The following is a 57209-nucleotide window of genomic DNA, read 5'->3' as shown; positions in this document are numbered from 1 at the left end:
TTTTCATGTCAGCTCCAGTGTTGAAAAAGAACAACTCCCGCAAAGGTGCGGGAGTTGTTTTTACTATGCATAGTATATGGGGATGGAAATCACACTTTCAAGTGGGTGATTTTTAACCAAACCAGTGGTGGAACATTAATTTAATGTAATCAATGATCTTACCGAAGAAGTTGCCTTCAGGAATTTCCTGCAGCACCACCAGAGGACGCTGATCGATGGTTTTGCCATCCAACTGGAAGTTGATGGTACCGACAACCTGGTTTTTCTGCAGCGGCGCGTGCAGTTCACTGGTGGTCAGCACGTAGCTCGCCTTCAGATCTTTCATACGACCACGTGGAATGGTCAGGTATACGTCTTTGTCCACGCCCAGGGAGGCACGGTCGGTATCACCAAACCAGGCTGGCTCAGAGGCGAACTCTTTACCGGCTTTAATTGGGTTCACGGTTTCGAAGAAACGGAAGCCCCAGGTCAGCAGCTTTTTACTTTCGGTTTCACGACCTTTATAGGTACGACCGCCCATGACGGCAGAAACCAGGCGCATCTGACCTTCGGTGGCGGAAGCGACCAGGTTGTAGCCTGCTTTATCGGTGTGACCGGTTTTGATGCCGTCGACGTTCAGGCTGTTGTCCCACAGCAGACCGTTACGGTTCAACTGACGGATGCCGTTAAAGGTGAACTCTTTTTCTTTGTAGATGGTGTATTCGTTCGGCACGTCGCGGATCAGCGCCTGGCCAATCATCGCCATATCACGCGCGGAGCTGTACTGACCATCTGCATCCAGGCCGTGAACGGTCTGGAAGTGAGTGTTCTGCAGACCCAGCGCCGTAACATAGCTGTTCATCAGCCCAACAAAAGCGTCCTGGCTACCAGCGACGTAGTCGGCCATCGCAACACAGGCATCGTTACCGGACTGCAGGTTAATCCCGCGGATAAGCTGGGATACTGGAACCTGCATGCCAGGTTTCAGGAACATCAGGGAAGAGCCTTTGAATACCGGGTTGCCGGTGGCCCAGGCATCGTTGCCGATGGTGACCAGATCGGACTCTTTAAATTTACCCGCTTTCATCGCCTGGCCGATGACGTAGCTGGTCATCATTTTAGTCAGACTCGCCGGGTCGCGACGGCTGTCAGCATTCTGCTCAGCCAGAACTTTACCGGAGTTGTAATCAATAAGAATGTAGGACTCCGCGTCAATCTGCGGAACGCCTGGAATCATGGTTTTGATGTTCAGGTCATCGGCGTGGGCAGCGGAAGAGAGTGCTGCGACGGAGAGCGCCGGAATGAGTAAGCGAGCGAAAAAAGAGGTCTTCATGGTCAAAACAACGACATCCGTGATGGAGTTAAAAAAGTGCCTTACTATAGCAAATGCCCTGCAGACAGGCATCCGACATCGCATATGACTTTGTTAATGACTTTTACATATACGAAGAATCGGATACCTCTGAGCGTTCTAGTTGGCGCGAGTAATAAACGATTGCAGCTGTGCTTCGCTCTGCAAACGTTGCTGTATGGTGCTGGCTTCGCCTTTGCTGCTGAACGGGCCTAGCTGAATACGCCAGACCGCACCGTTTTGTGTGACACGGCCCGGTACGGAAAACTGCTGGCTTAAGCGCTGTTGATACTGCTGCGCGCGCGCCTGATCGCTTACGGCGCCAACCTGCACGACGAAATCTCCGGTGGCGGCAGGGGCGGCGGCGGCGGCCGGTGCTGCTACCGCAGCTGCAGGCGCCGTCACTGGCGCGGCTGCCGATGGTGTTGCCGCTGGGGCTGGCGTCGGTGCTGGCTCTTCGAGAACGCCGCTGTTTAACGGCGTAGGGGCGCCAAGGAAGCCGCCGCTTTTCACCGGGGCACCATCACCGTTGTTTGCTGGGGTCAGCGTATCGTTGCTGATAGGGCGGATATCACCCTGCGGTGCTGCTGCCTGCGGGGCGGAAGAGGCGCTGCCCATACCGCCGCTCAGGTCTGGACGACTTGGCAACGCATAGGTCTGTTTGGCAACGGTGGTACAGGCCATGCCTGGACCGGAAAGTGAACCATCCTGCGCCACAATAATCGGGTCGATACGGACCTTAGTGTTATTGGAGGTGTTCAGGCGATCTGCTGCCGCACGGGAGAGCGAAATCACACGATCGTTGCCATAAGGGCCGCGATCGTTAATGCGTACGACGATCATCCGGCCATTGGCCAGGTTGGTGATACGCGCGTAGCTTGGAATCGGTAATGTCGGGTGCGCCGCCGTCAGCTGCGTCGGGTCAAACGCTTCGCCGCTGGCGGTCAGATTGCTGCCCGGCTCAGCGTCGTAAATGGCAGCGAGGCCCGCCTGACTGAAGTTTGACGGATCCTGAACGACTTTGTATTTCTTGCCGTCACGTTCGTAGTCCTGATTCGCGGTCGCATTCAGGGGTTCAAAGTGCGGATCGGCCCCGCTGATTTCGACCGACGGGCCGTTACATACCGCAGGTTGTGGTGCAGATACGGTTTGTTGTTGACCATCATCGCTCGAACAAGCCGCCAGCAGCCCTGCTGCTATGCAGATCCCAAGCCATTGCTTACGCATTGAGCACCCCTTAGACGCTTTTTGACAACATTTTTCTGTGTGTATGTATCGACATCACGATACCGAACCCGGCCATCAGTACGATCAGGGCGGAGCCCCCGTAGCTGACCAGCGGTAGCGGCACGCCAACTACCGGCAAGATGCCACTTACCATACCAATATTTACGAAGACATAAACGAATAAAATCAGCATTAAACCACCGGCCATGACGCGGCCGAAGGACGTCTGCGCCTGGGCGGCAATCCACAGCCCGCGCATAATCAGCAGGACGTAGAGCGCCAGCAGGATAAGGATGCCAATAAGCCCCAGTTCTTCGGAGAGAACCGCGAAGATAAAGTCGGTGTGGCGCTCCGGCAGGAATTCGAGCTGCGATTGTGTACCGTGCAGCCAGCCTTTGCCGCGCAGGCCACCGGAACCAATGGCGATTTTAGACTGAATAATGTGATAACCCGCACCGAGTGGGTCTGATTCCGGATCCATCAGCATCATGACGCGCTGGCGCTGGTAGTCGTGCATCAGGAAGAACCACAGAATCGGGATAAAGGCGGCGACCAGCAGGACGGCGACCAGAATCAGGCGCCAGCTTAAACCCGCGAGGAACAGCACGAACAGGCCGGACAGGGCGATCAGGATTGAGGTACCGAGGTCAGGCTGAGCGGCAACCAGCAGGGTCGGCAGGAAGATCAGCACCAGCGCAATGCCGGTGTTTTTCAGCGTCGGCGGACAAACATCGCGGTTGATAAAGCGCGCGACCATCAGCGGCACCGCAATTTTGGCAATCTCCGACGGCTGGAAGCGGACGATACCGAGATCCAGCCAGCGCTGCGCCCCTTTGGATATCGCCCCGAAGGCATCTACCGCGACCAGCAGTATAATGCAGAAGATATAGAGCCACGGCGCCCAGCCTTCGTACACGCGCGGTGGGATCTGCGCCATCACAATCATGATGACGAGGCCCATTGCAATCTGGCCGATTTTACGTTCCATCATGCCCATGTCCTGGCCGCTGGCGCTCCAGATAACCAATGCACTGTAGGTCAGCAGCGCCAGCAGGATGAGCAGCATAGCTGGGTCGAGGTGGATCTTATCCCAGAACGATTTTTTGTTCGGATTATCCGTCATGTTTATTGGTCCTCCGCCGCGGCGGCCGCTGGGTTTTCAGCCGGTAAATCGGTGTTGTTATCGCCCAGCATGATGTGATCAAGAATTTGACGCATGATGGTACCGACCGCCGGGCCTGCACCACCGTTTTCTAAAATAATAGCGACCGCCACCTGTGGGTCGTTATACGGCGCAAACGCGGTCATTAATTTGTGGTCACGCAGACGCTCCGCAATACGGTGGGCGTTATACGTTTCGTTGGCCTTCAGGCCAAAGACCTGCGCGGTACCTGATTTAGCCGCAATCTTATACGGTGCGCTGGCAAAATATTTGTGCGCGGTACCATTGCCACGGTTGGCAACGCCGAACATCCCGTCTTTGGCAATTTCCCAATAGCCGGAATGGATGTCGCCTATCGGCGGCTCCTGCGGCTGTATCCACGGCACTTTCTTGCCTTCTTCGACGGTGCTAGCCAGCAGGTGAGGCGTTTTGATGATGCCATCGTTAATCAGGATCATCAGCGCTTTGCTCATCTGGATAGGGGTTGCCGTCCAGTAACCCTGGCCGATCCCCACCGGAATGGTATCGCCCTGATACCATGGCTTTTTAAAGCGTTTAAGTTTCCATTCGCGGGTTGGCATATTACCGGAGCGCTCTTCCGCAAGGTCGATGCCGGTATAGTCGCCGTAGCCGAACTTGCTCATCCACTCTGACAAACGGTCAATACCCATATCATAGGCGACCTGGTAGAAGAAGGTATCCGCAGACTCTTCCAGCGCTTTGGTAACGTTCAGGTGGCCGTGGCCCCATTTTTTCCAGTCACGATAGCGTTTTTCTGAGCCTGGAAGCTGCCACCACCCTGGGTCAAACAGGCTGGTGTTGCGGTTAATTACGCCAGCGCTCATGGCGGAGACCGCCACATACGGTTTCACCGTGGAGGCCGGAGGGTAAACCCCCTGGGTAGCGCGGTTGACCAGCGGCGTATTCGGATCGTTTAACAGGCCGCTGTAGTCTTTACTGGAGATGCCATCAACGAACAGGTTAGGGTCGTAGCTTGGCATTGAGACCAGCGCCAGAATGCTGCCGTTGCGCGGGTCAGTGACCACCACGGCGGCACGGCTGCCAGCCAGCAGCGTCTCGATATACTGCTGCAGCTTGAGGTCGAGCGTCAGGTAGATATCGTGACCGGCCTGCGGCGGCACCTCTTTCAACTGACGGATAACGCGGCCACGGTTGTTGACTTCAACCTCTTCGTAGCCGGTCTGCCCATGCAGCATATCTTCGTAATAGCGCTCAATGCCCAGCTTGCCGATATCATGGGTTGCCGCATAGTTGGCGAGCTTGCCATCTTTATCGAGGCGGTCGACGTCTTTATCGTTAATTTTAGAGACGTAGCCGATAACGTGAGTTAAGGCAGAACCATACGGATAGAAGCGTCGCTTGTAACCTTTAACCTCAACGCCCGGGAAGCGGTACTGGTTGACGGCAAAGCGCGCCACCTGCACTTCGGTGAGGTTGGTTTTCAGCGGAATAGAGGTAAAGCGGTGCGAACGTGCGCGCTCTTTTTTAAAGGCGGCAATATCGTCATCGGAGAGATCGACAACGCTGCGCAGGCCATCAATGGTCTCCTGCACGCTGTCGACTTTTTCCGGCATGATTTCCAATTGGTAGATGGTGCGGTTAAGCGCCAGCGGCGTACCGTTACGATCGTAAATAATGCCGCGGCTTGGCGCGATAGGCACCAGCTTGATACGGTTTTCGTTAGAACGCGTTTGGTAGTCGGTAAAACGAACGATCTGCAAATTGTAGAGGTTGGCAATCAGCACGCCGGTAAGCAGCAAAATTCCCAAAAAAGCGACCACCGCCCGGCGCACAAATAGCGCGGACTCTGCCGTATAGTCGCGAAAAGAATTCTGTAGTTTCATTCGCTGCTTAATCTACCTAGGTCTCATTACTCGCGGTGGTAAGGGTGGTTGGTGGTGATGCTCCACGCCCGATAAAGGCTTTCGGCTACCAGCACGCGCACAAGCGGGTGCGGGAGCGTCAGCGTGGAGAGCGACCAACTTTGTTCTGCTGCGGCTTTGCATGCCGGGGAAAGCCCTTCTGGTCCGCCGATAAGCAGGCTAACGTCACGCCCGTCACCTTTCCAGCGTTCCAGTTCACGTGCAAGCTGCGGCGTATCCCAGGGTTTGCCTGGAATATCCAGCGTGACGATACGGTTTTTTCCTGCGGCGGCGAGCATTAACTCGCCCTCTTTATCCAGAATACGTTTGATGTCGGCGTTTTTACCGCGCTTGCCGGCAGGAATTTCCACCAGTTCGAACGGCATATCTTTCGGAAAACGACGAAGGTATTCGGTAAATCCGGTTTGTACCCAGTCAGGCATTTTGGTGCCGACGGCGACCAACTGCAGCTTCACAACTTAACCCCAGAGCTTTTCCAGTTCATACAGGCGACGGCTGTCTTCCTGCATGACATGGACAATGACATCGCCTAAATCAACAACAATCCAGTCGCCGGCATTTTCGCCTTCAACGCCCAGCGGCAGCAGGCCAGCAGCGCGGGATTCCTGGACCACATGATCGGCAATGGACATAACGTGGCGGCTAGAGGTGCCAGTACAGATAACCATGCAATCAGTGATGCTGGATTTACCCTGAACATCAATGGTGATGATGTCCTGACCTTTCAAATCATCAATTTTGTCGACAACAAAATCCTGGAGTGCTTTACCCTGCAAGTGTTCCCCCTGGGGTGTGAAGATAAACGGTATTAAACAGCCAGACAGTATACCCGAATTGAAAATATTATCGGGACAAAAAATCACCGAACGGGCGTTCTGGCGGGCTATCATCCCATCCCTTAGCGCTGATTGCATCGCCATTTTTGTAAAACAATTTCTGTCCACAAGTGTTGGAGGGGGATGATTCTGGCTGCGGAGGATAACAGCCTTGCAACGTGTGTCAATGGGTGGACGGAGGTCTGGTGCAGAAATCCGTTTTATTCCGCTTCCGGCAGCCAGATTGCGCGACTATTGAGCACCCGCAGGGTGACAAATTCCGCTGAATAATCAATGACGCTCCACGCGCCGTGGTCGATGCGGAAATGCCACATTCCGGCCATCGGCATGCCGAGCAGCAGCGCGGTCAGCAGGCTAAGCACGCCTTGATGGCTGACGATCAGCAGGTTGTGGTCATCATAGTGGGCAAGCTCGGCGGCAAACGCTGAAACGCGGCGGGAGAAATCGGGGAAACCTTCGCCGTTGGTCGGGGCGGCGTGTTGCCAGTCGGCGCACCAGGCGGCGTAGTTCTCTTTATCTTCAATTTGAAGATCGCGGTGATGGCGCATCTCCCAGTCGCCGAAAAACATCTCGTTCAGCAGCGGGTGAGGGGTGATAGGGATTTGTCGCTCGCCCAGCAGCAGGCGCGCCGTGTGCTGGGTGCGCTCCAGCTCGCTGCACAGTACGCGGTCGAAGGAAACCTGATGCAGCATTTCGCCAAGGCGTTCAGCCTGTCTTTGGCCTTTAACGGTCAGCGGGGTCGGCGCGTGGCCGCTGTACAGTCCTGCCACGTTGGCTTCGGTTTCACCGTGACGTACCAGCCAGATTTTCATCGCGTCTCCCCTGGTGTATGACGCTAAGCGCCGTGGTGATACAGCCCCTGGTTGATGATGTAAGAGAGTACGGCCTCCGGCATCATCTTTTCACAGGACTCACCGCGCTCTAAGCGTTCGCGAATCAGCGTGGCGGAAACATCAAACCACGGCGTTTCTGCCAGGTATATTTTCCCTGCCGGCTGATGATGCAGATCTTCGATGTTGCTGGTGAGATGGCGATCCAGCCACTGCTGGTGCTCCTCATGCTTCATGGTTAGAGGATAGCCCGGCCGACGCGTGACCAGCAGGTGAGCGTTGTCGAGAATCGTCTCGTAGCGCTCCCAGCTTGGGAAGGTAAGCAGCGAATCCTGGCCGATGATAAAGGCGAGCGGTTGCTCTGGCCCCTGTTCCTGTCGCCACTCCTGCAGCGTATCTGCCGTCCAGGACGGCGTGTCACGGCGCAGTTCGCGTTCGTCGAGCACAAACAGCGGCTTATCGGCAATGGCCAGTTCGACCATAAACTTACGCTGTTCGCTAGTGGCTTCCGGCTGCGGACGGTGCGGCGGCACGTTATTGGGCATAATGATGACCCGAGACAGCCCTATCTGGTTAGCCAGAATCTCTACTGGTTTGAGGTGGCCATAGTGAATGGGATCGAAGGTCCCGCCGAAAAGCGCCTGTAGTTTTGCCATATCATCCATCGATAAAAACGTCGGCCAGTGCTTTATGACAAAGCAGCAGCGACAAACTTTCCAGTTCAGCCCAGACCGACTGACCGTAATCCTGTTTCAGCGTCAGCTCTGCGTGACTTAACAGCGTCACGGCCTGACGAAGCTGTGCGGCGCTTAGGCGGTTGAGCGCATCGCCCACCATGCCGCGACGGTTTTGCCAGACCCGATGCTTATCAAACAATGCGCGCAGCGGAGTGTGCGCGCTTTGACGCTTTAAGGTCACCAGCATGAGCAGTTCACGCTGTATGGTGCGCAGCAGGATAACCGGCTCGCTGCCTTCCAGACGTAGCTGCTGCAGGATATGCAGCGCGCGTTTGCTCTTGCCAGCTAACAGGGCATCGACCCAGTGGAAAGGGGTAAAGTGCGCGGCATCGTTGACGGCTTGTTCAACGCGAGGCAGCGTCAGCTTGCCGTCCGGCCACAGCAGCGACAGTCGCTCCAGCGCCTGTGACAGCGCCAGCAGGTTGCCTTCATAGCAGTAGCAGAGCAGTTGGCTCGCAGGTTCATCAAGCTGCAGGTTGTTCTGCTTCGCGCGGTTAGCCAGCCAGCGCGGTAAATTTGCGGGTTCCGGCGTCTGACAGCTAATCTGCACGGCGCGGGTCGCCAGAGCGGTCAGCCAGGCGGCGTTTTCCTGCGCTTTGGTCAGCTTGTTGCCGCGAATAATCAGCAGGAGATCGTCATGCAGCAGGCTCACCAGCGTGGCGAGCTGTTCGTTGATCGCGGCGTTAGGGCCGTTTTCAGGCAGCAGCAACAGCAGCGTCTGGCGGCTGGCGAACAGGCTCATCGCCTGGCAGAGGGAAAAAAGCTCGTTCCAGTCGGTGCTGGCGTCAAGCGTGAAGGTATGGTGCTCGATAAAGCCTTTGCTGACGGCGGCATGCCGGATGGCGTCCTGGCTTTCCTGGAGGAAAAGGGGGTCATTACCGAGCAGGAGATACGCCGCGCGCAGCCCTTCAGAGAGCTGCGCGCGGAGTTGTTCTGGGTACAACCGAATCATCAGTTACCCAGAGTGGTTGATACACGAGAGCTGGCGGCAGGCGGGGTCGCCTGATTTTCCGCACTCTCTTTGGCATCGGCAATGTGTACGCTTGGCAGCTTACGAATCAACTGTTCAGCCGCTTTCTGGTACATCTCTTGTACGATCATGCCCTGTTCGCTGTCTTTCGCCAGCGCTTTCTGCGGGTTGTCGAAGAACGAACGGTACACTTTGGTCGAGATAGGGAAAATATCCTGACCTGGGATAAGTACCGTGGCGTTAACCGTCATCACCATCTGATATTCAGCTGTTTGACCATTCTGGAACACGGAAGCCGTGTCCTGCTGGAGGCTATATGAACCCAGACGCAGGGACGGGACGTCCTGGCGCGTCGTGCTTTGATCAAGCACGGTAATGCCACTCGTTCTCAGCTGTTCGCGAACTGCGCGGCTCAGAGGGCCGTTTGGATCGCTAGACTGGAAAATCAGTGTTTTCATTTCGTCCGGCACCAGCGTGGTACTACGCAGATGCCAGCCGCATCCGGCGGTGACCAGCACCGCCAAAGATAACAACAATGTTGTCAGGTATCGCACGCTTCCTCCCGCGCTTAGCCAACGACCAGGTTAAGCAGCTTGCCCGGTACGTAAATCACTTTACGCACGGTTACGCCCTCAAGGTATTTCGCAACCAGGTGTTCCTGGCCTGCACGCTCACGAACTTGCTCTTCAGTCGCATCAACCGCAACGGTGATTTTACCGCGAACTTTACCGTTGACCTGAACCACGACCAGCGTGGTGTTTTCCACCATCGCTTTCTCGTCAGCCACCGGCCACGGCGCGTTGTCGATATCGCCTTCGCCGCCCAGCTCCTGCCACAGCGTGAAGCTAACGTGTGGGGTGAACGGGTTGAGCATACGCACGACGGCCAACAGCGCTTCCTGGATCAGCGCTCTGTCCTGCTCGCCTTCCTGCGGTGCTTTCGCCAGTTTGTTCATCAGCTCCATGATCGCCGCGATGGCGGTGTTGAAGGTCTGACGACGACCGATATCATCGGTAACTTTAGCAATAGTTTTATGAACGTCACGGCGCAGCGCCTGCTGATCTTCCGTCAATGCATCTACGTTCAGCGCCGCAACCGGGCCCTGAGCGGTGTGTTCATAGACCAGTTTCCAGACACGTTTCAGGAAGCGGTTCGCCCCTTCAACGCCGGATTCCTGCCATTCCAGAGTCATATCCGCTGGAGAAGCAAACATCATGAACAGACGCACGGTATCCGCACCATAGCGTTCAACCATCACCTGCGGGTCGATGCCGTTGTTTTTGGACTTGGACATTTTGCTCATGCCGGTATACACCAGCTCATGGCCCGCCGCGTCCTTCGCTTTCACGATACGGCCTTTCTCGTCGCGCTCAACGATAGCGTCAACCGGGGAAACCCAGTTACGTTCGCCGTTTGCGCCCACGTAGTAGAAGGCATCTGCCAGCACCATGCCCTGACACAGCAGCTGTTTAGCCGGTTCGTCAGAGTTGACCATGCCCGCATCACGCATCAGTTTGTGGAAGAAGCGGAAGTAGAGCAGGTGCATGATAGCGTGTTCGATACCGCCAATGTAGATATCAACCGGCAGCCAGTAGTTCGCCGCTTTAGAGTCAAGCATGCCTTCCTGATACTGCGGGCAGGTGTAACGCGCGTAGTACCATGAAGATTCCATGAAGGTGTCGAAGGTGTCGGTTTCACGCAGCGCAGGCATACCGTTAACGGTGGTTTTTGCCCACTCTGGGTCGGCTTTGATCGGGCTGGTGATGCCGTCCATGACCACATCTTCCGGCAGGATAACCGGCAGCTGATCTTCTGGGGTTGGCAGCACGGTGCCATCTTCCAGCGTCACCATTGGGATTGGTGCACCCCAGTAGCGCTGGCGGGATACGCCCCAGTCACGCAGACGGTAGTTCACTTTACGCTCGCCCACGCCCATCGCCGTCAGTTTGTCAGCGATAGCGTTGAAGCCGTCTTCAAAGCTCAGGCCGTCGAACTCGCCGGAGTTAAACAGGGTGCCTTTTTCGGTCAGCGCCTGCTCGGAGAGATCCGGCTTGCTGCCGTCTGCGGCAAGGATAACCGGCTTGATGTTCAGGCCGTATTTAGTCGCAAATTCATAGTCGCGCTGATCGTGGCCCGGAACGGCCATTACTGCGCCAGTACCGTACTCCATCAGGACGAAGTTTGCCGCCCATACCGGGATCGCTTCGCCGGTCAGCGGATGAATAGCTTTAAAGCCGGTGTCGACGCCTTTTTTCTCCATGGTCGCCATATCGGCTTCAGCCACTTTGGTGTTACGGCATTCGTCGACGAAAGCTGCCAGGGCCGGGTTGTTCGCCGCAGCCTGCTGCGCCAGCGGGTGACCCGCAGCAACGGCCAGGTAGGTGCAGCCCATAAAGGTATCTGGACGGGTGGTGTAAACGGTCAGCTTGTTGGCGTAGTCGTTAACGTCAAAGGAGATTTCAACCCCTTCGGAACGGCCGATCCAGTTGCGCTGCATCGTTTTCACGGTGTCAGGCCAGTGATCCAGGTTATCCAGATCGCGCAGCAGTTCGTCAGCGTAAGCGGTGATTTTGATAAACCACTGTGGGATCTCTTTACGCTCAACTTTGGTATCGCAGCGCCAGCAGCAGCCGTCGATAACCTGTTCGTTCGCCAGTACGGTCTGGTCATTCGGGCACCAGTTCACCGCAGAGGTCTTTTTGTACACCAGGCCTTTTTTATACAGCTCGGTGAAGAACTTCTGCTCCCAGCGATAGTATTCTGGGGTGCAGGTGGCCAGCTCGCGGCTCCAGTCATAACCAAAGCCCAGCATTTTGAGCTGGTTTTTCATGTACGCGATGTTGTCGTAGGTCCATGGCGCAGGCGCAGTGTTATTTTTTACCGCAGCACCTTCAGCCGGCAGGCCGAACGCATCCCAGCCGATTGGCTGCAGAACGTTTTTGCCCAGCATGCGCTGATAGCGAGCAATAACATCGCCGATGGTGTAGTTACGGACGTGGCCCATGTGTAGTCGACCAGAAGGATAGGGAAGCATCGACAGGCAGTAATACTTCTCTTTGCTCTCGTCTTCAGTAACTTCAAATGTGCGCTTCTCATCCCAGTGAAGCTGGACTTTCGATTCTATCTCTTCCGGGCGGTATTGCTCTTGCATGGCAGCCAGTGATCCTGTTTTCAATACAGCTACAAATGTAGCCTATAGATGTGGTATTTCAGATCCGCATAGCATAGCCCAAACGTTCACGTCAAAACAGCCTTTCGCACGTTAAGGCGGCGAAAAGCTCCGAGCGTCATTTATCAACTCTGTGGTGAAGCTGGCAAAGCAGAAATCAAATAACGGCTATTATTAGAAGAGGTTAACTGGCTGGGAGAGGAAACAATGAACAAGGTTGCTCAAATTTACCGTGAATTGGTGGGCTCGCTAACTGAACGTCTGCGCAATGGTGAACGCGATATCGATGCCCTGGTCGCGCAGGCGCGGGCGAAGGTCGCACAAACCAGCGAGTTAACGCGTAGTGAAATTGATGAACTGTTGCGCGCCGTTCGTCGTGACCTCGAAGAGTTCGCGATGAGCTACAGCGAAAGTCAGGAAGATGATTCCGACAGCGTGTTTTTGCGGGTGATTAAGGAAAGTCTCTGGCAGGAGCTGGTGGATATTACCGACAAAACGCAGCTGGAATGGCGCGAAGTGTTCCAGGATCTGAACCATCACGGGGTGTATCACAGTGGGGAAGTGGTGGGGTTGGGTAACCTGGTGTGTGAGAAGTGTCACTACCATCTGGCGGTGTATACGCCGGACGTGCTGCCGCGCTGCCCGAAGTGCGGGCATGACCAGTTCCAGCGTCGGCCGTTCGAGCCGTAATGGGCATTCCCGGGGGCACTCCGTTCGCCCGGGCTACATGAGGGTTGTAGCCCGGCCAAGCGCAGCGCCGCCGGGGCAGGCTCAATGGTAAAACGCTAACCGTTCAGCCAACAGATCAACAAACGCCTCTCGGTCTACGTCCACCATGACCGTCGCGTTCGGTTTATTCCCCGTCAGGAAGTAGTAATCCACCACCGTCATCCCCTGCGTGTATTTCCCCTGCGTCTCCACGCCAACCCAGCGCTCAACGGTAGTGAAGATCTCCGGCTTCAGCAGCCAGGCGATGGTACACGGGTCGTGCAGCGGCGCGCCAACAAAGCCCCACTTTTCATCCTTGTGGTATTCCATAAAGAAGTCGAGTAGCTCGGCAACAATGGTTGAAATCGGGTTGCCAATCGCGCGAAAACGTTCGGTATCGGCAGCGTGGATTTGCGCTTTATGCGTCACATCAAGTCCAGCCATGACGACCGGAATTCCCGACTGGAAGACGATTTCCGCGGCTTCCGGATCAACAAAGATGTTGAACTCGGCGGCAGGCGTCCAGTTGCCGAGCGTCATCGCACCGCCCATGATAACGATGCGGGCGATTTTTGCGTGCAGCTCCGGGTGGCCGTTGAGCAGCAGCGCGACGTTGGTTTGCGGGCCTGTAGAGACAATCGTGACCGGCTGCGGGCTTTCACGTAGGGTTTTGGCCGTCAGCTCAACGGCGGTGCAAGGCTGCGGTGCAAAGGACGGCTCCGGCAACGCCGGGCCATCAAGCCCGCTCTCGCCGTGAACGTTGTCGGCAATAATCAGCTCACGCATCAACGGCTTTATCGCGCCGCGAGCGACTGGAATATCCGGACGCTGGAGCAGCGTCAACATGCGCAGGACGTTACGCAGGGTTTTGTCCGGCGTCTGGTTACCGGCGGAAGAGGTGATAGCTTTCACCTCCAGCTCAGGTGAGGCGAGGGCGAGAACAATAGCGATCGCGTCATCATGACCCGGGTCGCAATCAAGAATAATTGGCAGTGCCATAGCGGTTCCTTGTCAGCATTATTTTGTGACAAGGGTAAATCCTGCATGTGGAATGAACGAGAGCAGAAACGCGAAAGCGTGATGAGACGCGCAAAAGGGTAGCCCGGCCGAGCGAAGCGACGCCGGGATAGCTCAGTGCCCGACCCGGCGTCGCTTCGCTCGGCCGGGCAACATGAGGTTGGGATTAGTGCAGGATTTTGGCGAGGAAATCTTTCGCGCGGTCAGATTTCGGGTTAGCGAAGAAGGCCTCTTTGTCGGCATCTTCAACGATCTTGCCCTCGTCCATAAAGATAACTCTGTTGGCCACCTTGCGCGCAAAGCCCATTTCGTGAGTCACCACCATCATGGTCATCCCTTCATGGGCCAGCTCGACCATCACGTCCAGCACTTCGTTGATCATCTCAGGATCGAGCGCCGATGTTGGTTCATCAAACAGCATTGCGACCGGATCCATACAGAGCGCACGGGCGATTGCCACACGCTGCTGCTGGCCGCCGGAGAGCTGCGCCGGGAACTTGTTGGCGTGCGCGGAAAGCCCTACTCGCTCGAGCAGCTTTAAGCCTTTTTCGCGGGCCGCGGCTTTATCGCGTTTCAGAACCTTAACCTGCGCCAGCGTCAAGTTCTCGATGATCGACAGGTGCGGGAACAGCTCGAAGTGCTGGAACACCATGCCGACGTGAGAACGCAGCTTCGCGAGGTCGGTTTTTTTGTCGTTGACCTTAGTGCCGTTGACCAGGATTTCTCCCTGCTGTACTGGCTCAAGACCGTTAACGGTTTTAATCAGCGTGGATTTGCCGGAGCCGGACGGCCCGCACACCACCACCACTTCGCCTTTTTTCACTTCCGTGGAGCAATCGGTCAGCACCTGAAAGTGACCATACCATTTAGAGACGTTTTTCAGGGTAATCATTATACGGTCCTTTTCTTCAAGTAGCTGACCAGCAGCGAGGCGCTAAGGCTAATCACAAAATAGACAAAACCAGCAAACAGAATCATTTCCACCTGAGTCCCGTCACGCTCACCAATCGTGGAAGCGGTACGGAAGAAGTCCGCGAGGCTCAGGACGTACACCAGTGAGGTATCCTGGAACAGGACAATCCCCTGGGTCAGCAGCAGCGGCACCATGGCGCGGAAAGCCTGCGGCAGAATGATGAGCTTCATTGATTGCCAGTGGGTCATCCCCAGCGCCAGTGCGGCGCTGGACTGCGCGCGCGAGATGCTCTGAATACCTGCACGGATAATCTCGGAGTAGTAGGCGGCTTCAAACATCGAGAACGCCACCATCGCCGAGATCAGGCGGATATCGCTTTTTGGCGACAGCCCAAGCACGTTTTGCAGGAAGCCCGGCACAATCAGGTAGAACCACAGCAGCACCATCACCAGCGGCACGGAGCGGAAGATATTGACGTAGGCTTTAGCAAACCAGGCAACAGGTTTAAACGCCGACAGGCGCATCACCGCCAGCAGCGTACCCCAGACGATACCGATAATAATCGCCGTGACGGTAATTTTGAGGGTGATAACCAGACCTGCCAGCAGGTAAGGCATCGACGGAACTATCGAACTCCAGTCAAAATCGTACATTATTTACCTCCCAGATTGCCTGGCAGGCGGATTTTGCGTTCCACCAGCGCCATTACCAGCATAATCACGGCGTTAATGAAGACGTAGGCGAGGGTGATCGCCGTAAAGGATTCCCAGGCGTGCGCGGAGTAGTCCAGCAGCTTGCCTGCCTGCGCGGCCATATCGACCAGACCAATCGTGGAGGCGATGGCCGAGTTCTTCACCAGGTTCATCATCTCGGAGGTCATTGGCGGCACAATTACGCGATAGGCGTTCGGCAGCAGCACGTAGCGGTAGGTTTGCGGTAGCGTCAGGCCCATCGCCAGACCGGCGTTCTTCTGCCCGCGCGGCAGCGACTGAATGGCGGCGCGCACCTGCTCGCAGACGCGGGCGGCGGTGAACAGACCCAGACAGATCATCGAAGAGAGGAAGAACTGGATGTTCGGATCCAACTCCGACTTAAACCACATGCCGAGATTTTCCGGCAGTAATTCCGGCACCACGAGGTACCAGGTAAAGAACTGCACAATCAGCGGGACGTTACGGAACAGCTCGACGTAGCAGGTGCCGAGTGAGGATAAAAAGCGGTTAGGAACGGTACGCAGGATGCCGAACAGCGAGCCGACGAGGAAAGCGATAATCCAGGCGGTAATCGAGAGTGCGACGGTGACCTGAAAGCCGCTCCACAGCCAGCCGAGATAGGTGGTGTTGCCGAATGGGGCCTGTTGTAAAAAGATACCCCAGTTCCAGTCTATTGACATAATGAACTCCAGAAAAAAAGGGTAGCAGTACGACCTGCTACCCTCGAAGATTGTGGAACAGCGTTTTGCGGTATTCAGGCCAGGTGGGGAACGACCACCTGACGTATAGTCTGTCCGTGCTGAACTACAATCGAGAGGGCAGATTTATCCGCCCCATTTTTTTAATTAGTTAAGTGCTTTGTCGTTTGGCGTTTTGAACAGCGTTTTCATCTCTTCTGACAGCTCAAAGTTCATGTTCAGGTTTTTCGGTGGAATTGGGTTTTTGAACCACTTATCAAACCATTTCGCCGCTTCGCCTGAAGTCTGTGCCTGAGCGATGGTGTCATCCATCAGCTTTTTGAAGTCCGGGTCGTTTTTACGCAGCATACAGCCGTAAGCTTCCTGAGACTGCGGCTTGCCGACGATCTCCCAATTGTCTGGTTTCTTGGCTTTCGCACGTTCACCAGCCAGCAGGGCGTCATCCATCATAAACGCCACCGCACGACCGCTTTCCAGGGTACGGAAGGAGTCACCGTGGTCTTTGGCGCTGATGATGCGCATATTCATTTTTTGCTCGTCGTTCAGCTTGTGCAGCAGAATTTCAGAGGTAGTACCGGAGGTCACAACCACCGCTTTGTCTTTCAGATCCGGGAAGTCTTTAATCGGGCCGCCTTTTTTCACCAGCAGACGCGTACCGACCACGAAGATGGTGTCGGAGAATGCAGCCTGTTTCTGGCGTTCGACGTTGTTGGTGGTAGAGCCACACTCAAAGTCGAAGGTGCCGTTTTGCAGCAGTGGAATACGGTTCTGGGAAGTGATTGGAATCAGCTTCACATCCAGTTTCGGGTTGTTGAGCTTTTTCTTGATAGCGTCAACGATGGCGTTGGAGTAGTCCTGAGAGTAACCGACCACTTTCTGCTGGTTGTCGTAGTAGGAGAACGGCACAGATGATTCGCGGTGGCCAACGACGATAACGCCGTTTTTAGCAATTTTATCCAGCGTCGATTGCTGCGCGGCATCGGCGGCAGGCTGTGCGTCTTCTGCATGCGCCAGGCCAGCGGTCACACCCATGACCAGCATGGCGGCGGCCAGTTTACGTAATTGCATATCCAACTCCTTTATCCTCTGCATCGGCAAAGATGCATTGATACCCATTGTGATTGTTGTGTTGTTCTCGCTGCGTCTTTAGCGTGCAGCGTTATGTGTGTTTGTTAGCATTTAGTTTGGCTTAATGTAAAGATTTTGCTGCTTTATTGTTTATTTTTGCGAAGCGCGCCGCACCGATTTGAGGCAAAAATCGCAGTTTGCACGATTTTGGTGCTACCGATGTGTTGTTGTGGTGCAACTTAGTTGCGCCAGTCGGTGGTGTGCAGCCTCTTGATTATATTAAGCAATTGGCGTGCCAGAATGGGCTTTGTGAGGGAGGTTTACGAGTGGAAAAGGACCTGTAGGCCTGATAAGCGCAGCGCCATCAGGCGCCATACGGCACGGTTGCCGGATGGCGGCGTACCGCCTTATCCGGCCTACATTCGGTAGTGCAGAGTTTTACTTGCGACGCTGACGCAGGCTCATCACCAGCGCACCAAAACCAAACAGTGCGGTAATCAGCCACACGGTCCAGTCGCCGGTACGTGCATAAGGCGTTAACCCAGTGGTTGGCGTCACTTTGGTGGTCAGTACCTGACGCGTGAACTGCGGGATCATCGCCTGAATTTCACCGCGTGGGCCAATCACGGCGGTAATGCCGTTGTTGGTGCTACGCAGCAGCGGACGCGCCAGCTCCAGCGCTCGCATGCGTGCCATCTGGAAGTGCTGCCACGGGCCGATAGACTTACCAAACCACGCATCGTTAGAGATAGTCAGCAGGAAGTTGGTGTCCGGGCGGAAGTTGTCGCGCACCTGCTGGCCGAGAATAATCTCGTAGCAGATAGCGGCAGTTAGCTTCAGGTTATGCGCCTGCAGCTGCGGCTGGACGTACGGCCCACGGCTGAATGACGACATCGGCAGGTCAAAGAACGGCGCGAGCGGGCGCAGAATCGACTCCAGCGGGACAAACTCACCAAATGGCACCAGGTGATTTTTGTTGTAACGGTTGGTCGACTCGTAGCTGTACGGGCTGTCTTTACCCAGGGTGATGATGGTGTTGTAAGTGTCGTAGCGGTTCTGCTTATTGAGACGCTGGTCGACAATACCGGTGATAAGCGTGCTGTCTTTGGCGCGCAGTAAGTCATCCATCATGCTCAGGAAGCGCTGCTGGTTGATTTCCAGATCCGGAATCGCCGACTCCGGCCAGATAATCAGCTGCGATTTGCCCATCACCTGTTCGGTGGCATCAAGGTAGATTTTCAGCGTATTAATCAACTGGCCTTCATCCCACTTCATGGCCTGTGGAATATTGCCCTGCACCAGTGAAACCTGAGTGGTTTTGTCGGTTTGCAGGGTATACCACTGGATGTAACGCAGTGGGAACGGCAGGGCGAAGAGAATGACGCCCACCACCAGCGGACGCCAGTTGCGGGTCACCAATGCCAGCACTAACAGCCCGCTTACCACCATCAGCAGGAAGTTGATGGCCTCAACGCCCATCAGCGGCGCCAGCCCTTTCAGCGGGCCGTCAATCTGGCTGTAGCCAAACTGCAGCCACGGGAAGCCGGTCAGCACCCAGCCGCGCAGGAACTCGGTGATTTGCCAGACAACCGGCGCGGCAATGGCGACGCGAACCCAGTTGGTTTTCGGCCACAAGCGCGACAGAATGCCGGCAAACAGGCCGGTATAGAGCGAGAGATAGGCGGCCAGCAGCACGACGAGGAAGACGTTGACCGGGCCCGGCATACCGCCAAACTGCGCGATGCTGACGTAGACCCAATTAATGCCGGTACCAAACAGGCCAAAGCCCCAGAAATAACCAATGGCGGCGGCCTGCACGGGGCGACGGTTAAGCGTCAGCGCCTGTAGCCCTATCAGCGAAACAATCGCCGCTGGCCAGAAGTCATAGGGAGAAAAAGCCAGCGTACCGCTGGCTCCGAAAAGTAGCGCCAGCAGCAGACGAATGCGCTGGCGTTCAAGCAGTGAGGCAAATGCCATGAAGGTTATTCATCCAGTTTCGGTTGTGGGGAATCGTCCGGGATTTTAACGTGAACCTGAATAATACGACGGCTGTCCGCCATAGCGACCTTAAACTGGTAACCATCGATGTCGATGGTTTCCCCACGGGCAGGCAGGTGGCCAAAGGCCTGCATTACCAGACCGCCAATGGTGTCCACTTCGTCATCGCTGAAGTGGGTGCCGAACGCGTCGTTGAAGTCCTCAATAGAGGCCAGCGCGCGTACCGTCCAGGTGTGGCGGCTGAGCTGACGGAAGTCGATATCGTCCTCTTCGTCATACTCATCTTCAATTTCGCCGACAATCAGTTCGAGAATGTCTTCAATCGTCACCAGACCCGATACGCCGCCAAACTCATCGATAACGATGGCCATATGGTAGCGCTGGGAGCGGAACTCCTTCAGCATACGGTCAACCCGTTTGCTTTCCGGCACGACAACCGCGGTGCGTAACACTTTATCCATGCTGAAGGCTTCGGAGTCGCTGCGCATAAACGGCAGCAGATCTTTCGCCATCAGGATCCCTTCGATGTGATCTTTATCCTCACTGATCACCGGGAAGCGCGAGTGGGCGGACTCGATGATCACATCAAGACATTCGTCCAGGGTCTGGTTGCGTTTCAGGGTAATCATTTGGGAGCGCGGGATCATGATGTCGCGGACGCGTTGGTCTGCGATATCCATTACCCCTTCAAGCATATCGCGCGTATCTTCATCGATAAGCTCGTTCTGCCCGGAATCACGGATCAGCGCCAGGAGATCGTCACGGTTTTTTGGTTCACCGTGGAAAAGCTGGCTGAGTAAGAGGGAGAAGAATCCCTTTTTGCTGTTTACTGTGTCACTACTGTGTGAATTGTCGTCGCTCATGGCGTCGTTTGGGTTCTCATGTTGATTTAACTGTCGCTCGTCACGCGTAAACTCAGCGCCGGACGGCATGTGTACTCGTCTTACTTCAAGTATAAAAAGGCAGGGCCGAAGCCCTACCGTTTATTCTTTCTCGGAAATGTACGGATCCTCATAGCCCAGAGCAAGCATTATCTCTGTCTCGAGGCTTTCCATCTCTTCCGCTTCCTCATCTTCGATATGGTCATAGCCCAGCAGATGCAGGCTACCGTGCACCACCATATGCGCCCAGTGGGCTTCCAGCGGCTTGCCTTGCTCAACGGCTTCCTGCTCAACGACCTGGCGGCAGATGATCAAATCGCCCAGCAGCGGCATTTCCATTCCCGGCGGTGCTTCAAACGGGAATGACAGCACGTTGGTTGGCTTATCCTTGCCGCGGTAGGTGAGGTTCAGTTCGTGGCTTTCAGCCTCATCCACCAGGCGAATCGTAACTTCTGATTCTTCCTGAAACTGTGGGATGACGGCATCCAGCCATGCCTGAAACTGACTTTCTTCTGGCAGACCGGTGTTGTTTTCACAGGCCAACTGGAGATCGAGGATCACCTGACTCATTTCTGCTCCTGCGCCTGAGCTTCGCGTTTACGTTCCGCGGCCTGCTCGGCTTTACGTTTTTGATCGGCTTCTTCCCACGCCTCGTAAGCGTTAACGATGCGGGCAACCACCGGGTGGCGCACCACGTCTTCGCTGTGGAAGAAGTTAAAGCTAATTTCATCGACTTCAGCCAGCACTTCAATAGCGTGGCGCAGGCCAGATTTGGTGCTGCGCGGCAGGTCAATCTGGGTGACGTCGCCGGTAATCACCGCCTTGGAGTTGAAGCCGATACGGGTCAGGAACATCTTCATCTGTTCGATGGTGGTGTTCTGGCTCTCATCAAGGATGATAAAGGCATCGTTCAGCGTACGGCCGCGCATGTAGGCCAGCGGCGCAACTTCGATGACGTTACGCTCCATCAGCTTTTCGACTTTCTCGAAGCCCAGCATCTCGAACAGCGCGTCGTACAGCGGGCGCAGATACGGGTCAACCTTCTGGCTTAAATCGCCCGGCAGGAAGCCGAGTTTTTCGCCCGCTTCGACCGCAGGGCGGGTCAGCAGAATACGGCGAATCTCCTGGCGCTCCAGCGCATCAACGGCGGCGGCGACGGCAAGGTAGGTTTTACCGGTACCGGCAGGGCCTACGCCGAAGGTGATGTCGTGGTCGAGAATATGGGCGATATACTGCGCCTGGTTCGGCGTACGCGGTTTAATCACCCCGCGTTTGGTTTTGATATTGATGGCTTTGCCGTAATCCGGCACGCTCTCCGCGCTCTGTTCCAGCACGCGCGCTTCTTTAATCGCCAGGTGAATCTGTTCCGGCTCAATATCCTGAAGCTGGCCGCGCATTGGCGCGGTATCAACGTACAGGCTGCGCAGAATGTCGGCAGCGGCGGTCACGCAGATAGCGCGTCCCGTCAGTTTGAAATGGTTATCGCGGCGGTTGATCTCAATGCCCAGTCGTCGCTCCAGCTGTTTGATATTGTCATCAAACGGGCCACACAGGCTCAGCAGACGGGCATTGTCGGCTGGCTCCAGGGTAATTTCGCGAGTGTCTATGTTCAAACTGTTCCTCTTATGCATGAGTTGCCGGTAGTAAGACGTGACCGGCTGATAAAGGAATTATTCACGCCGCAGTAAAAAGGCGCAAGCATTGCAGTAAATATGGGGATGACGGCAGGAAATACAAGGCCCGTCAGGGGAGACGGGCCAGGGAGATTATGGCTGATAAATCCCAACGCCAGCGTCGCTCTCTTTGCGAGTACGCGCAATCACCGACTCCGGTGATTCAACGATACGCAGGCCCATTTCGTCCTCGGTGCGCACCAGCTTGCCGCGCAGTGAGTTAGTGTAGACATCAACGATCTCCACATCGACGAATTTACCGACCATATCCGGCGTACCTTCAAAGTTGACCACGCGGTTGTTCTCGGTGCGTCCGGTCAGCTCCATAATGCTCTTACGGGAAGTGCCTTCTACCAGAATGCGCTGCACGGTGCCGAGCATACGACGGCTCCAGGCCATTGCCTGTTGGTTGATGCGTTCCTGCAGAATGTAGAGGCGCTGTTTTTTCACCTCTTCCGGCACGTCGTCGACCATATCGGCCGCTGGCGTTCCCGGACGCGCGGAGAAGATAAAGCTAAAGCTGACGTCAAAGTTCACGTCGCCAATCAGCTTCATGGTCTGCTCAAAGTCCTGGTCGGTTTCGCCCGGGAAGCCGACGATAAAGTCGGAGCTAATCTGAATATCCGGTCGCGCTTCACGCAGCTTACGGATGGTGGATTTGTACTCCAGCGCGGTATGGGTACGCCCCATCATGTTCAGCACACGGTCAGCGCCGCTCTGAATCGGCAGATGCAGGAAGCTCACCAGCTCCGGGGTATCGCGGTAGACATCGATAATATCGTCGGTAAATTCGATCGGATGGCTGGTGGTGAAACGGATACGGTCGATGCCGTCAATTGCCGCCACCAGACGCAGCAGCTCGGCAAAGCTGCCGGTAGTACCGTCGAAGTTCTCACCGCGCCAGGCGTTGACGTTCTGCCCCAGCAGGTTGACTTCGCGCACGCCCTGAGCGGCCAATTGGGCAATCTCAAACAGAATATCGTCGCACGGACGGCTGACCTCTTCACCACGGGTGTACGGCACCACGCAGTAGGTGCAGTATTTATTGCAGCCTTCCATGATCGAGACAAACGCGGTCGGGCCGTCGGCGCGCGGCTCCGGCAGGCGGTCAAACTTCTCGATTTCCGGGAAGCTGACGTCAACCACCGGGCGGCGGTTATTACGCACGGCATCGATCATTTCTGGCAGGCGGTGCAGGGTCTGCGGGCCAAAAACGATATCCACGTAGTGTGCACGTTGGCGGATAAGTTTGCCTTCCTGTGAGGCGACGCAGCCGCCAACACCAATAATCAGCTTAGGATTTTTTGCTTTAAGTAATTTCCAGCGGCCTAAAAGGTGGAAGACTTTCTCCTGGGCTTTCTCACGGATTGAGCAGGTATTCAGCAGCAGGACGTCGGCTTCTGCTGCGTTTTCAGTCAGTTGATACCCATGAGTGGCATCCAGCAGATCGGCCATCTTTGATGAATCGTATTCGTTCATCTGACAGCCCCAGGTTTTAATATGGAGTTTTTTTGTCATCGACTTGCTCTTGCTCAATTATGAATAGCCCACATTGCAGGGCGCGTATTGTAATGCTTTGGTGCGGTTGTGACCAGCTTGACGGTTATTGGCCTCAGAGGGCGAAAGTCCGGTAAACTGAAGGTATTCGGCTTTAAGGATAATAAATGATGACAATTCTACATAAAGACGTTGCGGTGGTTGGCGGCGGGATGGTCGGTGGTGCGCTGGCATTAGGGTTGGCGCAACAAGGGTTTTCCGTGGCGGTGCTGGAAAAGAGTCCGCCGCCGGATTTTGACCCGAACTCACAGCCTGATGTCCGGATTTCAGCCATCAGCGCCGCGTCGGTGCAGCTGTTACGTGGCCTCGGCGTCTGGGACGCTGTGCTGGCAATGCGGGCACATCCCTGGCGTCGACTGGAGACCTGGGAGTGGCAAACCGCACACGTTGTTTTTGATGCCAGCGAGCTGAAGCTGCCTAACCTTGGCTATATGGTCGAGAACAACGTTCTGCAGTTGGCGCTTTGGCAGGCGCTGGAAGCGCATCCGCAGGTGACGTTGCTGCACGGTACGTCGCTCAATGCGATGCGGACCGAAGGCGATAGCCACGTTTTACAGCTTGATGATGACCGTCAGGTTACGGCTCGCCTGGTGGTGGGCGCTGATGGCGCGCTTTCGCAGGTGCGTCAGCAGGCGGGAATTGGCACCAACGGCTGGCAGTACCCGCAGTCCTGCATGCTGATTACCGTACAGTGTGACAATGAACCGGGTGACAGCACCTGGCAGCAGTTTACGCCAACCGGGCCACGCGCTTTCTTACCGCTGTTCGATAACTGGGCTTCGCTGGTGTGGTACGACACCCCGGCACGGATCCGTCAGCTACAGTCGCTGCCGATGCCGCAACTACAGCGGGAAATCACGCGCCATTTTCCGGAACGTTTAGGAACTATCACGCCGGTTGCCGCCGGGGCATTTCCGCTGACTCGCCGTCATGCGCAGCAGTATGTGCAGCCGGGGTTGGTGCTGATAGGCGATGCCGCACACACCATTCATCCGCTGGCGGGGCAGGGGGTAAACCTTGGCTATCGCGACGTCGATGCGCTGCTGGATGTGTTGGCAAACGCGCGCAGCATCGGCGAAGACTGGTCTAGCCTACCGGTGCTGGAGCGCTACCAGGCGCGCCGTCGAGTGGATAACTTGCTGATGCAAAGTGGGATGGATCTGTTCTACGCCGGTTTTAGCAACGATCTCGGCCCGCTGCGGATTTTACGCAACCTGGGGCTGATGGCGGCGCAGCGCGCGGGCGTGTTGAAGCGTCAGGCGTTGAAGTACGCGCTGGGATTATAGTTTGCTCGCTCGGGCGACATTGAAGTAGTAGCCCGGGCGAACGCAGTGACCCCGGGGATATAAAGGGACAAAAACAAAAAAAGCTCGCCGAAGCGAGCTTTTTGAAAATGGCTGGGGTACGAGGATTCGAACCTCGGAATGCTGGTATCAGAAACCAGAGCCTTACCGCTTGGCGATACCCCAACAATTTTTTTTCGAATGTATCGATAACTCGATAAATTCTGAATTTGGTGGCTACGACGGGATTCGAACCTGTGACCCCATCATTATGAGTGATGTGCTCTAACCAACTGAGCTACGTAGCCGATACTAACATATTCTTCGATGGCTGGGGTACCTGGATTCGAACCAGGGAATGCCGGTATCAAAAACCGGTGCCTTACCGCTTGGCGATACCCCAATACCGTCGCGGCTATCCGCAAATATCGAAGAAAATATGGCTGGGGTACCTGGATTCGAACCAGGGAATGCCGGTATCAAAAACCGGTGCCTTACCGCTTGGCGATACCCCATCCGTGCAACGCTTACTGGTGAATGGTGCGGGAGGCGAGACTTGAACTCGCACACCTTGCGGCGCCAGAACCTAAATCTGGTGCGTCTACCAATTTCGCCACTCCCGCAAAAAAAAGATGGTGGCTACGACGGGATTCGAACCTGTGACCCCATCATTATGAGTGATGTGCTCTAACCAACTGAGCTACGTAGCCATCTTTTTTTTCGCGTTACCTTATCGGCGTTGCGGGGCGCATTATGCGTATTGAGCCCAATACCGTCAACACCTTTTTCAATGAAATTCACCGGAATGTGACTGTTTGGTTGGGTTGTGAACAGCCTGGCGCATTATTCGGCAATTATTGGTTATTTCGCGTTAAATCATGCCATCAATACATCCGGATTCACTGCAAGGTTATCGCGTTAATACGCTAACAAGTGAAACCACCGGGCCACCGACTGTACGCTTAAGTGCACCGAAAGCCAGCGTTTTTAATAAATGACTGGCGCCCACGCGCAGGGTGTTCTCGATATAGCTTTTATCTTTCTGGCTGCTAAGCCATTGCGCCTGTTCCAGCTCATTGAGCAGGGTTGAGGCAGAAATACGCGCGGGATCGAAGCTCACCGCCACGGAACCAGCATATAAGCGGTGAATCACCTCTTTAATACCGTCGCGGGCGCGGAGTTGTTCAATCAGCTTCTCGACTTCATGCGGATGGCGTTGGATCCAGCTGGAGCGGATACGGATGCGATTGGGGGTCTGGTGCAGGTAAGGAGTCATAGCCGCCTCATTTTTACTTATATAGTGGTAATGAGAGTAATTTATATTTGCATTCCACCCATGTCCAGCCTTCACCGCACGCAGCGCAAAAAAGAATCGGACGTTCCCTTTTGACACATCGCAAGAGAAGGGCGATTAGCGCTATCTGACGTTTTCTATCTGTGATTTCATTAATGTCACCTATAAATATCAGGGTATTAAATGATATGCCTGTCGAATCCTTGGGCGACTTACTGACTTTGCGCCGCTTTGTCGAAGTGGCGCACCATATCCCCGGGCGTCTGCGCCTGCGGTTTTCCAACAAGCTTGTAGCCAGCCTTAGCCAGGGGAAGCTCAAGCAGCTTGATGCTTATTGCTCCCCTGAGGGGTACCTCCGGCGTTATCAGATCAACAGCGAAACCGGTTCTATCGTCCTTGAGTACGATGCGGCCGCGATTCGCCCGCAAATCCTCAACCAGCTGTTTGGTCAGGATGGTGAGCAGGCCCAGCACGCGCTGGAGCAGCTAGCCGCCATTCTTAGCCCTTCTCACTAAATGAAAAAGGACAGTCATCATGAGCACCAATGACAACAACGCACAGCAAGTTCCACCGGCCGGTTACTATCCGCCATACGGCTACCCGTGGTATCCGTACCCGCCAATGCCGCAGGGAATGGCATGGCCGCAGAACGGGCAGATGCCTCCTCAGCCACAGATGCCACCACAGCCGCAAATGCAGATGCCACCGCAAATGGCGATGGGGTTCCCGCCTATGGGCTTCCCACCGGCACCTCAGGGCGCGGTACCGCCGCAGTTTGCTCACCCGCATCACCATCATCACCACCACGCTGCCGCGCAGCAGGGCGTGGACTGGAGCCAGTATGCTCAACACGTGGTTGATGGCGCGATGGGCGACCAGGCTGGCCTGCTGAAAAATATCATCAGCACCGTCGGGATGGACGACAAAGAGTTCTGGAAAGGCGCGATGGTTGGCGCGGCGGTAACGCTGCTGCTGACCAACGATTCCGTGCGCGGCATGCTGATGCAAACGCTGGCGGGGGCGGGCGACATGCTTAAAGCCGGTTCCAGCAAAGTCAAAGACGGCGTGAAGAATAGCTCTGAAGCCATCAAAGATACGGCAACCTCCAGCGCGGCTATTTTTCGCGACACCATGAAAGCAGGTAAAGAGGGCTTTCAGGAGTCCGTAGAGCGTCATCGCCAGCCGGGTGCCGTGTCGTTTGATGATGAGGGCGTAGCGGATGAACAACAGCCGTGACCGACAAAACCGCGTAGGCCGCGCCGCCATTGCTGGCGCGCTGGTCGGGGGAAGCGCTGCCTGTGCGCGTGAATGGCAGCGCTACCAGCAAAATGAACAAACGCTGAATGAAGCGGCCTGTACGGTAATGAAGGCGACGGCGAAGGCCAGCCTTATTAGCGGAACGGTGATGGCGATAGCGGATGCCAATAAGACTCGTCCGCTGCAGTCCGTGCTGACCCTTATCGGGGTGGGCGCTGCTTCTCTTTATCTTATGGATGCGATAGCTAAGCGAGGAAATGATGAATCAGCCTGAATACCTGTACAACCCGTGGACCGGTGCGTGGGAACGTAATCCCGCAGCAATGCCGGTACAGGCGCCTGCGGCAACCAATAGCCGTACCCACCTGCTAACCGGGCTGGTGGCTGGTGCCGCAATCACCTACCTTCTGACCAACCGTAACGTCCAGCAGGGGATCACCAATACGGCGAGTAAAGCCTGGGGTACCGTGCGCGGCGAAATGGAAGAGATGAAAGAGCGCATTGCCGACCTGCAGGCAGAACTGGACTACTACCGTAGCCAGAATAAGGATGAGATCGAGTGAGTGCGGTAGGCGAACGGGTTACCGTCGTTCACCAGATCCCCGGACGCGTGCGCCTGCGTATTGCGGCGCTCGGTGACTACCCTGATGCCGCCGGGTGGCTGAAACAGCAGATCCTGACGTTGCCCGGCGTAAGCGGTGTGCGTATTCGCCCTTCGGCGCGTAGCGCGGTGATCCAGTGGGATCGCGCCCGGACTTCACTTGCTGCGATTATGGCTGCGGTGGAAGCGCTGGACTGGCAAACGGCGGAAGACGGCGAATTCGAAACCGAATACTGCGGTGGCGATAACCTCCTTAACCTCGCAGGGTTGGCGCTAACGCAGGTGCTGCCGCCTCGCTGGGCGCGTCTGCCGGCGGCGCTGCTGACTGCACCGACTATCCTGGAAGGGGCGCATACCCTCAGCCAGGGGCAGTTGAAGGTAGAAGTGCTGGATGCGCTGGCGCTGAGCCTGTCGATGCTGCGCGGCGATAACCGTACCGCTATGCTGACGCAGTCGCTGCTGACGCTCGGCGAGTATATGGAGCAGGAGACCAGCCGTCACTCCGACGCGCTGCTGGCCGATCTGATGCAGCCTCGTGAGCACCCGGTCTGGGTTGAGCGCGATGGTGAAAGCGTGGAGATCAACAGCAGCGAGCTGGTGGCGGGTGACGTAATGCTGCTCGGCCCGGGGGATAATATCCCTGCCGACGGTACGGTGCTGCGCGGCGTTGCTCAGGTCAACCAGGCGTCAATGACCGGAGAAAGCGTGCCGGTGCGTCGTGAGCCGGGTTCCTGGGTTTATGCGGGAACGCAAATCCAGGACGGTAACGTGGCGATTACCGCCGAGCAGGTAGGCGAGTCCTCCTCGACGGCGCATATTCGCCGCTTTATCCGCGACTCGCTGACTCAGCGTAGTGAAACCCAGCAGGTCACCCAGGCCATGGCTGACCGTCGCGTTGGTATCACGCTTGGGGTGGGTGCGGCGGTGTTTGCCATGACCCGCAGCTGGGAGCGTCTGGCTTCGGTATTCCTCGTTGACTACTCCTGCGCGCTGAAGCTTAGTACGCCAATCGCCTTTAAATCGATTATGTATCGGGCCGCGCAGAACGGTCTGCTGCTGAAAGGCGGACGAGCGATTGAGAAGCTGGCTGAGGTCGATACGGTGGTGTTCGATAAAACCGGCACCCTGACCCACGACGAGATGCAGGTGACGGACGTCATCAGCTTCAACGACCAACTGGTACAGGCTAAACGCTTGCTGGCGATTGCCGCTTCGGTGGAAGAGCACAGCAATCACCCGCTGGCGCATGCGGTCGTGGCGGCGGCAGAGCACCACGAACTGCCGCATATTGCGCACGGCGAAGTGGAGTATGTCATTGCTCACGGTCTGCTTTGCGCGCTGGAAGATCATCAACTGGTGATCGGCAGTCGTCACTTCCTGGATTGTCACTACGACATCGATTTCACGCCGTATGAAGCGGAAATTAATGAACTGGCGGCGCAGGGGCGGCATCTGCTGTTTATCGGCTTTGATAATCAGCTGGTGGGGATGATCGGTCTGCAGGATCATCTGCGCGATGAAGCCTCTGAGGTGATCGAACAGCTTAAAGCGTCCGGCATTCGTCAGGTGGTCCTGTTGACCGGCGATCGCGCCGAGAAAGCGTGCCAGTTGGCAGAACGTGTAGGCATCGATCGCTACGTTGCCGAAGCCACGCCTGAGAGTAAGGTCGAAGTCGTGAAAGCGCTGCAGGAAGCGGGGCACAAGGTGATGTTCGTGGGTGATGGTATCAACGATGCGCCGGTGCTGACGCAGGCAGACGTGGGCCTCGCCATGAACCAGAGCACTGAGCTGGCGCAGCAGGCGGCGGATGCCGTGCTGTTGCAGGACAGTTTGTATGGCGTTATCACCGCGCGTCAACTCTCGCTGGAGGCGATGAAGCTGGTAAACAGCAACATCAAGCTGACCGAGTGGGTGAACAGCGCCATTATGCTGGCAGCGGCGCTAGGCTGGCTGTCGCCGGGTGCTAGCGCGATGCTGCATAATGGGACGACGCTTGGCGTGTTGCTGCGATCGCTGGCGGCGAAGAAGGGGCGCGGGGAGTAGGTTTTCCCCTCACCCTAACCCTCTCCCCAAAGGGAGAGGGAACCGCTGGTTTTCTCCCTCGCCCCTTTGGGGAGAGGGCCGGGGTGAGGGGAATCACCCGCACCAAGCCAAAATAAAAAGCCCCCGATGTCACCATCAGGGGCTTTTTTCTATCTCACCGCCACGCTTACTTGTAAGCAGACTGGTGCACGCCTACCGCGCGACCAGACGGATCGTCCATGGTTTTGAACGCTTCATCCCACTCAATCGCTTTCGCAGAAGAGCACGCAACGGACGGGCCGCCCGGGACACATTCCGCAGCGCTTGGTACCGGGAACAGCTCTTCAAAGATTTCACGGTACAGATAGCCTTCTTTAGACGTTGGCGTGTTGTACGGGAAGCGGAAGTGCGCGGTTTCCAACTGCTGATCGGTCACCTGTTTTGCCGCGACTTCTTTCAGCGTATCAATCCAGCTATAGCCTACACCGTCAGAGAACTGCTCTTTCTGGCGCCATGCAACGCTTGCTGGCAGGTAAGATTCGAAGCATTCACGCAGCACGTGTTTTTCCATCTTGCCGTTGCCGCACATTTTGTCCTGTGGGTTGATGCGCATCGCCACGTCGAGGAATTTTTTATCCAGGAACGGTACGCGTGCTTCCACGCCCCAGGCGGACATCGCTTTGTTAGCGCGGGCGCAGTCGTACATATGCAGAGCCTGCAGCTTACGTACGGTCTCTTCGTGCAGCTCTTTGGCGTTTGGCGCTTTATGGAAGTACAGGTAGCCGCCAAACACTTCATCAGAACCTTCACCGGATAGCACCATTTTGATGCCCATCGCTTTGATTTTACGCGACATCAGGTACATCGGCGTAGAGGCGCGAATCGTGGTTACATCGTAGGTTTCGATGTGGTAAATCACGTCGCGAATCGCATCCAGACCTTCCTGCACGGTGAAGTGAATTTCATGGTGCACGGTACCCAGGTGGTTTGCTACTTCCTGCGCGGCTTTCAGGTCAGGGGACCCTTCCAGACCAACGGCGAAGGAGTGAAGCTGCGGCCACCAGGCTTCTGAACGTTCCTGATCTTCAACGCGGCGAGCGGCAAATTTCTTGGTGATAGCCGAGATAACCGAAGAATCCAGACCGCCGGAGAGCAGCACGCCGTAAGGCACGTCTGACATCAGGTGGCTTTTCACCGACTCTTCCAACGCCTGACGCAGTTCGTTTTTGTCGGTCACGTTGTCTTTAACCGCATCGTAGTCGAACCAGTCACGCTGGTAGTACTGACGAATTTCGCCATCTTTGCTCCACAGATAGCTCCCTGCTGGGAACTCCTGGATGGTGCGGCAAACCGGGGTCAGCGCTTTCATTTCAGAAGCAACGTAGAAGTTGCCGAATTCGTCGTGGCCCATATACAGCGGGATAATACCGATATGGTCGCGGCCAATCAGGTACGCGTCTTTTTCGCTGTCGTACAGCGCAAAAGCGAACATCCCCTGCAGGTCGTCGAGGAATTCAGGCCCTTTTTCCTGATACAGCGCGAGGATCACTTCGCAGTCAGAACCGGTCTGGAACTGGTAGCGGTCGCCGTATTCAGCGCGCAGCGCCTGATGGTTATAGATTTCACCGTTGACGGCCAGAGCGTGCGTTTTCTTTTCGTTATACAGTGGCTGAGCACCGGCGTTGACGTCAACAATCGACAAGCGTTCATGTGCGAGAATCGCTTTATCACTGGCGTAGATCCCAGACCAGTCTGGGCCACGGTGGCGCATCAGGCGGGAGAGCTCAAGCGCCTTTTTACGCAGCTCAACCGCATCAGTTTTAATATCCAGTACACCGAAAATAGAACACATAGACTTCTCCGTTAACCCTGTGGCGTTGTGCTGTTTAATTGTGTGGCGCCGTACTGTCGCAGCGCCTTTGCATGAGTAAAAAAATGCCGCAAAGGGCGAGCGGGCGCAAGGGTTTTTCGGCCTATGAAAGAAAAAATGCAATGAGGGTTATGGAATACTAAAAAATACGTATGTCTATTCTTCTATTATTGATGAATCATCATTTTTTAAGCGTTATTTTTAAATAATCTACTTTTTTTCAGTTGGTAGGTAACGAGAATAGATTTCTCGCCCCGTGCAGAGGCAAAATCTGCACGGGATGAGCTTAGGCAATGCCGAAAGGCCAGATCTGCTGGACCGTTTTGTAGAGAATTTGCTCGCGGTCTTTGGGGGTTAACCACGCCAGGTGATCGCGGTAGAGTGCGACCGCTTGCGCATAGCTCAGTTTATTCAAACAGATTGGCCAGTCGGTGCCCCACATCAGTCGCTGTGGCCCAAAGCCATCAAACACCTGTTTAACCTGCTGTGCGGCATCCGGGTAGGGGTAAGGCTGCTGCGAGAGCGACCACATATGCGAAATTTTGACGTAGACCTGCGGATAGCGCGCCAGCGCCAGCAGTTTGTTCAGCTCGTCAGGATGATTCAGCGGCGAATCGGCCATGTGGTCAATGACCACCGTCAGCTCCGGGTTTTGTTCTATCCAGGGAATAAGGTCGGGCATCCGGCTGGGGGAAGCCAGAATGGTCATCGGTACTTTCAGGTCGGCGGCCTGTCGCCAGAGGGGTTTCATTAACGGCCCACGAATCCAGTCACCGTCAGCTTTATCAGAAGGGCTCAACCTGACGCCGCGAAAACCTTCGTCAATGGTCAGGCGGGCCAGATGTTCCGGCGCAGCTGGGTCTTCCGGGTTTACGCGGCAGATACCCTGAAATTTATCCGGATACTGTCGCAGAACGTCAGCCAGATAGCGATTATCCCAACGGTAGTGAATAACCTGCACGATCACCGTGCGCGCAACGCCGTTGGCGGCCATCAGCGATAGCAGCATTTCGGCGGTGAAATCCTGCGGCGGCGCTTTGCGGTCCTTAGCGTAAGGATAGCGCGGGTCGGTTTTCCAGACGTGCACGTGGGAATCAATCATGAGCGGTGAGGGCAGGGCGGCAAACGCCGGGCGTAGCGCGCAGGCGAGCGGTAGGGCGGCGCTGGCGGCAAGGAATTGACGACGGCTAAGCATGTTTTTCTCCATTGCATCGGCCGTCTGAATCCCGGAGGCGTCAGAGTTGAGTTATTTGAGATTGGATGTGGGCTCAGTGGGCAGATGCGCTAGCTGACGAGCCACTATAAAACGCGAATGAGCGGGATGATTCAGACCGATGCCCAGGAAGGCATCGGTTTCACTGTTAGAGTTAACAATGGGTTGTGAACAGCGTCACGGCGTGAACCGCTAGATAATGTCGATTTCCGCAACGGACGGATAAATCCATGACGGACGGAACGGCATATTGTCGATGTCATCAACGGTCGAGACGCCAGAGAGCACCAGAATCGTCTCCAGCCCCGCCTGGAAGCCGGCCAGAATATCGGTGCGAAGATTATCGCCGACGATAACCGTCTGCTCTGAGTGCGCCTGCATTTTGTTCAGCGCGGCGCGGATGATCCACGGGCTTGGCTTGCCCACGACAAACGGCTTACGGCCTGAGATTTTTTCGATGCCGGCGCACAGTGCGCCACAGGCTGGGTAATAGCCGCGGCCATGCGTGTCCGGGTTGGTCGCGATGAAACGAGCGCCATTGGCGACGAAGAATGCCGCCTTGTGCATCATTTCCCAGTTAAAGGAGCGCGTTTCACCCACGATAACGAAGTCAGGGTTGACGTCGGTGATGGTGAACCCGGCTTTATAGAGCTCGTGGATCAATGCCCCTTCGCCGACAACGTACGCTTTTTTCCCTTCCTGGCGACGCAGGAAGTCGGCGGTTGCCATGGCGGAGGTATAAAACACGCTATCAGGCACGTCGATGCCTGCGGTGGCGAAGCGGTTCGCCAAATCCTGACCCGTCTGTGAAGGGTAGTTGGTCAGACAGAGGAACGGCATACCTTTATCCAGTACGCGTGCGACGAATTCTGCCGCGCCCGGCACGGCAACGTTGTCGTGCATCAGCACGCCGTCAATATCACAGATTACATTCTGAATGGTCATGGACTACCTGGCGTTTGTTTTTAAAGAGGCGTAATTATACACGTTATCCCCGGCATTGCCTCTTAGGACTAACCTTCCAACAAATGTTGCAGCAGGATACCGTTGAGCATTGCACGCTTAACCAGTGCAAAAGCGCCGATCGCGGAGCGGTGGTCGAGGGTTGAGCGCACCACCGGCAGGTTTTTGCGAAAAGCCTTTAAAACCTGAGTGTTGATGCAGCCTTCGATGGCGGGTAGCAGTACACGGTCGGCCTCGATGATTTCACCGGCAATCACCACTTTCTGCGGGTTAAACAGGTTAATGGCAATGGCGATGGTTTTACCAAGATGACGGCCCACGTGTTCAATCACCTCGGTGGCCAGCGCGTCGCCTTTATTGGCGGCTTTGCAGATGGTTTTGATGTGGCAGTCATCGAGCGTGACGCGGCTCTGGTATCCCTGTTCCAGCAGGTGGCGCACGCGCTGCTCGATGGCGGCGTTGGCGGCGACGGTTTCCAGGCAGCCAAAGTTACCGCAGTGGCAGCGTTCGCCGAGCGGGTCGACCTGTATATGACCAATTTCCCCGACGTTGCCGTTACGGCCGATAAAAATACGCCCGTTGGAGATGATTCCCGCACCGGTACCACGGTGTACGCGCACCAGAATGGAGTCTTCACAATCCTGACTTGCACCAAAGTAGTGCTCTGCCAGCGCCAGGCTGCGGATGTCGTGGCCGACGAAGCAGGTGACTTTAAAGCGTTTTTCCAGCGCTTCGACCAAACGCCAGTTTTCCACTGGGATGTGCGGCATGTAGCGGATGACGCCACTCTCCGGGTCAACCAGACCAGGCAGAATCACTGAAATGGCGATCAGTTCACGGATTTTACGCTGGCACGATTCAATAAAGGTGCCGATAGTATTCAGCAGAGCGTGTTCCAGCGTCTCCTGCGTGCGTTCCGGCAGCGGATAGTGCTCTTCAGCAACCGCTTTACTGCTCAGATCGTACAGCGTGAGGGTGGTGTCGTGACGGCCCAGACGAACACCAATGGCGTGGAAGTGGCGGGTTTCGGTGACTATCGAGATAGCGCGGCGGCCCCCGGTGGAGGCCTGCTGATCGACTTCTTTGATCAATCCGCGCTCAATGAGCTGACGCGTGATTTTAGTCACGCTGGCGGGAGCAAGCTGGCTCTGCTCGGCAATCTGAATACGCGAGATTGGCCCATGCTGGTCAATCAGGCGGTATACGGCCGCGCTGTTAAGCTGTTTTACGAGGTCAACATTACCAATTTGAGCTTGTCCGCCTGGTGTCATACTTTCTCTTACTCAGTAACGACCTCGTTGCCATTAACGATGGTCTTGATGATTTTATAATCGTGCGTGAATGCGGTCAGGTTGGCGACCTTGCCAGGCGCGATGCTACCAAAATGTTTCTCAACGCCAATCGCGCGGGCAGGGTAGAGCGTTGCCATGCGCAGCACTTCGTCCAGCGCAATATTGGCATGCTCAACCAGGTTGCGAACGCCTTCGATCATCGTCAGCGATGATCCACTCAGTGTGCCGTTTTCATCAACACAGAGTCCATTGCGGTAGTATATTGTTTTACCAGCAAAAATGAACTGATCAATATTGGCACCTGCCGGAGCGGTGGCGTCGGTCACCAGACACAGCTTATCGCCTTTCAGACGTTTGGCGTTACGGATATTGATGTAATCCACGTGCAGGCCATCAGCAATGATGCCGCAGTAAATTTCGTTTGCATCCAGGATAGCGCCGGTCAGACCAGGTTCGCGGCCTGACATATAAGGCATGGCGTTAAACAGGTGCGTCGCGAAGGTGATACCCGCACGGAAACCTACGCGTGCTTCTTGCGCCGTGGCGTTGGAGTGGCCTGCTGAAACCACGATGCCGGCATTTGCCAACGCGGTGATGACTTCCGGTGCGACCATTTCTGGTGCCAGGGTCACTTTGGTAATTACGTCGGCGTTATCGCAGAGGAACTTCACCAGTTCAGCGTCGGGTTTACGCACGAAGCTTGGGTTGTGAGTGCCTTTTTTCACCAGATTCAGCCATGGGCCTTCAAGGTGCAGCCCCAGCGCCTGGTTAGGGTGCTTCGCCAGATATTCGCGCATCACGCGTACGCCCTGTTTCATCAGGTCGTCGCTGGTGGTGATAAGCGTTGGCAGATAGTTGGTGCAGCCCGATTTCTCGTTGGCTTTCTGCATGATTTCCAGCGTTTCAACGGAGACTGCTTCAGCGGTGTCGTTAAACTGCACGCCGCCGCAGCCGTTGAGCTGAACGTCGATAAAACCAGGGGCGAGAATGGCGCCATTAACGGAACGCTGTTCGACGTTCGCTGGTACATCGGCCAGTGGGCAAATACGTTCAATAAGGCCATTGGCGACGATAATCGCATGGTCATCCAGAATTTCGTGGCCGGTATAAATTCGGCCATGGGTTAATGCATACATTACGACCCCCGGTGTTCTAAAATTTTGTCCCGCAGCAGGCTACGGGACGGTAAGACATTACAGACCTTTAATATTTTCAGCTTCTAATTCATTGAAATATTTCAGGGTCTTGACCTTCAACTCCATGGTGGAAGGTTCATCGCAGACGATCAGTGATTTCGGATGCAGTTGCAGACAGGTGATGGTCCACATGTGGTTGACGTTACCTTCAACCGCTTGCTGCAGCGCCAGCGCTTTCGTCGCGCCCTGCACCAGAATCATCACTTCTTCCGCATCCAGCAGCGTACCAACGCCAACGGTCAGCGCGTATTTTGGTACCAGCGCAACGTCGCCGTCAAAGAAACGGGAGTTAGCGACGCGGGTTTCATGCGTCAACGTTTTGATACGGGTACGGGAAGACAGTGAAGACGCCGGTTCGTTGAACGCGATGTGACCATCGTTGCCCACGCCACCCATAAACAGGTGAATTTTGCCGTAAGAGCGAATTTTTTCTTCATAACGGCGGCATTCTGCGTCAACATCCGGCGCGTTGCCGTTCAGCAGGTTGATGTTTTCTTCTGGGATATCAATGTGGTCGAAGAAATTGCGGTGCATGAAGCTGTAGTAGCTTTCCGGATGCTCTTTTGGCAGACCAACGTATTCGTCCATGTTGAAGGTGACGACGTGCTTAAAGCTCACCTGGCCCGCTTTATGCATTTCAACTAAAACTTTATAGGTCGCCAGCGGGGTGCCGCCGGTTGGCAGGCCGAGGACAAACGGACGGTCTGCGGTAGGTTTAAAAGCATTGATGCGGTTAACGATGTGGCGGGCAGCCCATTTGCCGACTTGTTCAGCGTTAACGAGAGGAATCAGTCTCATTCTTCACCTCAAAATGTAAAATATAAGAAGTTGGCGGATGGCATCTCCGTGCACTGTTTAAGCGTAACCTGTTTGCATCGTCAGGGAGCAATCCGTTTTGATTTTTTGAATGATAAAATAAGTTTTCATGGTTAGCCAGTAAAAGGGAGTGGTGAGAACAATATTTGGTGACTATAGTCACAAAAAACACGTGTTTAATTTGCGATACGAATTAAACTTCCACACACTCATAAGCCTTAGAGTTGTGATTGCAGTTTACAAGACATCGCAGTGTCATGCTTTTTTGCACAATAAAAAAATGGCTTAAATGAGCCGTATCGGGGTCTCGTAGGGGGAATAAGATGAATATTTTAGGTTTTTTCCAGCGGTTAGGTAGGGCGTTACAGCTCCCTATCGCCGTGTTGCCAGTAGCGGCGCTGTTGCTGCGATTTGGTCAGCCAGATTTACTGAACGTGCCTTTCATCGCGCAAGCGGGTGGGTCCATTTTTGATAACCTGGCGCTGATTTTCGCCATCGGTGTGGCATCCAGCTGGTCTAAAGACAGCGCGGGTGCGGCAGCACTGGCGGGCGCAGTCGGTTATTTCGTTCTCACTAAAGCAATGGTCACCATCAACCCAGCCATTAACATGGGTGTCCTGGCGGGTATCATTACCGGTCTGGTCGGCGGTGCCGTTTATAACCGTTGGGCGGGTATCAAATTGCCTGACTTCCTGAGCTTCTTCGGCGGCAAACGCTTTGTGCCAATCGCCACTGGCTTCTTCTGTCTGGTGCTGGCAGCCATCTTTGGCTACGTCTGGCCACCGGTGCAGAACGCCATCCACGCAGGTGGTGAGTGGATCGTAGGCGCTGGCGCGCTGGGCTCCGGTATCTTTGGTTTCATCAACCGTCTGCTGATCCCAACCGGTCTGCATCAGGTGCTGAATACCATCGCCTGGTTCCAGATTGGTGAGTTCACCAACGCGGCCGGTGCGGTCTTCCACGGTGACATTAACCGCTTCTACGCGGGTGACGGCACTGCGGGTATGTTCATGTCCGGCTTCTTCCCAATCATGATGTTTGGTCTGCCGGGTGCGGCGCTGGCGATGTACTTCGCAGCACCGAAAGCGCGTCGTCCAATGGTTGGCGGTATGCTGCTGTCCGTTGCGATCACCGCGTTCCTGACCGGTGTTACCGAGCCGCTGGAATTCCTGTTCATGTTCCTGGCGCCGTTACTGTACCTCCTGCACGCGATTCTGACCGGCGTGAGCCTGTTTATCGCGACGCTGCTGGGTATCCACGCTGGCTTCTCCTTCTCCGCAGGTGCTATCGACTACGTGTTGATGTACAGCCTGCCGGCAGCAAGTAAGAACGTCTGGATGCTGGTGGTAATGGGTCTGGTGTTCTTCGTTATCTACTTCGTCCTGTTCAGCGTAGTTATCCGCATGTTCAACCTGAAAACGCCGGGTCGTGAAGATAAAGACGACAGCGTGGTGACGGAAGAAGCGAACAGCAACACCGAAGAAGGTCTGAATCAGCTGGCAACTAACTACATTGCAGCGGTTGGCGGTACTGACAACCTGAAAGCGATTGATGCCTGTATTACCCGTCTGCGTCTGACCGTAGGCGACTCCGCGAAGGTGAGCGATGCGATGTGTAAACGTCTGGGCGCTTCCGGTGTGGTGAAACTGAACAAACAAACCATCCAGGTTATCGTGGGTGCGAAAGCCGAATCTATCGGTGACGCGATGAAGAAAGTGGTTGCTCGTGGCCCGGTTGCCGCAGCAGCAGCGGAAAGTGCAGCACCAGCAGCGCCAGCGGCGGCAAAACCGCAGGCGGTGGCTAACGCCGCGACCGTAGAAACCCTGGTTTCTCCGATTACCGGTGATGTGGTTGCGCTGGAGCAGGTTCCTGATGAAGCCTTTGCCAGCAAAGCGGTCGGTGACGGCGTGGCGGTAAAACCAACGGATAAAACCGTGGTTTCCCCAGCAGCGGGCACCATCGTGAAAATCTTCAACACCAACCACGCGTTCTGCCTGGAAACTGACAAAGGCGCGGAAATCGTTGTCCATATGGGTATCGATACCGTTGCGCTGGAAGGTAAAGGCTTCAAACGTCTGGTTGAAGAGGGTGCAGAAGTGAAAGCGGGTGAGCCAATCCTGGAAATGGATCTGGACTTCCTGAACGCCAATGCGCGCTCCATGATTAGCCCGGTTGTTTGCAGCAACAGCGATGATTTCGGTGGTCTGGTGATTAAAGCCGAAGGTCATGTCGTTGCTGGTCAAACACCACTGTATGAGATTAAAGGTAAGTAACTGCTCCTGAGTAAAGTGAGTTAAGTGCCTTAAGCGGCGGGGGCGTTCCTCCGCCGCTTTTTTTTTGCCGCAAATTCCCCCACATTCGTTATTCCATCGCTTTTTTTGTGCAACTAATAGTTGTCTAGAAGCGCGGCTTATAAGATCATGTGCCGTTATACGTTGTTTACGCTTTGAGGAATCTACGATGAGTGAGGCTGAAGCCCGCCCGACTAACTTTATTCGTCAGATCATTGATGAAGATCTGGCTACCGGTAAGCACAACACGGTGCATACCCGTTTTCCGCCGGAGCCGAATGGCTATCTGCACATTGGCCACGCGAAATCTATCTGCCTGAACTTCGGCATTGCGCAAGATTATCAGGGCCAGTGCAACCTGCGTTTCGATGACACCAACCCAGTCAAAGAAGACATCGAATACGTTGAGTCCATCAAAAACGACGTCGAATGGTTAGGTTTTCACTGGTCTGGCAACGTTCGCTACTCCTCTGATTACTTCGATCAGCTGCATGCCTATGCGGTAGAACTGATCAACAAAGGTCTGGCGTACGTCGATGAACTGACGCCTGAGCAGATCCGCGAATACCGCGGCTCGCTGACCGCGCCGGGCAAAAACAGCCCATACCGCGATCGCAGCGTAGAAGAGAACCTCGCGCTGTTCGAAAAAATGCGTACCGGCGGTTTTGCCGAAGGCACTGCCTGCCTGCGCGCGAAAATCGACATGGCGTCACCGTTTATCGTGATGCGCGATCCGGTGCTGTATCGCATCAAATTTGCCGATCACCACCAGACCGGCACCAAGTGGTGCATCTACCCGATGTACGACTTCACCCACTGCATCAGCGATGCGCTGGAAGGCATTACGCACTCCCTGTGTACGCTGGAGTTCCAGGACAACCGTCGTCTGTACGACTGGGTGCTGGATAACATCACGATTCCGGTTCACCCGCGCCAGTATGAATTCTCGCGCCTGAATCTGGAATACACCGTGATGTCCAAGCGTAAGCTGAATCAGCTGGTGATGGAAAAGCACGTAGAAGGCTGGGATGACCCGCGTATGCCGACCATCTCCGGTCTGCGTCGTCGTGGTTACACCGCCGCGTCTATCCGTGAGTTCTGTAAGCGCATCGGCGTGACCAAGCAGGACAACACCATTGAGATGGCTTCCCTGGAGTCCTGCATTCGTGAAGATCTCAACGAAAATGCTCCGCGTGCGATGGCGGTTATCGACCCGGTTAAACTGGTTATCGAAAACTACCCGCAGGGCGAAAGCGAGCTGGTGACTATGCCTAACCATCCGAGCAAACCGGAAATGGGCAGCCGTGAAGTGCCGTTTAGTGCAGAGATCTGGATCGACCGCGCAGACTTCCGTGAAGAAGCCAACAAGCAGTACAAGCGTCTGGTGATGGGTAAAGAAGTCCGTCTGCGTAACGCCTACGTGGTGAAAGCAGAGCGCGTGGAGAAAGATGCGGAAGGCAATATCACCACCATCTTCTGTACCTACGATGCGGATACTCTGAGCAAAGATCCGGCCGATGGTCGTAAAGTGAAGGGCGTGATTCACTGGGTGAGCGCGGCACATGCGCTGCCGGTTGAAATTCGTCTGTATGACCGTCTCTTCAGCGTGCCGAATCCAGGCGCCGCAGAAGACTTCCTGTCGGTGATGAACCCAGAGTCACTGGTTATCAAGCAGGGCTACGCTGAGCCGTCTCTGCAGGCTGCTGAGGCCGGTAAAGCATTCCAGTTCGAGCGTGAGGGTTACTTCTGCCTCGACAGTCGTTATACCACCGCTGAGAAGCTGGTCTTTAACCGCACCGTCGGTCTGCGCGATACCTGGGTAGGTTGATTCCTTTCCCTGATAAAAACGCCGCGCTTGCGGCGTTTTTTTTCGCCTGCCGCGAGAGGTTCTCTTTCACTGGATGATAATGTTACTTTCGGATGAAAAAATACGACCTCTTATAGTTTCGCGAAGCGAATTAATGCAATTATTCTACCTCTAAGTATCCCCACACTTTTAATCCCGCCTGTTACAAAAATCTAATGTAAACGGTCTCATTCGTACTTTTCTCAGGCCTGGCAAGGCTTGGCGTGGAGATGTTGCAGTAACGCACACTGTTACAAACGGAAACCAAATATGTGCGCTTTGTCATAATCCTGCACTCTCGTTGCGGAAAAGGATTGATAATTCGCGTCGCGAAAAATAGTCTGTAGGTGTAGTGAAACACAATTTTTTAGCAGTACCTTTTTATCAGTTTTATTTTTTTGCCTTCTGCTTTGCAGTGGCATTTTTAAAAGTCAAAGAGGATATAACTATGCGTACGTTTAGTGGCAAACGTAGTACGCTGGCGCTGGCTATCGCCGGTGTGACAGCAATGTCAGGCTTTATGATGACTCCGGAAGCAAAGGCAGAAGGCTTCATCGACGATTCTACAATGACCGGCGGCATCTATTACTGGCAGCGTGAGCGTGACCGTAAAGATGTAGATGACCACGGTAAATATAAAACCAACCTTTCCCACTCCACCTGGAACGCCAACCTCGACTTCCAGTCTGGCTACGCGGCTGACATGTTCGGTATTGATATTGCGGCGTTTACCGCGATTGAAATGGCAGAGAATAACGGTAGTGCTCACCCGAACGAAATTGCCTTCTCCGCGAGCAATAAAGCATACGATGAAGATTGGTCTGGTGATAAAAGCGGTATCAGCCTTTATAAAGCGGCAGCTAAATTTAAATATGGTCCTACCTGGGCACGTGCTGGTTATATCCAGCCAACCGGCCAAACGCTGCTGGCTCCGCACTGGAGCTTTATGCCAGGCACCTATCAGGGGGCTGAAGCCGGCGCTAGCTTCGACTACGGTGATGCTGGCGCGCTGAGCTTCTCGTACATGTGGACCGATCAGTACAAGGCTCCGTGGCACCTGGAAATGGATAATTTTTACCAGGGCGACCGTAAAAAGAAAGTGGATTATTTACACTCTCTGGGCCTGAAGTATGACTTTAAAAACGATCTGGTGCTTGAAGCTGCCTTTGGCCAAGCTCAGGGATATATGGACCAGTATTTCGCTAAGGCATCCTATAAATTTGATGTCGCGGGTAATCCATTAACCACCAGCTATCAGTTCTATGGCGCGCATGACAAAGTCAGCGACCAAAAAAATCTGACAACGAAAGATGATGTTTTGCTGGCCAACGACCTTTACGATGGAATGGCGTGGTTACAGGCATTAACCTTTGGCTACAAAGTCGGTCAGGTTGATTTACGCCTTGAAGGCACCTGGGTGCGTGCAGAAGGTAACCAGGGTTATTTCCTGCAGCGTATGACTCCTACCTATGCATCGTCTAACGGCCGTCTGGATATCTGGTGGGATAACCGTTCTGACTTCAACGCCAACGGCGAAAAAGCGGTATTCTTCGGCGCCATGTACGACTTGAGTAATTGGGACCTGCCGGGTTGGTCCGTCGGGGCATCATATGTCTACGGCTGGGATGCTAAACCAAGCTCCGCTGAAATCTTCGATCAAAGCCAGCGTCTGAAAGAATCCTCGTACAGCCTTGATGCTGCCTATGTTGTACAGGATGGCCGTGCGAAAGGAACGATGTTCAAACTGCACTTCACCCAGTATGACAATCACTCCAATCTTAATATGGGCGATGCAGGTTACAACAACATGTTCCAGGATGAGCGTGACGTGAAATTCATGGTTATCGCACCGTTCACTATTTTCTGATGCTAACGCGGCAGGGGGAGACCTCTGCCGCTGTTAAGAGGCTCATCGTATGAAAAAATTGATTATTGTTGCGCTGATGGCTGCTGGGTTAACCGCCTGTGCCCAATCTCCTGCACCGAAGGAAGATAGCAAGCTTAAGGATGCTTACAGCGCCTGTATTAACACCGCAGAAGGCAATCCGGATAAAATTCAGGCCTGCCAGAGCGTGCTGAACGTGCTGAAGCAAGAGAAAGCGCACGAGCAGTTTGCGAATCAGGAAAGCGTGCGCGTCATTGATTACCAGAAATGCATTAACGCCAGAAAAATGGGCAATGACGAAGCGGTAGCGAAGAACTGCGATAAGATTTGGCAGGAAATTCGCAGTAACAACGCGCCACAGAAATAAGCTTATGCTGACAACGAAAAACCGCTGCTTGCAGCGGTTTTTTTATGGCTATCGTAAAAGCAGGGCATAAAAAAACCAGCGCTTAGGCTGGTTTTCGAGAAGCGCGGTACGCTTATTTTGCTACCGCGTCATGTGCGTGTTCATCTTCACGGCAGTCGCCTTCAGCGCAGTGACCATAAAGATAAAGACTGTGGTTCGTTAAGCGGATACCGTGCTTCGACGCGATTTCACGCTGCCGAGCTTCAATGGAATCATCGCTGAACTCGATCACTTTGCCGCAGTCGAGGCAGATCAGGTGATCGTGGTGATGCTGCTGGGTCAGTTCAAAAACGGATTTACCGCCTTCAAAATTGTGACGGGTCACGATACCGGCGTCATCAAACTGGTTCAGTACGCGGTAAACCGTGGCTAAACCAATCTCTTCACCCATGTCGATCAGGCGTTTGTATAAGTCTTCCGCGCTGACATGGTGGTTATCCGGTTCCTGAAGGACTTCCAGAATCTTTAACCGTGGAAGTGTGACTTTCAGGCCAGCCTTCTTTAATGCGGTGTTATTGTCAGTCATGCGGAATCTGTCCTGTTGCTAAACGATTAACTTCCATCAGCGAAAGTATCACAGAGAATGCACCCGAATTAATGCGTCTCATTATAGAATGACCCTATTGAAATGAAAACAGCAAGAGCCGGGTAAACTAAGCTTTCAAAAACGAGGCTTCACCGACAAACTGGCGATGAGACCGCGCTAAATCAGAAGATATTGTACAGGTATGCGCTCAAAAGTTAAAAAATTGTAGCTATTATTTTAATTGCTTTTACCTATTAATGCGGCACGATTCATCATCGTGCCGCAGGATAATCAGGCGTTTTTGATCTCATCCAGGTGCAGCTCTTCTGCAACCTGCTTAACCCATTTCTCAACGCGCTCGGCGGTCAGTTCTGGCTGGCGGTCTTCGTCGATAGCCAGACCCACAAAGTGGTCGTCATCCGCCAGACCTTTGGATGCTTCGAAATGGTAACCTGCGGTCGGCCAGTGGCCGACGATGGTTGCGCCACGCGGCTCAATGATGTCGCGGATGGTGCCCAGTGCGTCACAGAAGTATTCCGCGTAGTCTTCCTGGTCGCCGCAGCCAAACAGCGCAACCAGTTTACCGTTGAAGTCCACTTCTTCCAGCGTAGGGAAGAAATCATCCCAGTCGCACTGTGCTTCACCGTAGTACCAGGTTGGGATACCCAGCAGCAGAATATCGAATGCTTCCAGATCTTCCTTGCTGCTCTTGGCAATGTCGTGAACGTCAGCGACATCTTTACCAAGCTGTTTTTGAATCATTTTTGCGATATTTTCGGTGTTTCCGGTATCGCTACCGAAAAAGATGCCAACGATTGCCATGAGTAAAATAACCTCTTGAAACTTAATGATATGGTGGTGGCTTATTGCCCACAGATAAGGGCAATCATAGCAGAACAGAGAGGTGCGCGGAAACCGCTATCGTGCCGGACTGCACACTCTGCTACATGAAAGCGTATTTTGGGGGATTTTTCAGACTTTCCCCTGTCCGTGCAGTTGGGCCAGTTGGCTCATCAGAATCTCTTCAATGAGTTCACTCCGGCTCATATCACGGGCAGTAGCCAGCTCGTTGAGCGCATCAACGGCTTCGTTATTCAGCTTCAGCTCCACGCGCTTCAGGCCGCGCACTTTGTCGCGTTTTAACTGATTACGCTTATTAATGCGCAGCTGTTCGTCACGCGAAAGCGGATTGGTTTTTGGTCTTCCCGGCCGACGCTCATTTGCGAACAAATCTAAGGTCGTACGGTCCGTTTGTTCTTTTGCCATGGTTCTGAGTGACTTCGGGGAAACAAGCTACCGGGCGGTGCCCGGTGCAGACAGCGCGCAATCATACATCAGTGGGGCCCACACGCCAACGACCACGGCCATTCTGGCGCGCGGTCGATGCATTTTTAATCACTCGGCGAGATAACGGCGAATGGCTCGCAGCACCGCTTCCGGTTTTTCGGCATGAACCCAGTGACCCGCGCCAGCGATAACGTGCGCTTTTGCCTGTGGGAACTGAGCCAGCAGCGCGTCACGATAGGCTTCGGTCACGTACGGCGAATTACCGCCAGGAATGAACAGGGCAGGGTGGTCCCAGGCCGGAATGGTCTCCCAACCAACGATATGCGGGTATTGCTCCCACAGCACCGGTACGTTAAAACGCCAGGCACCATCGACAAAGGATTTCAGCAGGAACTGAATCACGCCTTCTTCTTTAAGGTACTCGCGCATCACCGTCGCGGCCTGCTGACGGGTGGCGACGCCAGCGTTGGTGACCGCATTAATAGCGGCAAAAATCTCATCGTGACGGCGGACCTGGTAATCGACCGGGGCAATATCAATCGCCACCAGTCGGTCGATGCGCTCAGGGGCCAGCGCGGTGAGCGCCATCACCGCTTTACCGCCCATGGAATGGCCGATAACCGTCGCTTTTTCAATGCCGTTAGCATCGAGCGTATCGAGCAGATCCTGAGCCATAGCGGGGTAGGTCATCTCATCGGCGCGCGGTGAGAGGCCGTGGTTACGCATGTCTACCTGGAGGATATCGTGGTCGGTAACCAGGTCGCGGGCCAGGATGCCCAGATTATCCAGGCTACCAAACAGGCCGTGGACGAGAACGATGGGAGAATTATTGTGCAGGTTTTGTGCAGTTTGCGCTCGGACATTCAATTTCATAGCAAAGTTCTTTTTTTCGCATTGTCGGGTTAGGGTATCATGTTGGACATTCTAACGCTCAGGGGCAAGAGAGGAACTCATCCGAATTTTGCTGTCTTCCTGGTTTGGCGCTACCCGCTGTTGGGTTTTGACTTTATAATCCCAATGAATTGTATTCAGAAAAATTATCGCACCGGATTAAGATGAAAACGATCGAAGTTGATGACGAGCTCTATCGCTATATTGCGGCTCACACTCTGCACATTGGCGAGAGCGCGTCCGACATTTTACGGCGTATGCTGAAATTCTCCGCCGCTTCTCAGCCCGTGGCGACTGCTGCTGCGCCGGTCGTCAAAGCAGAACCGGCTCCCGCTCCGGCCCCGGCTGCTGCCCCCGTTGCTGACGTGAAAACGGTAAAAACCGCCAAAGATAAAGTCCGTGCTATGCGTGAGCTGCTGCTCTCTGATGAGTATGCAGAACAGAAGAAAGCGGTTAACCGCTTCATGCTGGTACTGACCACGCTGTACGCTCTGGACAACAAGGCGTTTGCCGAAGCTACCGAATCCCTTCACGGTCGTACCCGCGTCTATTTTGCTGCTGATGAGCAGACGCTGCTCAAAAACGGCAACCAGACAAAACCAAAACAGGTGCCGGATACGCCATACTGGGTCATTACCAATACCAATACAGGCCGTAAATGCAGCATGGTCGAACACATCATGCAATCAATGCAATTCCCAGCGGAATTGATTGAGAAGGTTTGCGGTACTATCTAATACTGACAATCTAACCCTTGCATAAGAAGGACCAGGCAATGGCAAACCATACCCGTGCAGGACAACCTGCACAGCAGAGTGATTTGATCAACGTCGCCCAACTGACGGCGCAGTACTACGTGCTGCAGCCTGACGTGAGCAACCCGGAACATGCGGTGAAGTTCGGTACGTCCGGCCACCGTGGGAGCGCGGGTCGTCACAGCTTCAACGAAAAGCATATTCTGGCCATTGCTCAGGCGATCGCGGAAGAGCGCGCGAAAAATGGAATTACGGGCCCATGCTATGTCGGGAAGGATACTCACGCGCTTTCTGAGCCAGCGTTTATCTCCGTTCTCGAAGTGTTGGCGGCAAACGGGGTAGATGTCATTGTCCAGGAAGACAATGGCTTTACGCCGACTCCGGCGGTATCCAATGCTATCCTGGTACACAACAAGAAAGGCGGCAAGCTGGCTGATGGGATCGTGATTACGCCATCCCACAACCCACCGGAAGACGGCGGCATCAAGTACAACCCACCAAACGGTGGCCCGGCTGATACCAACGTCACCAAAGTGGTTGAAGACCGCGCGAACGCACTGTTGGCAGCCGACCTGGCGGGCGTGAAGCGTATTGCTTACGACGCTGCGCTGGCTTCCGGCCACGTGAAAGAAGTCGATCTGGTTCAGCCGTTCATTGAAGGGCTGGCGGATATCGTCGATATGGCGGCTATCCAGAAAGCCGGTCTGACCCTGGGCGTTGACCCACTGGGTGGCTCCGGTATCGAATACTGGAAGCGTATCGCTAAGCACTACAACCTGAACCTGACCATCGTTAACGATCACGTTGACCAGACCTTCCGCTTTATGCACCTCGATAAAGATGGCGCAATCCGCATGGACTGCTCCTCCGAGTGCGCGATGGCGGGCCTGCTGGCGCTGCGTGATAAGTTCGACCTGGCGTTTGCTAACGACCCTGACTACGACCGTCACGGTATCGTCACGCCGGCTGGCTTGATGAACCCGAACCACTATCTGGCAGTGGCGATCAACTATCTGTTCCAGCATCGTCCGCAGTGGGGCAAAGAGGTTGCCGTCGGTAAAACTCTGGTCTCTTCCGCGATGATTGACCGTGTGGTGAACGACCTGGGGCGTAAGCTGGTTGAAGTGCCGGTTGGCTTTAAATGGTTTGTTGACGGTCTGTTCGACGGCAGCTTCGGCTTCGGTGGTGAAGAGAGCGCAGGCGCTTCCTTCCTGCGCTTCGATGGTACGCCGTGGTCTACCGATAAAGACGGGATCATCATGTGCCTGCTGGCGGCGGAAATCACCGCTGTTACCGGTAAGAACCCGCAGGAGCACTACAACGAACTGGCTGCCCGTTTCGGTGCGCCAAGCTACAACCGTCTGCAGGCTAGCGCCACTTCAGCACAGAAAGCAGCGCTGTCTAAGCTCTCTCCAGAGATGGTGAGCGCGAGCACCCTGGCAGGTGATCCGATTACCGCACGTCTGACGGCGGCACCGGGTAACGGCGCTTCTATCGGCGGTCTGAAGGTGATGACCGACAACGGCTGGTTCGCGGCGCGTCCATCCGGTACCGAAGATGCGTACAAAATTTACTGCGAAAGCTTCCTCGGTGCTGAACACCGTAAGCAGATTGAGAAAGAAGCGGTAGAGATTGTTAGCGAAGTGCTGAAAAACGCCTGAGTGATTAGGTAAGAAAAAGGGAGCCGACTGGCTCCCTTTTTTTATGGACTTTGTTCTGCCCCGGGGTCGGCATAAATGCCTAGCCCGGGCTACGATCAACTGTGTTTGTTTTTCAATTCGAAACGTGGTGACACCAGGCCGTACAGCGTCCAGCCGAGGAACGTCACAATGGAACCGTACAGCATCGCTTCTTCGCCGGAAGAGTAGAGCGCGTAGAAGCTATACATTGCCCCAATGAATGCCACGAAGTTGGCGACGCGCGCTTTGTTCACCGGCACGTTAGCCATCCGCTGGATGATGACCAGCGCAGCCATCGACAGGATGTACGGAATAATGTTGGTCACGACCGCCAGGTTAACCAGCACGTTGAACTGATTGTTCAGCGACGGGCTAATGGTCATCAGTGACAGCCCGGACTGAATAACCACGATGACCAGCATCCCTTGAACCGGCGCATCGGCACTGCTGACGCGGGAGAAGATTTTCGGGAAGTAGCCTTCGTCCGCCGAGGATTTGAATACCTGGGCGATGGTGAACTGCCAGCCGAGCAGCGAACCGCAGCAGGACATCACCATCAGCGCCATGATCACTTTCCCGACTTCCGGGGTAAACATCTGCGCGAAGGCCAGACCGAACGGCGCGGTGGAGTTAGCCAGATCCATGTTTGGCACGATACCGGCAATCACGTTGGTGGAAATGATGTAAATCACCGCTGCCCCGAGCGTCCCGCCGAGCACGGCGATTGGCACGTTACGTTCCGGATTCTCCACCACTTCGGCGTTGGCACAGGCGGATTCCAGACCGAGGAACGCCCACAGCGTCATCGCAATAGAAGAACCTACGGCGCTAAAGAACGGCACGTGGTGCGGGTTCCAGGATTCGACGTACATCGTTGGGCTGAACCAGTACCAGCCGATAATGCACAGACCAACCACCGGGATAATAACGCCCCATACCGTGATGCTGCTGATCTGCCCGGTAATACGCGCACCACCGAAGTTAGCCACGGTACAGATCCACAGCACGCCAATGGTGGCGAGCCCGATCTGCACCGGGCTCAGCGCGGCACCGAATAGCTCGGTGCCGTAACCCACTGCCGAAATCGCGATAGCAACGTTGGCAATCAACAGCGAAACCCCGTAGGTATAGTTGGCCATAAAGTTGCCCGACTTACCAAAGGCATACTCCGCATAGCCGCCCATGCCGCCGGATTTCTTACTGAACATCCCGCATTTTGCAAAGGCCCAGGCCAGCGCCATCGAACCGACGGCGGTGACCAGCCAGGAGATAATGGAGATGGTGCCGACTTCAGCGAGTTTGGTGGGCAGCATGATAATCCCGGAGCCCATCATGTTCACCATCGTCAGGATGGTGAGCTGAACAACACCCATCTTATTATTGGCTTTGCTCATAATTTCTCCCCTTTCAGCAGGGCAGGCTGCGGCTGCTGAGTCTCAATCACGTTGCACCACACTTCTTTGCGGCCGTCGTGTTCCTGGATATAAACCCCTTGCAGCTCTGGCGCGAAGCCCGGCAGCAGGTTGATGCCTTCTTCCAGCGCTTTGAAGTAACGCAGAACGGAGTCACCCCAGATTTCCCCAGGAACAACGCACAGCACGCCTGGAGGATACGGCAGAGCACCTTCGGCGGCGATTTTACCTTCCGCCATTGACAGCGGCACCAGCTCAACCTGTCCACGAAGGTAAGCGTAGTTGGCATCCTGCGGGTTCATGCTGACGCGTGGGAAGTGTGATTTACGGAACATCTCTTTTTGCAGCTGTTTCACGTTGTGGCGTGCGTACAGATCGTGCATTTCCTGACACAGCTGGCGCAGGGTGTAACCGGCATAGCGGTCTTTATGCTGACCGTAGAGCGATGGCAGAACCTCTTGCAGCGGCGCATCGGCTTCCAGCAGCGTTTCGAAACGTACCAGCAGGGCCACAAGCTGTTGCAGCTTGGCCATATCTTCCGCTGGCGTCAGCAGGAACAGGATGGAGTTGAGGTCGCATTTTTCCGGTACTACGCCGTGCTCGCGCAGGTAGTTCGCCAGAATGGTGGCTGGCACGCCAAAGGTGTCATATTCACCTTCACCGTTGATGCCCGGCGTGGTCAGCAGCAGTTTGCATGGATCGACAAAGTACTGATGTTCGGCATAGCCTTCAAAACCGTGCCAGCGCTCGCCTGGGACAAAGTGGAAGAAACGCAGATCGTTAGCGATGCTCTCGGTCGGCCAGGACTGCCATGGTTTACCGTCAATCTCGGCAGGCACGAACGGGCGAATGTGGTGGCAGTTATCGAGGATCAGCTTACGCGCTTCGATACCGTTGGAGACGCAGTCCATCCACATGTTGCGGCCTGCCTGACCTTCGTGCATGCGGGCGTTCACGTCCAGCGCGGCAAACAGCGGGTAGAACGGGCTGGTGGAGGCGTGCATCATAAAGGCGTTATTAAGACGCTTATGCGGAACATATCGCTGCTGGCCTTTGATATGGCTATCTTTTTTGTGAATTTGCGAAGTCTGAGAGAAGCCCGCCTGCTGTTTATGCACCGACTGGGTGACCAGAATCCCTGGATCGTTCTCGTTAAGCTCAAGCAGCAGCGGCGAGCAGTCGGCCATCATCGGAATAAACTGTTCGTAGCCGACCCACGCGGAGTCAAACAGAATGTAGTCGCAAAGATGACCAATTTTATCCACCACCTGACGAGCGTTATAAATCGTGCCGTCGTAGGTGCCGAGCTGAATGACCGCCAGGCGGAAAGGACGCTGATTGCGCGCGCGGTTTGGTGCGACTTCGGCAATCAGTTCGCGCAGATAGCTCTCTTCAAAGCAGTGGGCATCAATACCGCCGATAAAGCCGTACGGGTTACGTGCGGTTTCCAGATAAATTGGCGTGGCCCCCGCTTGTAACAGCGCACCGTGGTGGTTGGATTTGTGGTTGTTGCGGTCAAACAGCACCAGGTCACCCGGGGTGAGCAGGGCGTTCAGCACCACTTTGTTAGAAGAAGAGGTACCGTTCAGGACGAAGTAAGTTTTGTCAGCGTTAAACACTTTGGCCGCGTGCTGCTGCGCAATGCACGGCGCGCCTTCGTGGATCAGCAGGTCACCCATGGCCACGTCAGCGTTGCAAAGGTCAGAGCGGAACAGGGTTTCGCCAAAGTATTCAACAAACTGGTTGCCGGAAGGGTGACGACGGAAGAATTCACCACCCTGATGCCCCGGGCAGTCAAACGCGCTGTTACCCTGCGCGACGTAATCGACCAGCGCGCTAAAGAACGGTGGGCGCAGATTCACTTCATACTTGTGTGCCGCCGATTCCAGCTGGCGACCATAGAAGTCGTTGCGGGTTTCGTCATGCTCAAATACCCCTTGAATACGTGAGAGATATTCGGCGGGAACAATTTGGTCTTTATTAATAGCAATAAATACTGGCAGGTTATAACCCGTCGCGTCTATTTCATCGAGTTTACCACACTCAACGTCTTCAATAGATAATACGGCAGCAGCAACATCAATAAAGTGAGTGTCGCAGGTATTGATAATACTACGCTGAGTAGTAAAACAGTCCGGGCAAGTACGGCTTACGGCAATTTTTAATTCAGACATTTTTCATCTCTTTATTTTAGGTAATAGCAGTCCCTCAATTTCCCGAATGAGAAATTGATTTCGCCGGAAAAAAAGCAACACTATCTCGCTGACAATAACGTCAGGGCGTGAGCTTTTTTGGAATGTGGCAAACCCAGCCGGTCCGGTGGCCGGAAGCGTTAGGTTTGTCAGAGCGAGCGCTGGCTACAGGCGTGAGCCCGTATTAGCAGGGAATAACTGCGAGGCGCCCGAAGTCGGGAGACTTATCGGGCGTTAAAGAAGTGAAAATCGAAACTATTGCGATGGGCAAACATCATAATATGTGTTGTCCGTCGAATATGAGGCATCAATCGGTTATTGTTTTCCATTTCGTATACCTTCGATGAATATCTTAAAGCGGAGTCATTTTATCTCTGAATGGTCTTAAAACTGTGAGGGTGATCAACATAACAAGATCAATAGTGAAATTATCCATTATTGGTAGGGGTGATGCCAGGATTAAATGCTGTATTGTTTCAATGTTGTGAATAAACTGTTTAATATTTAGTTTAAATAACGGTGGTGACGCCGCGGTAATATTTCGCGGCTTAGGATTAATGTATTTATGGAATAATAATTGAAGGGGGCAAGAATTATGAATAAGTATTCATAACATAAACCGATAGCCAATTCCGGTTTCGGTTAATAAATGCTGAGGGCGTGCGGGATCTATTTCCAGCTTTTGGCGCAGGTGCCCCATATAAATGCGCAAATAGTGACTATGCTCCACGGCATTTGGCCCCCAGACCTGATTGAGTAGCTGGCGTTGGGTGAGCACCTTCCCCGCATTGTTGAGCAGCACTGCCAGCAGGCGGAACTCAATAGGGGTGAGGTGAATTTCTTCACCGCCGCGCGTGATACGACGGGCGGCAAGGTCGACGGTGGTATCCGAGAACGTGACGATCGGGTCGTTCGGCTGGCTGCCCGCATGGCGGCGCAGCGCGACGCGCAGGCGAGCCTGAAGTTCGCCGATACCAAAAGGTTTGCTGAGATAGTCATCTGCGCCCGCGTCGAGCGCGGCAATTTTATCGCTCTCTTCGCTGCGCGCCGACAGCACAATAATCGGTACCGGGCTCCACTGACGAATGTCGCGGATAAAATCCAGCCCGTCCCCGTCGGGCAGGCCGAGGTCGAGAATGATCAGGTCAGGCTTGCGCGTCGCGGCTTCCAGCAGGCCTCGCTGGAGCGTAGGGGCATCAAAAACGCGCAGTTCATCAGCTTCCAGCGCGGTGCGCAGAAAACGGCGGATCGCTTGTTCATCTTCAACAATTAAAACGCTGGTCACAGGCCGTCGTGTCCCTCATCAAGTTCAGGTGGTTGTTCTAACGGAAGTGTAACACGAAAACAGGCGCCGCCTTCCGGGCGGTTGCTGGCGGAGAGCGTCCCGCCGTGAATATCGACAATCGCCTGGCAGATAGCCAGCCCCAGGCCGACGCCGGGGATCGCGGACTCTTTATGCCCACGGGTAAACTTGGCAAAAATATGCTCTTCCTGCCCGCCGGGAATGCCCGGGCCGCTGTCCCAGACATCGAGCAACAGATGGTCATCTTTGGTGGTGGCGGTGATACCTATCTCGGCGTCATAACCCGCATATTTCACAGCGTTTTCCAGCAGGTTAATCAGCACACGTTCAAACAGCGGGCCGTCGATGTGGACCAGCATCAGCGGGTCGGGGAGGGAGAGGGCGATATGCCGACCGTTAAGGCTTGGTTCCAGCATACGCAGCGCGCTACCGACCACTTCCTCGAGCGTCAGCCACTCTTTATTCAGATTAAAGCCGCCCGATTGCAGCCGCGCCATATCCAGCAAATTATTGACCAGTCGCGTGGTATTGAGCACGTGTTGGCGAATTTCATTGGCCTGTGGGGCGTACGGTGAGCCACTGCTGGCAAGGTCGAGCGTCAGGATTTCCGCCTGACCGAACAGCACGGTCAGCGGCGTACGTAGATCGTGAGAAAGTGCCGCCAGCAGTGAATTGCGCAGGCTTTCGCGGGCGCTGATAAGTCGCGATTGCTCCTCACTTTCGGTCAACGCCAGGCGTTCCAGTGCGCTGGCGACCAGTAGGGTGAAGGTTTCCAGCAGCCGCTGCTGCTCGGGGATCATCAACTGGCGCAGGTTATTGGGCTCGACCACGATAAGCCCGTGGGTTTTATCGGCGCTACGCAGGGGCAGGATCAGGTACGGTACGCCGGGCAGGGTATCGGTTCCTGCGCCCGCTGGCAGCCCTTTATCAAAGCTCCAGTGAGCAATGGCGTCATCCCACGGCGTCATACCTTCCTGGTGGGTCAGCGACGTCAGCTTCCCCTGTTCATCCGGCATCAGTACCTGGCTGCGCGCATGGAAGGTGGTGCGAATATACTGCTCGCAGGTGTGGGCGATATCGTGGGCGTTGCGGCCCACGGCGAGCGCTTTGGACATCTCATAAAGATGGCGCGTGCGCTGTTCTCGATAGCGCGCCACCCGCGCCTGATAGCGCACGCCGGCGGTGAGATTACCGATAACCAGACCCACGGTGAGCATCACGCCAAAAGTGAGCAGGTACTGCACGTCAGAGACGGCGAGCGTCCCGCGCGGGGCAATGAAAAAGAGATCGAAGCTGACCACGTTAATCACCGTGGCGAGCACCGAAGGCCAACGGCCGTAAAACAGCGCGACGATCACCACGCCCAGCAGATACAGCATCACCAGGTTGGCGGCCTCAAAGGCCATCAGAAATTGATCGGCAATCAGCGTAATACCGGCACACAGCCCCAGCGCCACCAGGCAGCCGCGAATCTGCACCCGCGACTTATCCATAAACGGCCGTTGATCGCGCGCCCGTTCCGGCAGGGGAAGGGGTGATTCATCGACGCCGACGACCAGCAGATCCAGCTCTGGGGCGTGGCGGGAGATGCGTTCGCCAAAGCGTTCACCTCGCCACCAGTGGCGCTTTTTCTGGCGGCCAATCACGATTTTGCCAAGGTTGTGCTCGCGCGCGTAGCGGATGACTGCAGCCTCTTCCGATGGCTCAGAAAGCGTGGCCGTTTCAGCGCCCAGCTCCTGCGCCAGACGCAAGGCGTTGAGAATGGCTCGGCGCTGCGGCTCAGGCAGTCGGTGTAGGGTCGGGGTTTCGACATAGACGGCATGCCAGGCGCTGCCAAGGCGGGCCGCCAGCCGGGCGGCAGAGCGCACCAGCTTTTCGCTGCCGCTGTGGTGACCGATGCACAGCAAAATGGCATCGCGGGTGTGCCAGACTTTTTCTTGCCCCTGGCCATCGCGCCAGGCACGCATCTGATCGTCCACGCGGTCGGCGGTGCGGCGCAGCGCCAGTTCACGCAGGGCAATCAGGTTACCTTTGCGGAAAAAGTTCTCGATGGCGCGTTCGGCCTGCCCGGCAAGATAGACCTTTCCTTCGTTCAGGCGCTGGCGCAAATCGTCCGGGGGAAGGTCGACGAGCACCACCTCATCGGCGGCATCAAAAAAGGGGTCAGGCACCGTTTCGCGTACCTGAATGCCGGTTACGCCGCTGACGATGTCGTTGAGGCTTTCCAGGTGCTGAACGTTAACGGTGGTGAAAACATCGATGCCCGCCTCCAGCAGTTCATCAATGTCCTGCCAGCGCTTCGGGTGGCGCGAGCCGGGCGCATTGCTGTGCGCGAGCTCGTCCATTAACACCAACGCCGGACGGCGGGCGAGGGCGGCATCGAGGTCGAACTCATAAACGTAGCGCCCACGATAGGCACTGCGCTTTGGTGGCAGGAGGGTGAGGCCGCTGAGCATCGCGGCGGTCTCCTTACGCCCGTGCGTCTCCACCACGCCCGCCAGAATATCCAGCCCTTGCGACCGCAGACGCTGCGCCTCGGCCAGCATCGCCCAGGTTTTTCCCACGCCAGCACAGGCACCGAAGAAAATCTTCAGCTTGCCGCGGTGAGCTTCGGTGGCTTGTTCCAGCAGGCGATCCGGGTTGGGACGCAGCGGCTCGTCGGTCATCATCAGTTATCCTTGTGGGCATCCAGCGCCATATTCAGCTTAGTAATATTTACCACAGGTTGTCCGAGAAAGCCGAGCAGCGGAGAGTTTGTCGCCGCTTCGACCTCTTTACGCAGCCACTCTGCCGGGACGTTGCGCGCTTTGGCGATACGCGGCACCTGCCACAACGCGGCGGCTGGCGTCAGGTTAGGGTCCAGCCCGCTGGCGGAGGCGGTAACCAGTTCCACCGGCACCTCGCGGCTGGCTTCCGGGTTAGCGGCGCGCAGCGCGGTGATGCGGTCGGTAAACTGTTTATCCAGCGTCGGGTTGCTGCCCGCCAGGTTGCTGCCGCCGGATGCCATCGGGTTATCCGGGGAGTCCGACGTCGCCGAAGGGCGGCCCTGGAAATAGCGGGGATCGGTAAAGTTCTGCCCGATCAGGTACGATCCGCGAATTTCATGGTTTTCGATAATCAACGACCCTCCCGACTGTGCCGGAAAGATCCACTGCCCCAGCGCGGTGGTCAGCAGAGGGTAGAGCCCCCCGGTGATAAGCGTCAGGAACAGAAAAATCACGATGGCAGGACGTAATGCAGACATGTCTATTTCCTCAGACCAGACCCAACAGGGTCAGCAGTAAATCGATAACTTTGATGCCGATAAACGGCACAACCAGACCACCCGCACCGTAAATCCACAGGTTACGGCGCAGCATCGCCGAGGCGGAGAGCGGACGATAGCTCACCCCTTTCAGCGCTAGCGGCAGCAGGAAGACGATAATCAGGGCGTTGAAAATCACCGCGCTCAGAATCGCCGAGTCTGGCGAGTGCAGGTGCATGATGTTGAGCACGCCCAGCTGCGGCCAGCTTGCCGCGAACGCCGCGGGAATAATGG

At 55.1% G+C, this 57209-nt stretch carries 53 protein-coding genes and 6 tRNA genes (2 of these 59 cut by a window edge); 13 read left to right on the top strand and 46 right to left on the bottom strand.

Annotated features, from left to right (window positions below; all coding sequences use genetic code 11):
* The 12 genes from ybeD to leuS all read right to left on the bottom strand — a co-directional run.
* Positions 1-7: the beginning of a DUF493 family protein YbeD gene (ybeD, locus tag FHC49_RS02365; protein WP_035894333.1), read on the bottom strand. The gene continues 257 nt to the left of window position 1, outside the view; only the first 7 of its 264 coding nucleotides appear in the window; the start codon lies at positions 5-7; the stop codon falls past the left edge of the window.
* A 105-nt stretch (positions 8-112) separates the two neighbouring features.
* Positions 113-1312, bottom strand: a complete 1200-nt coding sequence (gene dacA, locus FHC49_RS02360) for a D-alanyl-D-alanine carboxypeptidase DacA (RefSeq protein WP_123650106.1) — start codon at positions 1310-1312, stop codon at positions 113-115.
* A 138-nt stretch (positions 1313-1450) separates the two neighbouring features.
* Positions 1451-2557: an endolytic peptidoglycan transglycosylase RlpA gene (gene rlpA / locus FHC49_RS02355; RefSeq protein ID WP_220438479.1), complete on the bottom strand. Its 1107-nt coding sequence runs from the start codon at positions 2555-2557 to the stop codon at positions 1451-1453.
* Between the two features lie 10 nt (positions 2558-2567).
* Positions 2568-3680 (bottom strand): peptidoglycan glycosyltransferase MrdB, encoded by a 1113-nt coding sequence (gene mrdB / locus FHC49_RS02350; protein ID WP_185669832.1) that lies wholly within the window; start codon positions 3678-3680, stop codon positions 2568-2570.
* Positions 3681-3682: 2 nt separating this feature from the next.
* Positions 3683-5584, bottom strand: coding sequence for a peptidoglycan DD-transpeptidase MrdA (gene mrdA, locus FHC49_RS02345; protein ID WP_185669831.1), 1902 nt, complete (start codon positions 5582-5584; stop codon positions 3683-3685).
* A 26-nt stretch (positions 5585-5610) separates the two neighbouring features.
* Positions 5611-6078, bottom strand: a complete 468-nt coding sequence (gene rlmH / locus FHC49_RS02340; protein ID WP_035894327.1) for a 23S rRNA (pseudouridine(1915)-N(3))-methyltransferase RlmH — start codon at positions 6076-6078, stop codon at positions 5611-5613.
* A 3-nt stretch (positions 6079-6081) separates the two neighbouring features.
* Positions 6082-6399, bottom strand: a complete 318-nt coding sequence (rsfS, locus tag FHC49_RS02335) for a ribosome silencing factor (RefSeq protein WP_185669830.1) — start codon at positions 6397-6399, stop codon at positions 6082-6084.
* Between the two features lie 260 nt (positions 6400-6659).
* Entirely contained in the window at positions 6660-7271 is a 612-nt protein-coding gene (locus tag FHC49_RS02330; RefSeq protein WP_220438477.1) for an adenosylcobalamin/alpha-ribazole phosphatase, read from the bottom strand.
* Between the two features lie 23 nt (positions 7272-7294).
* Positions 7295-7954: a nicotinate-nucleotide adenylyltransferase gene (gene nadD / locus FHC49_RS02325; RefSeq protein ID WP_220438472.1), complete on the bottom strand. Its 660-nt coding sequence runs from the start codon at positions 7952-7954 to the stop codon at positions 7295-7297.
* Entirely contained in the window at positions 7947-8978 is a 1032-nt protein-coding gene (holA, locus tag FHC49_RS02320) for a DNA polymerase III subunit delta (protein ID WP_220438471.1), read from the bottom strand. Before holA ends, nadD begins: the two co-directional genes overlap by 8 nt.
* Positions 8978-9550: an LPS assembly lipoprotein LptE gene (gene lptE / locus FHC49_RS02315; RefSeq protein WP_185669826.1), complete on the bottom strand. Its 573-nt coding sequence runs from the start codon at positions 9548-9550 to the stop codon at positions 8978-8980. The genes holA and lptE overlap by 1 nt, the downstream gene beginning before the upstream one ends.
* A gap of 14 nt (positions 9551-9564) precedes the next feature.
* Positions 9565-12147, bottom strand: coding sequence for a leucine--tRNA ligase (gene leuS, locus FHC49_RS02310; RefSeq protein WP_220438470.1), 2583 nt, complete (start codon positions 12145-12147; stop codon positions 9565-9567).
* A gap of 225 nt (positions 12148-12372) precedes the next feature.
* Here leuS and FHC49_RS02305 point away from each other — a divergent pair, with 225 nt between their 5' ends.
* On the top strand, positions 12373-12855 hold the full coding sequence (locus FHC49_RS02305) for a zinc ribbon-containing protein (protein ID WP_220438469.1): 483 nt from the start codon (positions 12373-12375) through the stop codon (positions 12853-12855).
* 81 nt (positions 12856-12936) lie between these two features.
* On the opposite strand, the gene rihA is transcribed toward FHC49_RS02305, so the two are convergent.
* The 10 genes from rihA to miaB all read right to left on the bottom strand — a co-directional run bounded on the left by rihA (position 12937) and on the right by miaB (position 23352).
* On the bottom strand, positions 12937-13872 hold the full coding sequence (rihA, locus tag FHC49_RS02300; protein ID WP_220438468.1) for a pyrimidine-specific ribonucleoside hydrolase RihA: 936 nt from the start codon (positions 13870-13872) through the stop codon (positions 12937-12939).
* A 184-nt stretch (positions 13873-14056) separates the two neighbouring features.
* On the bottom strand, positions 14057-14782 hold the full coding sequence (gene gltL, locus FHC49_RS02295; protein WP_185669822.1) for a glutamate/aspartate ABC transporter ATP-binding protein GltL: 726 nt from the start codon (positions 14780-14782) through the stop codon (positions 14057-14059).
* Entirely contained in the window at positions 14782-15456 is a 675-nt protein-coding gene (gene gltK, locus FHC49_RS02290) for a glutamate/aspartate ABC transporter permease GltK (RefSeq protein ID WP_220438467.1), read from the bottom strand. Before gltK ends, gltL begins: the two co-directional genes overlap by 1 nt.
* The gene (locus FHC49_RS02285; protein ID WP_035894314.1) at positions 15456-16196 is read right to left on the bottom strand and encodes an amino acid ABC transporter permease; all 741 of its coding nucleotides are present in this window, start codon (positions 16194-16196) and stop codon (positions 15456-15458) included. The genes gltK and FHC49_RS02285 overlap by 1 nt, the downstream gene beginning before the upstream one ends.
* A gap of 165 nt (positions 16197-16361) precedes the next feature.
* A complete protein-coding gene (locus FHC49_RS02280) occupies positions 16362-17282 on the bottom strand; it encodes an amino acid ABC transporter substrate-binding protein (RefSeq protein ID WP_185669820.1) in 921 nt (306 codons plus the stop codon).
* Positions 17283-17720: 438 nt separating this feature from the next.
* Complete coding sequence (lnt, locus tag FHC49_RS02275; RefSeq protein ID WP_220438466.1) at positions 17721-19259, bottom strand: apolipoprotein N-acyltransferase; 1539 nt, start codon at positions 19257-19259, stop codon at positions 17721-17723.
* Between the two features lie 5 nt (positions 19260-19264).
* Positions 19265-20143: a CNNM family magnesium/cobalt transport protein CorC gene (corC, locus tag FHC49_RS02270; RefSeq protein ID WP_185669850.1), complete on the bottom strand. Its 879-nt coding sequence runs from the start codon at positions 20141-20143 to the stop codon at positions 19265-19267.
* A 120-nt stretch (positions 20144-20263) separates the two neighbouring features.
* Positions 20264-20731, bottom strand: a complete 468-nt coding sequence (gene ybeY, locus FHC49_RS02265; RefSeq protein WP_185669818.1) for an rRNA maturation RNase YbeY — start codon at positions 20729-20731, stop codon at positions 20264-20266.
* The gene (locus FHC49_RS02260) at positions 20728-21774 is read right to left on the bottom strand and encodes a PhoH family protein (protein WP_185669817.1); all 1047 of its coding nucleotides are present in this window, start codon (positions 21772-21774) and stop codon (positions 20728-20730) included. The genes ybeY and FHC49_RS02260 overlap by 4 nt, the downstream gene beginning before the upstream one ends.
* A gap of 153 nt (positions 21775-21927) precedes the next feature.
* On the bottom strand, positions 21928-23352 hold the full coding sequence (miaB, locus tag FHC49_RS02255) for a tRNA (N6-isopentenyl adenosine(37)-C2)-methylthiotransferase MiaB (protein ID WP_220438464.1): 1425 nt from the start codon (positions 23350-23352) through the stop codon (positions 21928-21930).
* A gap of 149 nt (positions 23353-23501) precedes the next feature.
* Here miaB and ubiF point away from each other — a divergent pair, with 149 nt between their 5' ends.
* Complete coding sequence (gene ubiF, locus FHC49_RS02250) at positions 23502-24677, top strand: 3-demethoxyubiquinol 3-hydroxylase (protein WP_220438670.1); 1176 nt, start codon at positions 23502-23504, stop codon at positions 24675-24677.
* A gap of 108 nt (positions 24678-24785) precedes the next feature.
* On the opposite strand, the gene FHC49_RS02245 is transcribed toward ubiF, so the two are convergent.
* From FHC49_RS02245 to FHC49_RS02215, 7 genes are all read right to left on the bottom strand, one after another.
* Positions 24786-24860: transfer RNA gene (locus FHC49_RS02245), tRNA-Gln, on the bottom strand.
* Positions 24861-24905: 45 nt separating this feature from the next.
* Positions 24906-24982: transfer RNA gene (locus FHC49_RS02240), tRNA-Met, on the bottom strand.
* A 20-nt stretch (positions 24983-25002) separates the two neighbouring features.
* Positions 25003-25077, bottom strand: a tRNA-Gln gene (locus tag FHC49_RS02235).
* A 37-nt stretch (positions 25078-25114) separates the two neighbouring features.
* A tRNA-Gln gene (locus FHC49_RS02230) sits at positions 25115-25189 on the bottom strand.
* A 23-nt stretch (positions 25190-25212) separates the two neighbouring features.
* Positions 25213-25297, bottom strand: a tRNA-Leu gene (locus FHC49_RS02225).
* A 10-nt stretch (positions 25298-25307) separates the two neighbouring features.
* Positions 25308-25384, bottom strand: a tRNA-Met gene (locus FHC49_RS02220).
* 200 nt (positions 25385-25584) lie between these two features.
* Positions 25585-25950, bottom strand: a complete 366-nt coding sequence (locus FHC49_RS02215) for a hypothetical protein (protein ID WP_035892675.1) — start codon at positions 25948-25950, stop codon at positions 25585-25587.
* Between the two features lie 206 nt (positions 25951-26156).
* Here FHC49_RS02215 and FHC49_RS02210 point away from each other — a divergent pair, with 206 nt between their 5' ends.
* From FHC49_RS02210 to FHC49_RS02190, 5 genes are read left to right on the top strand one after another with little or no spacing between them, the layout of a single operon-like run.
* Positions 26157-26483 (top strand): HMA2 domain-containing protein, encoded by a 327-nt coding sequence (locus tag FHC49_RS02210; protein WP_185669365.1) that lies wholly within the window; start codon positions 26157-26159, stop codon positions 26481-26483.
* A gap of 19 nt (positions 26484-26502) precedes the next feature.
* Positions 26503-27204 carry a YtxH domain-containing protein gene (locus FHC49_RS02205; protein ID WP_220438463.1) on the top strand — a complete coding sequence of 234 codons (702 nt, stop codon included), beginning with the start codon at positions 26503-26505 and terminating at the stop codon, positions 27202-27204.
* Entirely contained in the window at positions 27188-27499 is a 312-nt protein-coding gene (locus tag FHC49_RS02200; protein ID WP_123650119.1) for a hypothetical protein, read from the top strand. The genes FHC49_RS02205 and FHC49_RS02200 overlap by 17 nt, the downstream gene beginning before the upstream one ends.
* Positions 27483-27788 carry a YtxH domain-containing protein gene (locus FHC49_RS02195; protein WP_223883260.1) on the top strand — a complete coding sequence of 102 codons (306 nt, stop codon included), beginning with the start codon at positions 27483-27485 and terminating at the stop codon, positions 27786-27788. The genes FHC49_RS02200 and FHC49_RS02195 overlap by 17 nt, the downstream gene beginning before the upstream one ends.
* Positions 27785-29869, top strand: coding sequence for a heavy metal translocating P-type ATPase (locus tag FHC49_RS02190; RefSeq protein WP_185669363.1), 2085 nt, complete (start codon positions 27785-27787; stop codon positions 29867-29869). Before FHC49_RS02195 ends, FHC49_RS02190 begins: the two co-directional genes overlap by 4 nt.
* Before the next feature lie 166 nt (positions 29870-30035).
* On the opposite strand, the gene asnB is transcribed toward FHC49_RS02190, so the two are convergent.
* The 6 genes from asnB to nagB all read right to left on the bottom strand — a co-directional run bounded on the left by asnB (position 30036) and on the right by nagB (position 37180).
* Positions 30036-31700 carry an asparagine synthase B gene (gene asnB, locus FHC49_RS02185; protein WP_185669362.1) on the bottom strand — a complete coding sequence of 555 codons (1665 nt, stop codon included), beginning with the start codon at positions 31698-31700 and terminating at the stop codon, positions 30036-30038.
* Between the two features lie 304 nt (positions 31701-32004).
* Complete coding sequence (locus tag FHC49_RS02180; RefSeq protein WP_220438461.1) at positions 32005-32913, bottom strand: amidohydrolase; 909 nt, start codon at positions 32911-32913, stop codon at positions 32005-32007.
* A 210-nt stretch (positions 32914-33123) separates the two neighbouring features.
* Positions 33124-33876, bottom strand: a complete 753-nt coding sequence (locus tag FHC49_RS02175; RefSeq protein ID WP_106924677.1) for an HAD-IIA family hydrolase — start codon at positions 33874-33876, stop codon at positions 33124-33126.
* 68 nt (positions 33877-33944) lie between these two features.
* On the bottom strand, positions 33945-35165 hold the full coding sequence (locus tag FHC49_RS02170) for an N-acetylglucosamine repressor (RefSeq protein ID WP_220438459.1): 1221 nt from the start codon (positions 35163-35165) through the stop codon (positions 33945-33947).
* Positions 35166-35173: 8 nt separating this feature from the next.
* Positions 35174-36322: an N-acetylglucosamine-6-phosphate deacetylase gene (gene nagA, locus FHC49_RS02165; RefSeq protein WP_185669359.1), complete on the bottom strand. Its 1149-nt coding sequence runs from the start codon at positions 36320-36322 to the stop codon at positions 35174-35176.
* 57 nt (positions 36323-36379) lie between these two features.
* On the bottom strand, positions 36380-37180 hold the full coding sequence (gene nagB, locus FHC49_RS02160) for a glucosamine-6-phosphate deaminase (RefSeq protein ID WP_185669358.1): 801 nt from the start codon (positions 37178-37180) through the stop codon (positions 36380-36382).
* 341 nt (positions 37181-37521) lie between these two features.
* On the opposite strand from nagB, the gene nagE reads away from it, so the two are divergent.
* The 4 genes from nagE to chiQ all read left to right on the top strand — a co-directional run bounded on the left by nagE (position 37522) and on the right by chiQ (position 43587).
* Entirely contained in the window at positions 37522-39471 is a 1950-nt protein-coding gene (gene nagE, locus FHC49_RS02155) for a PTS N-acetyl glucosamine transporter subunit IIABC (protein ID WP_185669357.1), read from the top strand.
* A 187-nt stretch (positions 39472-39658) separates the two neighbouring features.
* Positions 39659-41317: a glutamine--tRNA ligase gene (glnS, locus tag FHC49_RS02150; protein ID WP_185669356.1), complete on the top strand. Its 1659-nt coding sequence runs from the start codon at positions 39659-39661 to the stop codon at positions 41315-41317.
* A gap of 466 nt (positions 41318-41783) precedes the next feature.
* Positions 41784-43202: an OprD family outer membrane porin gene (locus tag FHC49_RS02145; protein ID WP_220438457.1), complete on the top strand. Its 1419-nt coding sequence runs from the start codon at positions 41784-41786 to the stop codon at positions 43200-43202.
* A gap of 49 nt (positions 43203-43251) precedes the next feature.
* Entirely contained in the window at positions 43252-43587 is a 336-nt protein-coding gene (gene chiQ, locus FHC49_RS02140) for a ChiQ/YbfN family lipoprotein (RefSeq protein ID WP_220438455.1), read from the top strand.
* 112 nt (positions 43588-43699) lie between these two features.
* Here chiQ and fur read toward each other — a convergent pair whose 3' ends face one another.
* The 4 genes from fur to ybfF all read right to left on the bottom strand — a co-directional run bounded on the left by fur (position 43700) and on the right by ybfF (position 46312).
* On the bottom strand, positions 43700-44152 hold the full coding sequence (gene fur / locus FHC49_RS02135; protein WP_035892692.1) for a ferric iron uptake transcriptional regulator: 453 nt from the start codon (positions 44150-44152) through the stop codon (positions 43700-43702).
* Positions 44153-44443: 291 nt separating this feature from the next.
* Entirely contained in the window at positions 44444-44974 is a 531-nt protein-coding gene (gene fldA, locus FHC49_RS02130) for a flavodoxin FldA (RefSeq protein ID WP_061283436.1), read from the bottom strand.
* A 150-nt stretch (positions 44975-45124) separates the two neighbouring features.
* Entirely contained in the window at positions 45125-45418 is a 294-nt protein-coding gene (ybfE, locus tag FHC49_RS02125; RefSeq protein ID WP_185669352.1) for a LexA regulated protein, read from the bottom strand.
* Positions 45419-45547: 129 nt separating this feature from the next.
* Positions 45548-46312: an esterase gene (gene ybfF / locus FHC49_RS02120; RefSeq protein WP_220438454.1), complete on the bottom strand. Its 765-nt coding sequence runs from the start codon at positions 46310-46312 to the stop codon at positions 45548-45550.
* Positions 46313-46494: 182 nt separating this feature from the next.
* On the opposite strand from ybfF, the gene seqA reads away from it, so the two are divergent.
* Both seqA and pgm read left to right on the top strand, forming a co-directional pair.
* Positions 46495-47067 (top strand): replication initiation negative regulator SeqA, encoded by a 573-nt coding sequence (seqA, locus tag FHC49_RS02115; protein ID WP_185669350.1) that lies wholly within the window; start codon positions 46495-46497, stop codon positions 47065-47067.
* Between the two features lie 38 nt (positions 47068-47105).
* Entirely contained in the window at positions 47106-48746 is a 1641-nt protein-coding gene (gene pgm, locus FHC49_RS02110) for a phosphoglucomutase (alpha-D-glucose-1,6-bisphosphate-dependent) (RefSeq protein WP_185669349.1), read from the top strand.
* 95 nt (positions 48747-48841) lie between these two features.
* Here the strand turns inward: pgm and potE are convergent, their stop codons facing one another.
* The 7 genes from potE to kdpB all read right to left on the bottom strand — a co-directional run.
* Positions 48842-50158 carry a putrescine-ornithine antiporter gene (potE, locus tag FHC49_RS02105; RefSeq protein WP_185669348.1) on the bottom strand — a complete coding sequence of 439 codons (1317 nt, stop codon included), beginning with the start codon at positions 50156-50158 and terminating at the stop codon, positions 48842-48844.
* Positions 50155-52350, bottom strand: a complete 2196-nt coding sequence (speF, locus tag FHC49_RS02100; RefSeq protein ID WP_220438452.1) for an ornithine decarboxylase SpeF — start codon at positions 52348-52350, stop codon at positions 50155-50157. Before speF ends, potE begins: the two co-directional genes overlap by 4 nt.
* A gap of 242 nt (positions 52351-52592) precedes the next feature.
* Positions 52593-52697, bottom strand: a complete 105-nt coding sequence (gene speFL / locus FHC49_RS02095) for a leader peptide SpeFL (protein WP_106875989.1) — start codon at positions 52695-52697, stop codon at positions 52593-52595.
* A gap of 278 nt (positions 52698-52975) precedes the next feature.
* A complete protein-coding gene (gene kdpE / locus FHC49_RS02090) occupies positions 52976-53653 on the bottom strand; it encodes a two-component system response regulator KdpE (protein WP_185669346.1) in 678 nt (225 codons plus the stop codon).
* On the bottom strand, positions 53650-56337 hold the full coding sequence (gene kdpD / locus FHC49_RS02085) for a two-component system sensor histidine kinase KdpD (RefSeq protein WP_220438668.1): 2688 nt from the start codon (positions 56335-56337) through the stop codon (positions 53650-53652). The genes kdpE and kdpD overlap by 4 nt, the downstream gene beginning before the upstream one ends.
* Positions 56338-56339: 2 nt before the next feature.
* Entirely contained in the window at positions 56340-56915 is a 576-nt protein-coding gene (gene kdpC, locus FHC49_RS02080) for a potassium-transporting ATPase subunit KdpC (RefSeq protein WP_220438451.1), read from the bottom strand.
* 10 nt (positions 56916-56925) lie between these two features.
* On the bottom strand, positions 56926-57209 hold the 3' end of the coding sequence (gene kdpB, locus FHC49_RS02075; protein WP_185669344.1) for a potassium-transporting ATPase subunit KdpB. The gene runs 1765 nt beyond the window's last position; 284 of the gene's 2049 nt are visible here — the last part of the coding sequence; its start codon lies beyond the right edge, outside the window; it ends in the stop codon at positions 56926-56928.

The sequence above is a fragment of the Kluyvera sp. EC_51 genome (assembly GCF_019584505.1).
Lineage (GTDB): Bacteria > Pseudomonadota > Gammaproteobacteria > Enterobacterales > Enterobacteriaceae > Kluyvera > Kluyvera sichuanensis.
The sequence above is the reverse complement of the archived record's forward strand: the minus strand, read 5'-3'. Positions and strand labels throughout refer to the sequence as shown.

Coding starts and splice junctions, on each gene's coding strand:
- dacA (WP_123650106.1), bottom strand. CDS start 1,312: ATGAAGACCTCTTTTTTCGCTCGCTTACTCATTCCGGCGCTCTCCGTC.
- rlpA (WP_220438479.1), bottom strand. CDS start 2,557: ATGCGTAAGCAATGGCTTGGGATCTGCATAGCAGCAGGGCTGCTGGCG.
- mrdB (WP_185669832.1), bottom strand. CDS start 3,680: ATGACGGATAATCCGAACAAAAAATCGTTCTGGGATAAGATCCACCTC.
- mrdA (WP_185669831.1), bottom strand. CDS start 5,584: ATGAAACTACAGAATTCTTTTCGCGACTATACGGCAGAGTCCGCGCTA.
- FHC49_RS02330 (WP_220438477.1), bottom strand. CDS start 7,271: ATGAAAATCTGGCTGGTACGTCACGGTGAAACCGAAGCCAACGTGGCA.
- nadD (WP_220438472.1), bottom strand. CDS start 7,954: ATGGATGATATGGCAAAACTACAGGCGCTTTTCGGCGGGACCTTCGAT.
- holA (WP_220438471.1), bottom strand. CDS start 8,978: ATGATTCGGTTGTACCCAGAACAACTCCGCGCGCAGCTCTCTGAAGGG.
- leuS (WP_220438470.1), bottom strand. CDS start 12,147: ATGCAAGAGCAATACCGCCCGGAAGAGATAGAATCGAAAGTCCAGCTT.
- FHC49_RS02305 (WP_220438469.1), top strand. CDS start 12,373: ATGAACAAGGTTGCTCAAATTTACCGTGAATTGGTGGGCTCGCTAACT.
- rihA (WP_220438468.1), bottom strand. CDS start 13,872: ATGGCACTGCCAATTATTCTTGATTGCGACCCGGGTCATGATGACGCG.
- gltL (WP_185669822.1), bottom strand. CDS start 14,782: ATGATTACCCTGAAAAACGTCTCTAAATGGTATGGTCACTTTCAGGTG.
- gltK (WP_220438467.1), bottom strand. CDS start 15,456: ATGTACGATTTTGACTGGAGTTCGATAGTTCCGTCGATGCCTTACCTG.
- FHC49_RS02285 (WP_035894314.1), bottom strand. CDS start 16,196: ATGTCAATAGACTGGAACTGGGGTATCTTTTTACAACAGGCCCCATTC.
- FHC49_RS02280 (WP_185669820.1), bottom strand. CDS start 17,282: ATGCAATTACGTAAACTGGCCGCCGCCATGCTGGTCATGGGTGTGACC.
- lnt (WP_220438466.1), bottom strand. CDS start 19,259: ATGGCATTTGCCTCACTGCTTGAACGCCAGCGCATTCGTCTGCTGCTG.
- corC (WP_185669850.1), bottom strand. CDS start 20,143: ATGAGCGACGACAATTCACACAGTAGTGACACAGTAAACAGCAAAAAG.
- ybeY (WP_185669818.1), bottom strand. CDS start 20,731: ATGAGTCAGGTGATCCTCGATCTCCAGTTGGCCTGTGAAAACAACACC.
- miaB (WP_220438464.1), bottom strand. CDS start 23,352: ATGACAAAAAAACTCCATATTAAAACCTGGGGCTGTCAGATGAACGAA.
- ubiF (WP_220438670.1), top strand. CDS start 23,502: ATGACAATTCTACATAAAGACGTTGCGGTGGTTGGCGGCGGGATGGTC.
- FHC49_RS02215 (WP_035892675.1), bottom strand. CDS start 25,950: ATGACTCCTTACCTGCACCAGACCCCCAATCGCATCCGTATCCGCTCC.
- FHC49_RS02210 (WP_185669365.1), top strand. CDS start 26,157: ATGCCTGTCGAATCCTTGGGCGACTTACTGACTTTGCGCCGCTTTGTC.
- FHC49_RS02205 (WP_220438463.1), top strand. CDS start 26,503: ATGAGCACCAATGACAACAACGCACAGCAAGTTCCACCGGCCGGTTAC.
- FHC49_RS02200 (WP_123650119.1), top strand. CDS start 27,188: ATGAACAACAGCCGTGACCGACAAAACCGCGTAGGCCGCGCCGCCATT.
- FHC49_RS02195 (WP_223883260.1), top strand. CDS start 27,483: ATGATGAATCAGCCTGAATACCTGTACAACCCGTGGACCGGTGCGTGG.
- asnB (WP_185669362.1), bottom strand. CDS start 31,700: ATGTGTTCTATTTTCGGTGTACTGGATATTAAAACTGATGCGGTTGAG.
- FHC49_RS02180 (WP_220438461.1), bottom strand. CDS start 32,913: ATGCTTAGCCGTCGTCAATTCCTTGCCGCCAGCGCCGCCCTACCGCTC.
- FHC49_RS02175 (WP_106924677.1), bottom strand. CDS start 33,876: ATGACCATTCAGAATGTAATCTGTGATATTGACGGCGTGCTGATGCAC.
- FHC49_RS02170 (WP_220438459.1), bottom strand. CDS start 35,165: ATGACACCAGGCGGACAAGCTCAAATTGGTAATGTTGACCTCGTAAAA.
- nagA (WP_185669359.1), bottom strand. CDS start 36,322: ATGTATGCATTAACCCATGGCCGAATTTATACCGGCCACGAAATTCTG.
- nagB (WP_185669358.1), bottom strand. CDS start 37,180: ATGAGACTGATTCCTCTCGTTAACGCTGAACAAGTCGGCAAATGGGCT.
- nagE (WP_185669357.1), top strand. CDS start 37,522: ATGAATATTTTAGGTTTTTTCCAGCGGTTAGGTAGGGCGTTACAGCTC.
- glnS (WP_185669356.1), top strand. CDS start 39,659: ATGAGTGAGGCTGAAGCCCGCCCGACTAACTTTATTCGTCAGATCATT.
- FHC49_RS02145 (WP_220438457.1), top strand. CDS start 41,784: ATGCGTACGTTTAGTGGCAAACGTAGTACGCTGGCGCTGGCTATCGCC.
- chiQ (WP_220438455.1), top strand. CDS start 43,252: ATGAAAAAATTGATTATTGTTGCGCTGATGGCTGCTGGGTTAACCGCC.
- fur (WP_035892692.1), bottom strand. CDS start 44,152: ATGACTGACAATAACACCGCATTAAAGAAGGCTGGCCTGAAAGTCACA.
- fldA (WP_061283436.1), bottom strand. CDS start 44,974: ATGGCAATCGTTGGCATCTTTTTCGGTAGCGATACCGGAAACACCGAA.
- ybfE (WP_185669352.1), bottom strand. CDS start 45,418: ATGGCAAAAGAACAAACGGACCGTACGACCTTAGATTTGTTCGCAAAT.
- ybfF (WP_220438454.1), bottom strand. CDS start 46,312: ATGAAATTGAATGTCCGAGCGCAAACTGCACAAAACCTGCACAATAAT.
- seqA (WP_185669350.1), top strand. CDS start 46,495: ATGAAAACGATCGAAGTTGATGACGAGCTCTATCGCTATATTGCGGCT.
- pgm (WP_185669349.1), top strand. CDS start 47,106: ATGGCAAACCATACCCGTGCAGGACAACCTGCACAGCAGAGTGATTTG.
- potE (WP_185669348.1), bottom strand. CDS start 50,158: ATGAGCAAAGCCAATAATAAGATGGGTGTTGTTCAGCTCACCATCCTG.
- speF (WP_220438452.1), bottom strand. CDS start 52,350: ATGTCTGAATTAAAAATTGCCGTAAGCCGTACTTGCCCGGACTGTTTT.
- speFL (WP_106875989.1), bottom strand. CDS start 52,697: ATGGAAAACAATAACCGATTGATGCCTCATATTCGACGGACAACACAT.
- kdpD (WP_220438668.1), bottom strand. CDS start 56,337: ATGACCGACGAGCCGCTGCGTCCCAACCCGGATCGCCTGCTGGAACAA.
- kdpC (WP_220438451.1), bottom strand. CDS start 56,915: ATGTCTGCATTACGTCCTGCCATCGTGATTTTTCTGTTCCTGACGCTT.